Genomic DNA, 57,671 nt, shown 5'->3' on the forward strand with positions numbered 1-57,671 from the left:
ACGCGGGCCAAGCTCGATGTCGCCGTTCCCCCCGAGTGGCTGGCCATGACCATGTCCAAGCTGCTCGACCCGCTGTTCATCCTTGGCCAGGGCGTGGCCGACGTGCCGGACCTGACCAGCGCTCCCGCCACGGTCGATGGCGTCACCACGACCAAGTACATGGCCACCTGGAACCTGACGACCGACGGCGCCGGACCGGAGATGACGGCATGGGCGGCTCGGATCGGTGACATGGTGTCGATGGAACTGTCGCTGTACCTCTCGCCCGAGGGGCGGCCGGTACGGCTGGAAGTCAACTCGTCGACAGCGGTGATGCTGTTCGACGCCAAGGTTCTGTTCTCCGACTACGGTGCAGCGATCGTCGTTGAAGCCCCAGCCGCCGACAGGGTGGCACAGCCCTGAGGGCACACCGAGGAGGTAACCTCCGGATGGCATCGTCCTCGCATGGCTGACGAAGAACTCCCCGCGTTGACCCGCGCCGAGCAGGAGCTGGTGGAGCGCTACCTACGAATCGTGGATCTGGTCGTACGGCTCAACCCGGCCCGGGACAGCGGCCATTTCGACGTCATGGGTTGCCTGCTGGCGGCGCAGGCCCTGACGGCGGAGGCGAGAGCGATCGGCACGGTCGCCGAAACGATGCGTGAGCGGGGCGAGAACGAGTTGCACGCCGGCACCCTCGCCCGCGCGATGCGGGCGATGGACGGTGAACGGCGGATCGCCCGACTGCGCCTGCCGCCAGGGTAGCTGGGTGGCGAGGGCGTGGCTGTCACCTCGCCGCCTGCCTACGCCGTACGGTCAGCCGGCACACCACTCCAACGCCGCCTGTGCACTGAACAGCTTGTGTTCGGCCTGGTTGAACGCGATGCTCCGGGGACCGTCGAGCACCTCGGCGGTGACCTCCTCACCTCGGTGTGCCGGCAGGTCGTGCATGAACACCGCCTGTGGGCTGGCCGCCAGCACCGCACCGTCGACCTGGAACGGTGCGAAGATCCGTCGCCAGTCGGCGTCCGCCTTGCTGGTGCCGGTGGTCTGCCAGCGGGTCGTGTATATGACGTCGACCTCCGGCAGGTCGGTCATGTGATGTGCCTCGACGACCGTCGAACCGGTCCGCTTCGCGGCGATCTCGGCGGTGGCCAGGACACCCGGATCGAGGCCATAGCCCGGTGGGGTACGCAGCTGGAGCCGCGTACCGGTGAACCGACTCAACGCGAGCGCCAACGCCGCCGCGCTGTTGTTGCCCTCCCCCACGTAGAGCACCCGGAGTCCGTCGACCCGGCCGAACCACTGCGTCATGGTGCTCAGGTCGGCCAACGCCTGGGTCGGATGTTCCTCGGCGCTCATCGCGTTGATCACCCCCATCCGGTGCTGGGCGGCCAGGGTGCGCAACTCGGCGACCGGGTCGGCGGTGCGGGCAACGAACAGATCGACCATCCCCGACAACACCCGGGCGGTGTCCTCGATCGTCTCCCCGGTGTTCAGTTGCAGGTCACCCGGGCCGTAACTGATCAGCTGCGACCCCAGCCGCAGCGCACCGCTGGAGAAGGCCGTCCGGGTACGGGTGGAGGTACGGCGGAAGTAGACAGCGGTGACCAGGCCCCGCAACTGGTCGGCGGGGCGGATCCGGCCGGCGGCGAAGTCGGCGCTACGGCCGACCAGGTACCGCAGGTCGGCGTCGCTGAGGTCGGCGATCGACAGCAAATGGCGACGAGGTCGTCGGTCCATCGGTTTCCTCCAGAATGGACGCGGTGGTGGCGGATCAGGAGTGGGGCGGTGTCAGCTGACCTGGATGGCCCGGTGCAGTACGGTCAGGCCCCGCTCCAACCGGGCGAGATCGATGGTGAGCGGCGGCAGTACCTTGATCACTTCGTCGTCGCGTCCGCAGAGTTCGACGATCAGCCCGGTCTCGAAGCAGCGCCGCTGGATCCGCTCGGCCCGCTCGGTGCCGCCGGCCGCCCGCAGATCGATGCCGAGGACCATGCCCAGCCCCCGGACGGTGATCGCCGGATCGCTGTCGCGCAGTTCGGCGCCGAACCGCTCCAGACGCCGGGCACCGACTGCGGCGGTGGTCCGGAATCCCTCCTGCCCCCAGAGTTCACAGGCGGCAGCACCGGCGACGAAGGCGAGTTGGTTGCCCCGGAAGGTACCCGTGTGTTCCCCCGGTGACCAGACGTCGAGCCCCGGTCGGAACAGCACCATCGACAGTGGCAGCCCGTACCCGCCGATCGCCTTGGAGACGGTGATGATGTCCGGCACCACGCCGGCATGTTCGAAGCAGAAGAACGTGCCGGTCCGTCCGCAGCCGGACTGGATCTCGTCGAAGATGAGCAGGACACCGTACCGGGTGGTCAACTCACGCAGCCGGCGCAGCCAGTCGGCCGAGGCCGGGTACACCCCGCCCTCCATCTGCAACGGTTCGACGATCACCGCGGCCGGGATGTCCAACCCCGACGACGGGTCGGAGAGCATCCGCTCCAGGTAGCCGATCGAGTCGAACGGTCCCGCCGGACCGTCCTCGTACGGCACGAACGTCACATCGGCCGTGCCCACCTGCCCGGCGGCGCGGGCCCGGCGGCCACCGCTGACCGCCAGCGACCCACGGGACATGCCGTGGTAGGCCCCGGTGAAGGAGACGATGCCACGCCGTCCCGTGGCCCGACGGGCCACCTTCAGTGCCGCCTCCACCGCATCGGTGCCGGTCGGACCGCAGAACTGCACCTTGTGGTCCAGCCCTCGCGGGGCCAGCACCTGCTCGCCGAGCCGGCTCAGGAAGGTCCGCTTCGCCACGGTGTACATGTCCAGGCCGTGCATCACGCCGTCCCGGGCGAGGTACTCGGTGATACGACGCTTGAGGTAGGGATGGTTGTGGCCGTAGTTCAAGGTGCCGGCACCACAGAAGAAGTCGGTGAACATCCGGCCGTCCTCGGCGTAGAGCTCGGCGCCCCGGGCGCGGTCGAACACCACCGGAAACTTGCGGCAGTAGTAACGCACCTCCGACTCCATCGCCTCGAAGAGGGAGAAGTCGTAGGCCGCGTTGTGTGGCGGTACCGTCTCGTCCACCAGAATGGTCATCGGTCCGGGGTCTCCTTGGTCGTAGTCGCCTCGTCGTCGAACAGGTCGTCAGGTGCGTACTCCCCGACCAGCAGGCGGGCGATCAGGCCGGCCAGGCGGGCGATGTGCGGGGGCGCATGACAAGGAAGTGGTCGCCGGGGATCCGGGTGTACGGTCACCCGTCGCAGACGTGGCTCGTGGTTGACCGGGGCAACCCCGACCTCTCGGGGCTGCACCTGGTCGCCCTCGACAGCGGTAGCCGCCGCTGATGCTGGGGCCCGGAGGCCCCGGATCACGTCAGCTGCGGGTGGTCAGCGACACCGACCCCAGGGCACCGAAGGAGGCCCGTACGGTGTCACCCGGCACGAGGTCCACGGCCGCCGCCCAGGAGCCGGAGAGCACGACCTGCCCGGCCCTGATCCCGGTGCCGAACCCGGACAGGATGCGGACCAGACATGCCACGGACTCGGCCGGATGTCCCATTACGGCCGAGCCCCGCCCCTCCTGCACGACGTGGCGGCTACGCAACTCCATGCGCGCGTCGGCCAGGTCCATCGTGTCGGGCGGCACGCCGGCGCCGACCACGGCCAACGCCGACGAGGCGTTGTCAGCGACGGTGTCCACGAGGCCGATCCGCCAGTCCTGGATCCGGCTGTCGAGTACCTCCAGCGCCGGCAGGACCTCTGCGGTGGCGGCCAGCACGTCGTGCGCGGTCACGTCCGGGCCGGTGAGGTCCTCCGCGAACCGGAACGCGACCTCGCCCTCGACCTTCGGCGCGATGAACCGGCTCAGGTCGAGGTCGGCACCGTCGTGCAGCACCATCTGGTCGGTCAGGTAGCCGAAGTCGGGATGGTCGATGCCGAACATCGACTGGATCGCCTCGCTCGTCGCACCGATCTTGAGCCCGACCAGGACCGCACCGGCCGCCAGATCCATCTCGCGTAGCTCGCTCTGGACGGCGTAGGCGTCCGCCAGATCGAGCTCCGGATGCCGGGCCGAGATCGGCGGCACGGCACGAAGGGTCCGTGCCGCCGTCCAGAGTTCCGACGCGAGTTCGCGGTGGAGAGACAGCGTGCTCGCCATTACTTGACCGCCACGAAGAGCCGGCCGCCGGGCACACCGAGCGGCACGCAGTCGGTCCTGGAGAAGCCTGCTGCCTGGAACGCGTCCAGCCACTGCTGCTCGGCCGGGAGGGTCACGCTCATGAAGCTGGCGTGCAGGTAGGTGAAGAGCGCGCTGAACCTTCGCTCTGCGGGGTCGGACGCGTAGGAGATCGCGTCGGCGACCGCCATGAACCCACCGGGAGCGAGCGCGTCACGGCACGCGCCCAGGACGGCCTTGGCCACCGCCGCGTCCGCCACGATGTCGTGCATGACGAAGCACGCCAGTACGGCGTTCGTGCCCTCGACCGGTCCCGGATCGTCTACGAGGGACTCGACCGTACGCTCGACGACCTGGAGCCGGTCGCTCACCCCTGCGGTGACGGCGGCCTCCCGCGCCGCGGCACACGCGGCACCGCTGCAGTCGAGTGCCACCCCGGTACGCGCCGGGTCCTGCCCGAGGAGCTTGATGAGCAACCCGCCGGCACCGGCACCGAGGTCGGCCACGTGCGAGGCACCGGCCGAGACGACCCGGTCGACGATCGGCGGGTAGAACGCCCGCTCGCCGATCCACCGCGAGCTGACCGCCACCCGGCGTCCGTCCCGCCGATGGACCCGGGCGGCCGCGTCGCGGTCGGTCAGGAACTGCCGGGCGTTGGCGAGAAACGGACCGTTCGCGCTCATGGCCCAGGACACGTATCCGGCCGCGTACCGCCGGTCCGGGTAGTCCTCGGCCACCTGGAACCGGTTCGGGCTATCCGCGCCGACCACCAGTCCGGCGGCGACCAGCGCGGCAAGGTAGTCGTCCACGCCGGCCGGTGGGAGATCGGCGACCTTGGCCAGATCGGCGGCGCTGAACGTGCCGCCCGAGTCCAGCAGCTGGTCCACTCCGATCTCCGCGCCGATCTGCAGCAGCGCGGCAACGGCAGCCAGGTCGGCCGCGTCGTCGAGCGAGGAATGGCGTTGCATTGCTCCTCCTACACCACTTGATGCGATCTGACGGCCGCTCACACCTGGCTCAAGACCTGATCGGCGGCCAGCGACATGGCGACCTCGATGATGATGTCCTCCTGGCCGGCCACCACCCGCCGGTTGCCCAGCTCCAGCAGGATCCTGCGGGGGTCGACGCCGAAGCGGGCACTCGCGCGCCGCACCGGCGCGGCGAACCCGGAGAACACGCCGGCGATCCCGCTGGCGATGGTGACGCTGTCGTTGGTGGGTACGTGCTTGACGAAACGCTCCTGTGCCACGTCGGCCGCGTCCAGCGCGCCGAAGAGCTGGATGCCGCTCTCGACCTGGTCGACATGCAGGTTGGCCGCGACGAGCTCGATCGGTGCGTTGCCCGCGCCCGCGCCGAAGCCGCGCGCCGTGACGTCGACGATGGTGGCCCCGGCCTGGATCGCCGTCATGCTGTTGACGACCGACATGCCAAGGTTGTTGTGCGCGTGGAAACCGACGGCGATGTCGAGGTTCTCGACGAGTTCGCCGACCTTCTCTCGGACCTTCTCCGGCGTGTACGCACCGGCGGAGTCCATCAGCACGACCGCCTCGGCGCCGTAGCTCTGCATGAGGCGGGCCTGTTCCACCAGCTTCGCCGCGGACGCCATGTGGCTCATCAACAGCATTCCCTTGACGGTGACGCCCATTGCCCGCAGCATCGTGATCTGCTGCCGGGTGACGTCCGCCTCGGTGCAGTGCGCTCCGACCCGGACCTCGTCCACGCCGCAGTCCAGCGCCGGCTTGAGGTCGCGCTCGACACTGGCGAACCCGGGGATGGACAGCGCGCCGAGCCGGGCGGTACGCAGCTCGGCCTTGGCGGCCCGCAGCATCTCGGCGTCGCTGAGCGCGGCCATGCCGACCTGGATGGACGAGGCACCGAGTCCGTTGCCGTGGCCGACCTCGACGACGTCCACACCGGCCGCCTCGGCCGCCCGCGCGTAGGCGCTGATGTCCGCGCGGCCGAGTTGGTGGGCGACCGCGTGGTTGCCGTCGCGCAGGGTCGTGTCGCAGATGCTGAGTTTCGGTGCGCCGCTCATGACCGTCCCCGTTCTGCCCGGGCCTCCGCGACCGCGAGGGCGGCGCACGTGATGATGTCGAGGTTGCCGGCGTAGCGCGGGAACCAGTCGCCTCGGCCTTCGACCTCCACCATGATCGTGACCCGGTCTCCGGCGGCCACCGGCGGGACGACGACGCGATAGCCGGGGACGTACGACCTGATCAGCTTCTCCATCATGCCGACGGACGCGCGCAGGGCGTCCAGGTCGATTCGTTCGGCGGTCGTCACCGCGATGGAGTTGCGCATGACGATGCCGGGCTCGGCGGGATTGATGACCAGCACGGTCTTGGTACGCCGCACGCCGCAGAACTCGATGGTCGCCTGCTCGGTGGTGTGCACGTACTCGTCCAGGTTGGCTCGGGACGCGGGGCCGACGCTGGCCGAGGCGCTGGCCGAGACGATCTCCAGGTAGTCGATCCCCTCCGCGGCCTCCGCCATGCAGTGGGCCATCGGAACCGCCGCCTGTCCCCCGCAGGTCACCATGCTGAGGTACTGCTCGTCGAGGCAGTCGTCCAGGTTGAGGGCCGGCACGCAGAACTTCCCGAGGTGCGCCGGCGTGAGGTCGACGAACGGCAGCCCGGTGGGCGCGATGAGCGACCAGTGGCGGGTGGCGTCCTCGGCCGAGGTCGCGTCGAAGACCAGGTCGATGTGCTCGGCGCGGGCGGTGATCGCGTCGATCCCGTCCACACTGGTGGGCACCCCGTGGCTGTCGGCCAGCTCGATTCCGGGTGATCCGGCGCGGCGTCCGGCGAACAGGACGCACTTCAGCAGGGGGGACGCCTCGACCTTCAACAGCAGATCGGTTCCGATGTTGCCCGTGCCCACGATCGCTACCCGAAGTGGTGGCGGGCTCGTATGGGTACTCATCCAGTTCTTCCTCTCGCCCGGCCGCGCCCGGCGGGCGCGGCCGGCATCCGTGACAACGGTCAGCCCTCTCCGAGCACGTCGGTGATGACGCGGGCGAGCTCGGTGACGAGCGGCGGCTTGATGACACTGAAGTGGTCACCCGGCACCCGGTGCACCCGCACACCGCCGGTGCAGAGCTCCTCCCAGCGCGCCAGGTAGTCCGGGTAGCTCTGACCGGACGTGACCTCGTGCTGGCCGCAGGCGAGTTCGTCGCTGACGATGAGCTCCAGCCGCCCCGGCCAGGGACGGTGCCGGTACTCGACGTCCACCTCCATGACCTCGCGCCAGATCCGCACCACCCGTGGCCATGAATCCCCCACGCCCCGCTCGGGCAGCGTGATGCCGGTCTCCTCGTCGATGTCGTCGACAAGGTGTTCGAGCAGGTCGAGGATTTCCCTACGGCGTTCCGGCGTATCGGCCTCGTCGCCACCGGTGCCCACCTCGTGGAGCAGCAGTTCGAGGCGGCGGATCAGGTCGAGCTCGCTCCAGGCGTCGGCGCGGGTGTGGATGTCCAGGCCCGGGTCGAGCAGGATCAGTGTCACCTCGTGCCCGTCCTCGACCAGCCGGTGGGCCATCTCGCTGGCGATGCCGCTGCCACCGCACCAGCTGAACAGCCGGTACGGTCCGTTCGGTTGGGCCCGGCGGAGTTCGTTGTCGTAACGTTCCGCCATCTCCGTGGTGGTGGGCGTACCCTCCGGGTGCGGGCCCGGCCATTCGAATGCCGCCACCGGCTGGTCCGGATGCAGGCACGGTGCCAGGCGCAGGTACCAGTGGGCGCTGCCGCCACCGGGGTGCACGCAGAAGAGCGGGGGCCGGCCATCGCCGCCGCGCCGCAGCCACATCATCGCGCCGGCTGGTGCCGCCGGGTCCTGGAGTGTCGCCGCCAGCCCGGCGACGGTGCGGTGTTCGACGAACGAGCCGAACGTCAACTCGTAGCCGTGCCGGCTGCGCAGCGTCGCGGTCAGCCGCATCATCGCCAGCGAGTGGCCGCCGAGGTCGAAGAAGTCGTCGTGTACACCGATCCGCTCGATGTCGAGCGCCTCGCTCCAGGCGGTCGCGATGTGCCTTTCGATGTCCGAACGCGGCGCGACGTACTCGACGTCGGTCACCGGCCGTGAGCCGTCCGGCGTCGGAAGGGCGGTCCGGTCGACCTTGCCGTTCCGTGTGTACGAGAAGTCGTCCACGGAGAGGTAGTGGTGCGGAACGAGGTGTTCCGGTAACCGCTCACGCAGGTAGTCGCGCAGCGCGGCCGCGGACACCACGGTCCCGTTCGCGGGGCGGGTGTAGGCGACGAGCGAGGCGTCCGGGGTACCGGCCCGGTGCACGGCGACCACTGCGGCGGCCACCGCCGGATGGGCGGCGAGGGCGTGCTCGATCTCACCGAGCTCGATCCGGAACCCACGGACCTTGACCTGGTGGTCGCGGCGTCCGTGGAAGTGCAGCGTGCCGTCGGGGTCACGGGAGACCACGTCGCCGGTGCGGTACATGCGATCCCCCGGTCGGGACGCGTACGGGTCCGGTACGAACCGCTCGGCGGTGAGTCCCGGCCGGTTGAGGTATCCGCGCACCACGCCCGCCCCGCCGAGCATCAGTTCCCCACGTACACCGGGGGGTACCAGGCGCAGTTCGTCGTCGACGACGTAGGCGCGCACGTTGTGCAGCGGAAGTCCGATCGGCGGCGGTGCCGTGTCCGTGGCCCGCAACTCCGCGATGGTGGCGACAACGGTGGTCTCGGTGGGTCCGTAGGCGTGCAGGACCCGAACCTGGCCGGCCCACCGCGCCGCCTGGTCGGCCGTGCATGCCTCACCACCGGTGATCAGCACCCGCAGGCGCGGAAAGGCGGCCGGGTCGAGGCGGTCCAGCAGCGGTGGCGGCAGGGTCATGTGGGTCAGCTCGGCCGCGTGGCGGCGCAGGTCACCGGGGTCGGTGTCCGGTGGGGGCAGCACCAGCGTCGCGCCGTTGGCGAGGGCCAGGAGGATCTCCCAGACCGACGCGTCGAAGCTGGGCGAGGCGAACTGCAGTACCTCGTCCCCGGCGTGCGCGTCCAGGACCCGCCGCTGGGCGTGGCAGAAGTTGAGCACGCTGCGGTGGGTGACCGCGACCCCCTTGGGCCGCCCGGTGGAGCCCGACGTGTAGATGACGTAGGCGAGGTTGTCCCCGCTGAGCTGTACCGCCGGCGGGTAGGCCGCCTCGGGTCGACCGTTCGCGAGGTCGGCGACCAGCACCGTCGCGGTCGTGCGCGGCAGCCTCGGGGCCAGGTCGGCATCGGTCAGTACGACCACGGGCGCTGCGTCGCGGATCATTTCGCCGATCCGCTCGGCGGGATAGGCGGGATCGAGGGGTAGGTACGCTCCGCCGGCCTTGAGAACTGCCAGCATCGCGACGATGAGGTCGATCCCGCGGGGCAGGTGGATGCCGACGACGGTGTCCGCCCGGACGCCCAGTTCTCCGAGGCGTACGGCGAGGCGGTCGGAGCGGTTGTCCAGTTCGCCGTAGCTGAGCATGGCGTCGCCGTGCCGCACCGCCACCTCGGCGGGCGCGGCGGCTGCGCGCTGGGCGACAAGGTCGTGGATGAACGGCGCCGCCGGGAACGGTTCGACGGGCTGGTACGCCTCGACCGCCCAGGCCCGGTCGGCGGCGCTCAGGCCGACGTCCGTGTCGCCGTCCGGGTCGGCGGCCATCGCCTCCAACACGTGCCGGTAGGTCCGGGCCAGCAGTTCGAGGTAGTGCCGGTCGATGTCTACGGGCCGGGCGCCCAGCCGCAGGACTCCCGGGAAGGTCCACACGTCCAGCCCGACGCTGCTCGGGCTGAAGTCGTCGACCATCTCGACCGACTCGGCGGGGCCGTCGAGTACGTGGAAGTCCAGGTACGAGAAGCCGACCCGTAGCAGTGGTGTGCCGTTGCCCCACTCCCGTTGCATGGACGGCAGCGGGTAGCGGCGGTGCGGCCAGAGGCGCGCCTCACCGGCGAAGACGGCCTGGACCAGCGCGCGCCAGGTACGGGCGGAGGTGTCGGCGGCGAACGGCACGGTGTTGAGGTACATGCCGAACACCTCGTCGCCGCGCAGCCGCTCGGGCCGGCCGTTGCACAGCAGGCCGCTGAAGAACCGCCGTCGGCCGGTGACGATGCTCATCACCTTCAGGTGCGCGGTGTGCAGCACGCTCTTCAGCGAGGTGCCGGCGGCAGCGGAGAGCCGGCGCAGTCCGGAACGCAGGTCGGCCCACGGCACCTCGATGATGTTCGCCGGGGCGTCCGACTCGGTGCCCCACTCCGGCGGGAGTTCGAGCCGGTCCGACCCGGCGACGGTCGCCGCCCAGAAGTCGCGGTCCGTCGTCGAGGCGAGGGACTCGCGCTCGCGGGCGACGAGGTCGGCGAACCGCACCGCCGGTGGTGGCGGCAGGGCGGGCTGCTCACCCCGGCGCAGCGTCCGGTACAGCGAGATCAGCATCGCCACCGTGGAGGTGTGGCTCCAGCCGTCGAGGATCGCGTGGCTCTCCGAGTGGGTCAGCAGCCATTCGGAGTCACTTGTCTGGTGTACGTGATAGCGCAGCAGCGGCGCCGTGGTGATGTCGAACGGCCGGACTCGTTCGTCCCGCAGGTGCGTGCGTACCACCTCCTCCTGCTTGTCGGGCAGTTGCCCGCGCAGGTCGTCGTAGTCGATCGGCAGGTCCACCGACGCATGGACGAGTTGCATCAGCTCGGAGTAGCTGGACAGGTCGAACGACGTTCGCAGGATCTCGTGCCGGTCCGTGAGGAGTCGGCCAGCTTCCCGCAGCGTGTCCAGCGAGAAGGACAGCTCGTCGTTGATCCGGTAGCAGGAGACGTTGCGGTAGACCGGCCGGTCGCCGCCGGACAGCATCTCGAACAGCATGCCCGCCTGGTTCTGGGTGATCGGATAGGCGTCGACAAGGCCGTCCGGCAGCCGGCTCCGATCCGCGTCGCTCACCAGCGCGAACCGGTCAATGGTCGGCTCAGCTTCCTCGACCGGCTCGGTCTGGACGACCACGCCCGCCAGGTCGGCCACGCTCTGGTGGGTGAACAGATCCTGGACCGACACCGCGAGGCCGGCCGAGCGCAGCAGCCCCACCATCCGGATCGCCCGCATCGAGTCGCCGCCGAGTAGGAAGAAGCTGTCCGTCACACCGACCGTGTCGATGCCGAGCGCCACACCGAACGCGTCGGCTATCCGCTTCTCAAGCTCGTTGCGCGGGGCGACGTAGCCGTCGCCCACGCCGCCGGGTGCCGGGTCGGGTGCCGGCAGGGCGCGACGGTCCACCTTGCCGCTGGCGGTCAGTGGCAGGGTGGGCAGGATCGCCCAGCGCGCCGGGACCATCGCGTCCGGCAGGCGATCAAGCAGGTACGCCCGTACCTGGTCGACGGTTTCCGGCCCGACAAGGTAGCCGACGAGCTGCTCGTCATGGACGACGACCGCCGCCGCCGTGACGCCGGGAGCCTCGTGCAGTACGGCCTCGACCTCGCCGAGCTCGATGCGCTGGCCACGGATCTTCACCTGGTGGTCGATCCGGCCGAGGTACTCGATGCTGCCGTCGCCCCGCCAGCGGGCCAGGTCGCCGGTGCGGTACAGGCGCCGTCCCGGCGCGGTGGCGAACGGGTCGGGGACGAACCGTTCGGCGGTCAGCGCGGCCCGGCCGAGGTAGCCCCGGGCGAGCTGTACGCCACCGATCAGCAGCTCACCGGGGACACCGACCGGGGTGGGCGCCAGGGCGGCATCGACGATGTAGGCGGTGGTGTTGGCGATCGGACGACCGATGGTGACCGGCTCGCCGGGCTCACACCGCACCGCGGTGACGTCGACCGCGGTTTCCGTCGGGCCGTACAGGTTGTGCAGCTGGCATCCGATCCGCTCGTGCACCCGGGCGGCCAGCTCGGGCGGCAGCGCCTCGCCACTGCAGATCAGCCGCCGCAGGGACGGCATCGGTCGGACGGGCTCGGCCAGGAAGGCCCGGAGCATCGACGGTACGAAGTGGACGGTGGTGATCTCCTCGGTCCGGATCAGATCGGCCAGGTACGCCGGGTCACGGTGCCCGCCGGGACGGGCGAGGACCAGCGTCGCGCCGGTGACCAGCGGCCAGAAGAGTTCCCACACCGACACGTCGAACCCGACCGGCGTCTTCTGCAACACCCGGTCGGAGGCGTCGAGCCGGTAGGCGTCCTGCATCCACAGCAGTCGGTTGACGATCGCGCGGTGCTCGATCAGAGCGCCCTTGGGGCGGCCGGTCGACCCGGACGTGTAGATGAGATACGCGGCGTGCTCGGGGGTGATCCCTTCGGACGGTGCCGGATCGCCGGCGGGCGATTCGTGGTCCCCGGTGGACATGAAGTCTTCGGTGATCACCAGGCGGGCGCCCGAGTCGCGCATCATGAAGTCACGGCGTTGTGCCGGGAGGTCGGGGTCCAGCGGCAGATAGGCCGCGCCGGCCTTCAGGATCGCCACCAGCGCCCGCATCAGGTCCAGGCCGCGGGGCAGGCAGACGGCCACGACGGACTCCGGTCCGACCCCGGCTCGGCGCAGGCGCCGCGCGAGGACGCCGGCCTCGGTGTGCAACCGGCGGTACGACAGTTCCTCGCCACCGAAGCGCAGCGCGACCGCGTCGGGTGTGCGGGCCGCCTGCGCGTCCAGCAGCTCGGTCAGGGTCGCGGCCGGGTAGCTCGCCGTCGTCGGTCCGTGGTGTTCGTCGACCACGACGGGGGTGGTGTCCGCCGGCGCCTCGGTCAACTGGTGGCACAGCGGGTGGTGGCGGTAGTCGACGGTGGTGTCGTTCCAGGCCCTGAGCTGGGCCGCTTCGGCGTCGGTGAGGATGGGCAGCCGGGTGACCGGGGTGTCCGGGTCGGTGGCGACCGCGGTCAACAACTGCCGGTAGTGCCCGGCCAACCGCTCCACGGTCGCGGTGTCGAACAGCGCCGTCGGGAAGTCCACCCCGCCGGAGAGGGAGCCGTCCGCCTCCTCGACCAGCCCGAGCGTCAGGTCGAACTTCGCCGTGGTCGGGCCGGCGGACAGCTCCTCCCCGACCAGGCCAGCGGCATCGAAGGCGGCTGACCCGCCCTCCTGGAAGAGGAACATGGTCTGGAACAGCGGATTGCGGGACAGGTCCCGCTCCGGGGACAACACGTCCACGATGCGCTCGAACGGCACGTCCTGATGGGACTGCGCGTCCAGCACCGTCTCCCGCACCCGGGCCAGCAACTCGACGAAGTTCGGCCCGCCGGACAGGTCGGTCCGCAGCACCAGCGTGTTGAGGAAGAGTCCGACCAGGCCATGCACCTCCAGCCGGTCCCGACCGGCGGACGGGGTGCCCACCGCGACGTCGGTCTGTCCGGTGTAACGGGCCAGCAGGATCTGGAACGCGGCCAGCAGCACCATGAACGGGGTGGCGTTGTGCGCCCGGCCCAGCTCCCTCAACTGGCCGGCCACGGCGGCCGGTACCGCGAAGGTGACCAGCCCGCCGTCCGGGTTCCAGACCGGCGGCCGGGGCCGGTCGGTCGGTAGTTCCAGCGATGCCAGCCCGGCCAGCCGGTCCCGCCAGTGGTCCACCTGCCGGTCCAGCCGGTCGCCGGCGAGCCGCGCCCGCTGCCAGACCGCGAAGTCCGCGTACTGGATGGGCAGCGGGGCGAGCGGCGAGGGCCGGTCGGCGACGAACGCGTCGTAGAGGGCGGCCAGTTCGCGGAGGATGATCTCCTCCGACCAGCCGTCGGAGGAGATGTGGTGCAGGCCGAGCACCAGGGCGTGCTCGTCGTCGGCGAGGCGGACCAGCCTCACCCGTAGCGCCGGACCGGCTGCCAGGTCGATCGGCTCCGGCACGGCAAGCAGCCCGGTCAGCCGCTCCTCGGCCGTGTCCCGGTCGGTGCCACCGAGATCGGTGACGGCCACCTCTACCGGAGCGGGCGGGTCGACGACCTGCGCCGGTTCGCCGTCGACCACGACGTACCGGGTCCGCAGGATCTCGTGCCGGGCCACCAGCGCGGCCAGCGCCCGGGACAGCGCGTCCCGGTGCAGCGGGCCGCGCAGCCGCAGACCGACGGACATCAGGTACCCGGTGCCACCGGGCTGCAACTGGTCGAGCATCCAGAGCCGGTGCTGCCCGAAGGACAGCGGCAGCGGGCCGGTACGGGGCGCCGGGGTGATGGTGTCGGCGCGGGTTTGCCCGGCACCGCGCAGGCGCCGTTCCAGCAGTTCCTGCCGCAGGGACGCGCTCGGGGCGTGGCTCGCGGTCACAGGTTGCCCTCCTTGGACAGCAGTTCCGCCACCTCGGCGTCGGAAAGCTGCGCGATCTCGTTCTCGATGGCCGTGTACACCGCATCGGCCAGGTCGGCCACCGTCGTCTGCTCAAACAGCAGGCGCAGCGGCAGGTCGATGTCGAAGCTCTGCCGCAGGTGCGCGAGCACCCGGGTGGCGAGCAGTGAGTGCCCGCCCAGGTCGAAGAAGTCGTCGTGGACGCCGACCCGGTCGACCTCCAGCACCGTCGCCCAGATGTCGGCCACCGTCTCCTCCACCGGGGTACGGGGGGCCTCGTAGGCCCGCCCGACGTCGGCACGGGTGGGTACCGGAGCCGGCAGCGCCCTGCGGTCGACCTTCTTGCTGGCGGTCAACGGCAGTGCGTCCAGCACCATCCACTGGGCCGGGACCATGTAGTCCGGCAGCCGGTCCCGCAGGTGGGCCCGGAGTTCACTGACCGCCGGCGGGGTACCGTCCCGGCAGACCAGGTAGGCGACCAGCCCCTTCTCCCCCGGCTGGATCTCCCGGGCCACCACCACGACCGCGCGGACCGCCGGGTGCTCCGCCAGGGCCGACTCGATCTCGCCCAGCTCGATCCGGAACCCTCGGATCTTGACCTGCTGGTCGATCCGGCCGAGGAACTCGATCGTCCCGTCCGGCCGGTACCGGACCAGGTCGCCGCTGCGGTAGAGCCGACCACCTGGCGCGGTGCCGAACGGGTCGGGGGCGAACCGGTCGGCGGTCAGTCCGGGCCGGTTCAGGTAGCCCCGGGCCAGCCGTACCCCGCCGAGCAGAAGTTCACCGGGTACCCCGACCGGCACCGGGTCGAGGTGTTCGTCGACCACGTAGGCCCGGGTGCCGGGGACCGGACGGCCGATCGGCAGTGCCGCCTCGGCCCGCTCGTCGGGCAGGTCGCCGGTGACCGGGTGCAGCAGGCAGGTGACGGTCGCCTCGGTGGGGCCGTAGTTGACCAGGAACCGGCCGGGCAGTCCGGTGGCCGCCCAGTGCCGGGCGTCGGCGACGGTCACCACGTCGCTGCCGACGTTCATCAGCTTCAGGTGCCGCAGCCGGTCGTCACCGGCCGGCAGGGTGTCCATCACCTCCCGGTAGTAGGCCGGGGTGATCTCCATGTGGGTGACCCGGTGCCGGGCGAGCCGGTCGGGCAGCTCGGCCGGGCTCCAGAAGACCGGGTCGCTGACCACCAGGGTCGCCCCGGCCAGCAGGGTGGCCATGATGCCGTCCATCGCCACGTCGAAGGTGAGCGCGGAGAGCAGTACCACCCGGTCCCCGGGACCGATGTCGTACGCCGCGGCGATGACCCCGCAGTGGTGGGCGTACGCGTCGTGGGAGATCATCACGCCCTTGGGCTGACCGGTGGAGCCCGAGGTGTAGATGACGTAGGCGAGGCTGTCCGGACCGGTCGACAGGGCCGGCGCGGTCGGTTCCCGGTCGGCGATGACCGCCCGGTCGGTGTCCACGGCGACCACGGTGACCCCGTCGGCGGCGACCCGTCCGGCGAAGTCCTCCTCGGTGACCACGACCGTCGCCCCCGCGTCGGCAAGCATGAAGCGCAGCCGCTCGGCGGGGTGGTCCGGGTCGATCGGGATGTACACCCCGCCCGCCTTGAGCACGGCCAGCAGCGTGACCACCACCTCCAGGCCACGTTCCAGGCAGACCGCGACCGGGACCTCCGGGCGTACCCCGAGCTCGCGTAGATGGTGGGCGAGCCGGTTGGCCCGGACGTCCAGTTCGGCGAAGGTCAGCCGCTGGTCGCCAAACTCCACCGCCACCACGTCCGGGTGCTGTTGGACCTCCTGTGTGAAGAGCTCCACCACCCCGGCCCCGACCGGCGACGCCGGGCTGCCGGCCCACGGTCCGAGCAGGTCCGCCCGTTCGGGGTCGGTGAGCAGGGTCAGGTCCCGCAGCGCGGTCCCCGGGGCGGTCGCCACCTGGGCGAGCAGGTGCAGGTAGTGCCCGGCCATCCGCTCCACCGTGCTGCGGTCCCAGAGCGCGGTGGCGTACTCGAACCAGCAGCGCAACTGGCCGTCCGGATGCTGCTCGACGGAGAGGGTCAGGTCGAACTTCGCCACCGGGTACGCGCTGTCGACGTGCTCGACGGTGGTCGGCCCGACGGTGGTGGTCATCCGCTCCAGGTGTTGGAGTTCGAACATGACCTGGAACAGCGGGTTACGGGACAGGTCCCGGTCGGGGCGCAGCGTGTCGACCAGTCGTTCGAAGGAGACGTCCTGGTTGGCGAAGGCGTCCGTCGCGGTACGACGTACCTGGTCCAGCAGCGTCAGGAAAGGTTGGTCGTCGGCCAGTTCGGTCCGCATCACCAGGTTGTTGACGAAGAAGCCGAGCAGGTCCTCGGTCTCCTGCCGGGTACGTCCGGCGACCGGGGTGCCGATCGCCACGTCGCGCTGCCGCGCGTACCGGCCGAGCAGCACCTGGAAGGCGGCCAGCAGCACCATGAACAGGGTGGTGCCCTGCCGGTTTCCGAGGTCGGCCAGGGCCCGACCGATGTCGGTGGGCACGTCGACGATGACGTTGTCGCCGGCCGGGTCGCGGGGCACCGGGCGGGGCCGGTCGGTGGGCAGCTCAAGGGGGGTCAGCCCGTCCAGTTGCCGGCACCAGTACGCCAGCTGCCGGTCCAGTTCGGGACCGGACTGTCGGGTCGTCTCCCAGGCTGCGAAGTCCGCGTACTGCACGGGCAGTGTGGGCAACGGAACGGGCCCGGCACCACCCACGGGCTCGGTGGCAGCACTGGCGAACGTCCGGTAGAGGTGGTCCAGTTCGCGCAGAAAGATCTCCATCGACCAGACGTCGAAGGCGATGTGGTGCAGGGTCAGCGCGACCAGGTGCTCGTCGGCGGCGACCCGCAGCACCAGGGCACGGATGGGATGTTCGTTGGCCAGGTCGAAGGGACGGCTGGCCGCCGCCCGTAGCAGCCCGTCGGCACGGTCGGCGGCGTCGGAGGCTCCGGTGAGGTCGACCAGTTCGAAGCCGACCGGCGTGGGTGCATCGACCACCTGCACCGGTTCCCCGTCGACCGCCTGGTACCGGGTACGGAGGATCTCGTGCCGCCGGATCATCTCGTCGACGGCCCGGCGCAGCACCGATACGTCGAGTGGTCCGGTCAACCGCATCGAGATGGGGATCAGGTATTCGACGCTGCCGGGCTCCAACTGGTCCAGGAACCACATGCGTCGCTGGCCGAGGGACAGTGCCAGTTTCCCGTCACGCGGAACCGGTTCGATCGCCGGCTGCGCGCCGGTGCCAGCGGGACGGTCGTCGGTCGCTCGCCCGTCGGCCGCCCGGTCGGCGTCGATCAGGGCGGCGAGTTCGGCGACGGTCGGCGCGACGAAGAGTTGCCCGACGGTCAACTCGACGTCGAGGGTGCGGCGCAGTCGCATCACCCCCCGGATGGCGAGTAGGGAGTGCCCACCGAGGGTGAAGAAGTTGTCGTGCCGACCGATCCGGTCGACGTCGAGCAGTCCCGCCCAGATGTCGGCGATGGTCCGTTCGACGTCGGTGGCCGGCGCCTCGTACGCCTCGTCGGTGCCGGTACGCGAGTCGTCGGGTGCGGGCAGGGCGGCCCGGTCCAGCTTGCCGTTCGCGGTCAGCGGCAGGGTGTCCAGACTGACCACGGTGGACGGGACCATCGCGGCGGGCAGACGGTCGGCCAGTAGCGTCCGCAGTTCGTCGGCATCGATCCGGGCACCGGCGGTGGGCACCACGTACGCCACCAGTTCGGCGTCGGCCGACGGTGACCGGTACACGGTCACCACCGCCGCGTCGACGTGCGGATGCTGACGCAGGACCGCCTCGATCTCGCCCGGCTCGATGCGTACCCCGTGCAGCTTGACCTGGTGGTCGAGCCGGCCCAGGTACTCCAGGCTGCCGTCGGTCCGCCAGCGGGCCAGGTCTCCGGTGCGGTACAGCCGCTCCCCCGGGCCGGTGGCGTACGGATTGGGGGTGAACTTCTCGCCGGTCAGGCCGGGGCGGCCCAGGTAGCCACGGGCCAGGCCGACCCCGCCGAGACAGAGCTGACCGGCCACCCCGACCGGTGCCAGCCGGTCGTCGGCGTCGAGGACCAGCACGGTGCAGCCGGGCAACGGCACACCGATCGGTACGGTCTCGGTCTCCTCGTCGCCCCGGTAACGCCACGCGGTCGCGTCGATGGAGCACTCGGTGGGGCCGTAGGTGTTCCAGATCTCCACGTCCAACAGGGCACGCAGTTGCCGACAGAGCGCCACCGGCAGCGGCTCACCGGCGGAGCAGACCAACCGCAGCGCCGTACAGCCGGACAGGTCGGACTCGTGCAGCAGCACCCGCAGCACGGACGGCACCAGTTGCAGCACCGTGACGTCGTGTGCCCGCATCGCCCGCAGCATCGCCCCCGGGTCACGGTGTGCGTCAGGTGAGCCGAGCACCACCGCACCGCCGCTGACCAGCGGAGCCAGGAACTCCCACATCGAGGCGTCGAAGCCGAGGGCGGTCTTCTGGAGTACCCGGTCGGTCGCGGTGAGCCCGTACTGTTCGACGGACCACAGCACCCGGTTGCGGATGCCGGCGTGGTTGATCACCACTCCCTTGGGCTGTCCCGTCGAACCGGAGGTGTACATGACGTACGCCGCCGCGTCCGGGTCGGTGGCGGGCGCCCAACCGGGTTCCATCCGGGCCTGGGCGATCTCGTCCCGGTCAGCGTCCACCAGCACCAGCCGGACGTCGGCGACCGGAAGCAGCTCCCGCAGGTCCGACTCGGTGAGCAGCACCCTGACACCCGCGTCGGCCATCATGAACGCCAGCCGGGCGACCGGCTGATCCGGCGCGAGGGGCACGTAGGTGCCACCGGCGAACAGCACCCCGAGCAGGGCGGTCACCAGGTCCGCTCCCCGGTGTACGGCGACTCCCACCGGGGTGCCGGCGCGGACCCCGACGGTGTGCAGGTGGGCGGCGAGTGCCCGGGCCTGCGTGGCAAGCTCGGCGTAGCTGACCTCTCGGCCGTCGTCGGTGATGAGCGCAGCCGCACCGGGGGTTGCCTCCGCCTGGGCCAGGAAGAGTTCCGGCAGCCCCGGCCCGGGTGCCCGATCGGTGCCCCGGCTCCAGTCGGCGACGAGTTCGCGGTGTTCGTCGGGGGACAACAGGGCCAACCGCTGCACCGGCGACCGCGGGTCGGCGGCGATGTCGCCCAGCAGGCTCAGGTAGTTGGCGGCCATTCGTCGTACTCCGGCGCGGTCGAAGAGCGCGACCGGGAAGAGGACCTCGCCGTGGTACGCACCGTCGGGCTGCGTGACCAGGTGCAGGGACAGGTCGAACGCGGATGACGTCCACGAGGTGGGGTGCTCGGTGACGGTCAGGCCGGGCAGCGTGAACCGGGTCCGGTCGGCTTCGTGCATCCCGAATCCCACCTGGAACAGCGGGTTTCGGGACAGGTCCCGCTCCGGGGCCAGCTCGGCGACAATCCGGTCGAACGGCACCTCCTGGTTGCTGTAGGCGTCCAGGGTGGTGGCCCGTACCTGGTCGAGCAGGTCGAGGAAGGAGCCCCGGCCGGCAAGATCGGTCCGGATCACGACGGTGTTGACGAAGAGCCCGATCAGGTTCTCCAGCTCGACCTCGTTGCGGCCCGCCACCGATACGCCGACTGCGACGTCGGTCCGGTCGGCGTACCGTCCGAGCAGGAGCTGGAAGGCGGCGAGGAAGACCATGAACGGGGTCGCCCCCTGCTCCCGGCCGATGCCGGTCAGTACGGTGGCGATGTCCGCGGGGACCGTGAAGGTCAGGCTGTCGCCGGCTGCCTGCCAGTGCGCTGGCCTGGGCCGCGCGACGGGAAGGTCCAGCGGGGTCAGCCCGGCCAGCCGGCTCCGCCAGTAGTCGATCTGTTCGTCGCCCTGCGGTCGGGACAGCCAGGAGTCGCGCTGCCAGGTGGCGAAGTCGGCGTACTGCACCGGCAGCGGTGGCAGCGGGCTGGGCCGACCGGCTGTGAACGCCGCGTAGAGGGTGTGCAGTTCCTGGGCGAAGATGCCCCAGGACCAGCCGTCGAAGGCGATGTGGTGCACCACGAAGAGCAGCACGTGGTCGTCGGCCGCGCAGCGGATCACGTGGAGGTGCAGCGGCGGCTGGTCGCGCAGGTCGATCGGGGTGTGCAGGGCGGTCGAGATCTCGTCGCCGAGGCGGCTCTCCTGCTCGACGGTCGGCAGCGCGGCCAGGTCGACGAGGCGTACGTCGACCTGAGCAGGTGGGTCGATGAGCTGGACCGCGGTGCCGTCCACGGTGCCGTACCGGGTGCGCAGGATCTCGTGCCGGGTGACGATCTCGGTCAACGCGGCCTGCAACACACCGGTGTCCAGGGGGCCACGCACCCGTACCGCCTGGTGCAGCAGGTACTCGCTGGCACCGGAACGCAACTGGTCGACGAACCAGAGCTGTTCCTGCGCCGGTGACACGGCGTAGCCATTCGCGTCGTCTGGTAGCACCGTCCCGCCGGTGCCGACGTGCCGGCTGTCGCCGTCTGTCATTTGTTCCGCCTCCGTGTCCGGGCCGGCACCCTCGGATGCCGCAGGGATTGCTGTTCTTCCTCAGGGCGTGGAGGCACCGGTACCTCTGCGCGTCGCTACGTCGGCCATGGGTCAGGTCCGTCCGACTGACCACCGGTTTCGCAGCAGGACCCAGCCTCGCCGCGCAGGGGGCAGGCGGGAAGAGAAGCCTCGGCAAGGCTCGCTACGCGTTTTTCTGCCGGTCTTTCTCTACACCCGCCGACCGCCCACCGGCAGGGTTTGTCCGGCAGTGGGAGCAGTGCCGTGTCGTACGACGCGGCTGCCCTTTCGAAGGAGGAGCCGGCATGTCCGACGAGAACGCCGACGGGCGCACGTACCGGGTCGTGGTGAACGACGAGGAGCAGTACTCGACCTGGCTGGGAGACCGGGAGCTGCCACTGGGGTGGCACGCGGAGGGCACCGAGGGAACCCTCCAGGAGTGCCTCGCCCGGATCGAAGAGGTGTGGACCGACATGCGCCCGCTGAGCCTGCGCCGGCGTATGGAGCAGGCGGCGGGCCGGTAGTCGTGACGGATGGCAAAGCTGACCGAGACCGACCGGCACCGGATGCTGGTGGAGTGGAACGACACCACGATCCGCTACCCGACTGACCCGTGCCTGCACGAGTTGGTCGAGGAACAGGTAGGGCGTACCCCGGATGCGATCGCCGTGGTGTCCGAGGAGCGGACCGTCGACTACGCCGGGTTGAATCGCGAGGCCAATCGGCTCGCCCGCCGGCTGCGTGCGGTCGGCGTGGGCGCCGAGTCGGTGGTGGGGGTCTGTCTACACCGCAGTGTCGATCTGGTGGTCGCCCTGCTGGGAGTACTCAAGGCCGGGGGTGCCTACCTACCGGTGGACCCGGACTACCCGGCTGAGCGGCAACGGTACCTGCTCACCGATTCACGTGCGGCAGCGGTGATCACCGGCCCGGGGACCGACCACCCCCAACTGGCCACCGTCACCGGGGCTCTGATCCGGATCGACGAGGAGCAACCGGCCGGGCCGGACGGTGATCTGGATCCGGTGACCGACCCCGGTAACGCCGCCTACGTCATCTACACCTCCGGCTCCACCGGCCGCCCGAAGGGTGTGGTCGTGGAGCACCGGGCGATCGTCAACCGGGTCCGCTGGATGCCGGACGCCGAGGGCACCGACGGCGGAGTGGTGTTGCAGAAGACACCGTTCAGCTTCGACGTCTCGGTCTGTGAACTCTTCTCCCCGCTGACCACCGGCGCCACCCTGGTGATGGCCCGCCCCGGCGGACACCGCGACCCGGCGTACCTGGCCCGGGTGGTCGCCCAGCGGCAGGTCACGTCGATCCGCTTCGTGCCGTCGATGCTACGCGCCTTCCTGGACGTACTGCCGTCCGGCGAGGTCGACCTGCCGTCCGTACGCCAGGTGCTGTGCAGCGGCGAGGCACTCCCCCCGGACCTGGTGGTCGCGGCACACGAGCGGTTGAACTGCGACGTGCTCAACCTGTACGGCCCGACCGAGGCGGCGGTGGAGGTGACCAGCACCCACTGTCTGCCAGGGGAGGCAGTGACGATAGGCCGGCCGGTGGCCAACACCCGCACGTACATCGTGGACGACGACCTGCATCCGGTACCGGTGGGCGAGGTCGGCGAGTTGATGCTCGCCGGCGTTCAGCTGGCCCGGGGATATCTCGGCCAGCCCACGCTGACCGCCGCCAGCTTCCTGCCGGACCCGTTCACCGACGAACCCGGCCAGCGCATGTACCGCACCGGGGATCTGGCCCGGTACCGGCCGGACGGGAACATCCAGTACCTCGGACGGCTGGACCATCAGGTGAAGATCCGGGGCTTCCGGATCGAGCTGGGCGAGATCGAGACGGTGCTTGCCGAGCACCCGGACGTGCGCGGCGCCGTGGTGAACCCACGGCCGGGCGCGGCCGGTGGCACACAGCTGGTCGCCTACCTGCTGCCGGCCCGGTCGGGCCCGGTGGACCACCGGGACGTACGGGAACACCTGGCACGGCGGGTGCCGGAGTACATGGTGCCGCACCTCTGGATGACCCTCGACGAGCTACCGCTGACCAGCAGCGGAAAGGTGGACCGGGAACAGCTGCCGGCGCCTGCCCCGATCCCGTCGACGGCCGACGACGGGCCGTCCGTGGCGCCCCGTACGCCCACCGAACGGGCGGTCGCCGAGGTCTGGGCCGAGGTGCTGGAGGTCGACCAGTGCGGGGTGCATGACGACTTCTTCGACCTGGGTGGCCACTCGCTGCTGGCGACCCAGGTCATCGCGTTGCTGCACGAACGATTTCCGGTCGTCCTGCCGGTCAGTGCCGTCTTCGAGGCACCGACCGTGGCGGAGCTGGCGGCGGTGGTCCAGCGGGCCGTCGAGGAACACGTCGCCCGACTGTCCGAGTCCGAACTAGACCAAATCCTGGCGCAGGTAGGCGAACAGTGACTCTTCCCGAAGGCACCTCCCGACCCGATTCCGTGTCGGCCACCGACAACGCCCCGCCGGGCTCGGCCGAGGCCCGCCGCAAGGCACTGCTGGACTCGTTACTGGCCGGTCAGTCCACCGCACGGACCCGGGTCACCCCGGCCGCGCCGGTCCGCCCGGCCGGTCCACTGCCGCTGTCGTACCCCCAGCAGGGGGTGTGGTTGCTCGACCAGATCCGGCCCGGCGGGGCGGAGTACGTCGTACCGTTCAGCTGGCGGCTGACCGGGCGGGTGAATCTGGCGGCCCTTCGCGGGGCATGGCAGGAGGTCGTCCGGCGGCACGAGGTGCTGCGCACCCGCTACCTGATCGTCGACGGCCGCCCGACGCAGGTGGTCGAGCCGGCCGAGCCGGTCGAGATTCCGGTCACCGATCTCGGTGGGTACGTCGGGCCGGAGCGGGAGCAACGGCTGGCCGGGCTGATCCGGGATGAGGCGACGACGCCGTTCGACCTGGGTCGGGACATGCCGCTGCGGGTCCGGCTGGTCCGGCTCGCCGACGACGACCACGTGATGGTGCTGGTGGCACACCACATCGCGTTCGACGGCTGGTCGGTGGGGGTGCTGGCCCGGGAACTGGGTCAGCTCTACCCGGCGATGGTGGCGGGACAGTCATCCCCGCTGTCTGCCCTGCCCGTCCAGTACGCCGACTTCGCGGTGCAGCAGCGGGACAGGGCCGGTGGATGGGCCGGCCAGCTGGACTACTGGCGCGACCGGTTGGCCGGGCTCACGCCGCTGGAGCTGCCCACCGATCGGCCCCGGCCTCCGGTGCACGATCCCCGGGGCGCGACGCTGCCGTTCAGCGTACCGGCCGAGCTGGGGCGTGCCCTGGTCCGACTCGGCCGGCAGCACCGGGCGACCCCGTTCATGGTGCTGCTGGCAGCGTTCCAGGTGCTACTGGCCCGTTACACCGGTCGGCCCGACATCGCGGTGGGCACGCCGGTCGCCGGCCGTACGCGGCCCGAGGTGCAGAACCTGATCGGCTACTTCGTCAACACACTGGTGCTGCGGACGGATCTGTCCGACGAGCCCACCTTCATCGAACTGCTGACCCGGGTCAGGGAGACGGCCCTGGGCGGGTACGCACACCAGGACGTACCGTTCGAGCGGATCGTGGACGCGCTGTCACCGGAGCGGGACCTGTCCCGCAACCCGCTGTTCCAGGCCCTGTTCGTGATGCAGGATCCGGCGGCGGCCGACTTCGACGGCGCGGGGCTGCGGGCGGAGCAGGTGCCCACACTGTGGCACACCGCGAAGTTCGACCTGACCATGCAGCTGACCGAGGGGACGGACGGCTCGTTCGCCGGTGTGGTCGAGTACCCGACGGCGTTGTTCGATGCCGTGACCATCGACCGGCTCGTCGGGCACTACCGACAACTCCTGACCACGATCGCCGCCAACCCGAACACCCCGGTCACCCGACTCCCCATCCTCACCGACACCGAACTGGCCCAACTCGCCACCTGGAACGCCACCGACGCCGTACACCCCCACGGCACCCTGCTCCACCAGCTCATCGAGAGACAGGCCACGGCCACACCCGACGCCGTCGCCGTGATCGACGAACACCGGCAACTCACCTACGCCCAACTCGACACCCACGCCAACCGCATCGCCCACCGGCTCACCACCCTCGGCGCCGGACCCGAGACCATCGTCGCCGTCTGCGCCCACCGCTCGACCCACCTCACCGTCGCCCTACTCGCCATCCTCAAGACCGGCGCCGCCTACCTGCCTCTCGACCCGGACCATCCCACCGACCGACTCCGCTGGATGCTCACCGACACCGGCAGCCCCACCGTCCTGGTCGACACCCCCGACCGACTCGACTGGTACGCCGGCCCACGGCTCCACCTCCACGACCCCAGCCTCACCGGAGAACCCGGCACCCCACCCGACGTCGCCATCGACGACCGCAACCCCGCCTACCTCATCTACACGTCCGGCTCCACCGGCCGCCCCAAGGGCGTCCTCATCGACCACCGTGCGATCGTCAACCGTCTCCGCTGGATGCAGGACACCTACCAGCTCGACCCCACCGACCGCATCCTCCAGAAGACCCCCCACACCTTCGACGTCTCCGTCTGGGAGTTCTTCTGGCCCCTGACCGCCGGCGCTGCGCTCGTCATGGCCCGACCCGACGGCCACCGCGACCCCACCTACCTCGTCGACACCATCAGGCAACAGCACGTCACCACCATCCACTTCGTCCCTTCCATGCTCCGCGCCTTCACCACCTACCTGAACACCACCGGCCAGACCCTCCCCACCCTTCGCCGCATCATCTGCTCCGGTGAAGCCCTTCCCGACGACCTCGCCACCACCACCCTCCGACTCGTCGACGCCGAACTCCACAACCTCTACGGCCCGACCGAAGCCGCCGTGGACGTCACGGCCGCCCGGATCCACCGCGGCGACACCGTCACGATCGGTCGGCCCATCACCAACACCCACATCCACATCCAGGACCGCTGGGGCAACCCGACCCCGATCGGCGTACCGGGTGAACTCCTCCTCACCGGCATCCAACTCGCCCGCGGCTACCACGACCAACCCGCCCTCACCGCAGAACGCTTCACTCCGGTCGAGAGCGGCGGACGCGCCTACCACACCGGCGATCTCGCCCGATGGCGACCGGACGGCACCATCGAATACCTCGGCCGCCTCGACCACCAGGTCAAGATCCGCGGCAACCGCATCGAACTCGGTGAAATCGAGGCCACCCTCACCCGACACTCCACCGTCCACACCGCCGCCGTACATCCCCACGGCCCCACCGGCGACCAACAACTCGTCGCCTACCTCGTTCCCACCCCCGGCCACGCCGTCGACCCCGACGAGCTGCGGACCCACCTACGGGCACACCTACCCGAAGTCATGATCCCCACCCACTGGATCACCCTCGCCACCCTCCCGCTCACCACCAGCGGAAAGATCGACCGCAAGGCCCTACCCGCGCCCCAGGCCGGCCCCGACCGTGGCCACCACGAACACGTCCCACCGACCACCCCCACCGAACACGTCATCACCACCGCCTACACCCAGGCCCTGGCCGACCTCACCCAACCGGTCGGCATCCACGACCGTTTCTTCGACATCGGCGGCGACAGCATCCGCGCGATCCGGGTCATCGGCCACCTCCACACCCACGGCATCAACCTCTCCGTCGCCGACCTCTTCACCCACCAGACCGTCGCCAAACTCGCCCACCTCGCCGACACCGGCGCCACGACGGCCATCACCACGACCACCACCCGAGCTCACCAGCTCATCACCCCCGAGGATCGACAACACCTACCGGCCTGCACCACCGACGCCTACCCACTGTCGATGGTGCAGGCCGGGATGGCGTACGAGATGCTGGCCGATCCGACCGGTGACCTCTATCTGAACAGCCTCTGCTACCCGATCCGGGACGACGCACCGTTCAGGTTGTCGGCCCTGCGCACCGCCGCACAACTTCTCGCGGACCGCCACGAGATCCTGCGGGCGTCGATCGACCTGACCCGGTACAGCGAGCCGTTGCAGCTGATCCACGCACGGGCCGAGATCCGGGTCGGCTACGACGATCTGCGCGACGTGCCGCCGGCCGAGCAGGAGGCGACGGTCGCCGAGTTGATCGTCAAGGAGCGGCAGAACCGGTTCGACCTCGCCGTTCCCTCGCTGCTGAGGCTGCACGTCTACCAGTTGGGTGAGCAGCGGTGGCGGCTACTGGTCAGCTACACCCACGCGATCCTCGACGGCTGGAGCCAGAACTCACTGGTCCCGGAGCTACTGACCTACTACCGGCGGGTACGCGACGGACAGGACCCACAGGTCGCCCCGCCACCGCGCGTCCGGTTCGCCGACGCCGTGGCGCTGGAGCGGAGGTCCGTGGCCGCCGGGGAGGACCGGGAGTTCTGGGCGTCACGGGTGTCCACCCACGAGCGGCTGAGCATCCCGACGGCATGGGCCGGCAACGGGGCGACGTACCGGGCGCTCCGGCTGGCCTTCGACGATCTGATGCCCGGGCTGCGACGGCTGGCCCGGTCGGCGGACGTACCACTCAAGACCCTGCTGTTCACCGCACACCTGGTCGTGATGGGCACCGTCACCGGCCAGCGGCGCTTCCACACCGGACTGGTCTGCAACGGCCGGCCGGAACTGGCCGACGGCGACCAGGTACGGGGCATGTTCCTCAACACCGTCCCGTTCGCGGTGGAGTTGACCGCCCCGACCTGGGCGGAGCTGGCCCGTACGGTCTTCACCGAGGAGGTGGCGCTCCTGCCCCACCGGTACTACCCGCTGCCGGCCATGCAGCGGGAGTGGGGCAACCAGCAGCCACTGGTGGACGTCTTCTTCAACTACACCGACATGCACGTGCTCGATCCGCAGGGCATCGACCGGTCGGCGATCACCGACATCACCCCGAACGAGTTCGGGCTCTCGGTCTCCAGCGAACCCGGCCGGTTGATCATCGAGGCCGGCACCAACCGGATCACCGACGGACACCTGGACCTGATCAGCCGGACGTACCGGCGGGTGCTGGAAGCCATGGTCGCCGACCCGGATGGTGACCCGCGCCGGTACGGGCTACCGGCGCCCGACCGGAGCGCACTGCTCGGCCTCGGGTCGGGCGGCTCGCAACCGGCACCGGACGGGACGCTACCCGAGCTGGTCGCCCGGCAGGCGGCGGCGACACCGGAGGCGGTGGCGGTGGTCTTCGGCGACCAGGTGCTCAGCTACGCCGACCTGGACCGCCGGACCAACCAGCTCGCCCACCACCTGCGGGCGCTGGGCGTGGGCAGTGGGACGCTGGTCGGGGTGTACCTCAACCGGGGTGCCGATCTGGTGGTGGCCTTCCTCGCGGTGCTGGCCAGCGGCGGCGCGTACCTGCCGCTGGATCCGGACCATCCCGCCCAACGGACCGCGTTCATGCTGGCCAACGCCGGCGCCCAGGTGATGGTCACCGAGTCGGCGCTGGTCGGGCGGCACGACGCCCCGGGCATCCGGTCGGTGCTGCTGGACGTCGACCGTACGGAGATCGCCAAGCGACCGGCGCACCGGCCGGGCGACGCCCCCACCGCCGACGACCTGGCCTACGTCATCTACACCTCCGGTTCGACCGGCACCCCGAAGGGAGTCATGATCCCCCATCGTGGGCTGACCAACTTCCTCGGTGCGATGCTGCACCGGCCGGGGCTACCCACGGGTGCCACCGTGGTCGGTCTGACCACCGTGTCGTTCGACCCGTCGGTGCTGGAGCTGTACCTGCCGCTGCTGGTGGGCGGTCGGGTGGTGATGGCCGACGCCGAACAGAGCCGGGATCCCCAACGGATGGCCGACCTGATCCGTACCGCCGCACCGGCGGTGCTCCAGGCCACCCCGGTGACCTATCGGATGCTGCTCGACTCCGGCTGGTCCCCACCGGCCAACACGACCGTGCTGTGCGGCGGGGAGAAGCTGTCGACCGAGCTGGCCGTACGCCTTGCCGCGTCCGGCGCGACCGTTTGGGACATCTACGGCCCCACCGAGACCACGGTCTGGTCCACCACGACCCGGCTGACGCCGGACGGACAGCCGGTCGACGTGGGCGTCGCGGCCAACGCCGAGCTGTACATCCTGGACGAGCGGCTGGAACCGGTGCCGACCGGGGTTCCCGGTGAGATCCACATCGGTGGCGCCGGCGTCGCCTGGGGATATCGGCAGCGACCGGCGCTGAGCGCGGAGAAGTTCATCCCCGATCCGCACTCGGACCGGCCGGGCAGCCGGATGTACCGCACCGGTGACCTGGCCCGCTGGCATGCCGACGGGCACCTGGAGATCCTCGGCCGGGTCGACCACCAGGTGAAGATCCGCGGCCACCGGATCGAACCGGCCGAGATCGAGGCTGCGCTGCTGGCCCACGACCAGGTCCGGGCGGCGGTGGTACATCCACAACAGATCGGCGTCGGGGACCGGGAACTGGTCGCCTACCTGATCCACCACAGCGGCGGGCCAACGCCGACCAGCGACCAGTTGCGCGAGTTCCTGCTGCGTACCCTGCCCGACTACATGTGCCCGGCCGCGTACGTGCCGATGGACGTCTTCCCGCTCACCCCGACCGGGAAGGTCGACCGGAACGCGCTGCCGGTGCCACAGCCCGGCAGCCGGGACGAACCGGGTCGGGTGGCTCCGCGTACCGCCGAGGAGCGGACGGTCGCGGAGGTGTGGCAGGAGATCCTCGGGGTCGACGAGGTGGGCGTGCACGAGAACTTCTTCGCGGCCGGCGGGCACTCGGTGCTGGCCACCCGGGTCGCGGTCCGGCTACGTGCCCTGCTCGGCGTCGACGTGCCGGTACGGGCGTTGTTCGACCACGCCACCATCGCCCGGCTGGCCGCAGCGCTGGCCAGCTACCCGAAACTGGCTGACCGGCCGGCGGGCCCCGGGCTGGTCGCCCGCCGTCGGCTGGCTGACGTGGCCGCGCAGCGGGGTGCCCGGTGACCCGGGTCGACGAGCCGATCGTCGATGAGCGGATCCCACCACTGCACCGCAACCGGGACTTCCTGTTGCTGTGGAGCGGGTCGGCGATCTCCATGCTCGGCTCGAGTGCGTCGTTGGTGGCGTACCCGCTGCTGGTGCTGGCCATGACCGGTTCGCCGGGGGCGGCCGGCCTGGCCGGTTTCGTCGCGCTGCTGCCGACGCTGCTGTTCCAGCTGCCGGCCGGAGCGCTGGTGGACCGTTGGGACCGCAAGCGGGTGATGATCTGGTGCGACCTGCTGCGTGCCCTGGGCGTGGGCAGCATCGTGGTGGCGATCGCCGTCGACGAACTGCACCTGTGGCACGTCCTGGCGATCGGCTTCGTCGAGGGGACGCTGTCGGTCCTGTACGAGCTGGCTGCCGGGGCGGCGATCCCGAACGTCGTGCATCCGAGCCAGCTGACCACGGCGCTGTCCCGCAACGAGGCCCGCGAGCGGGCCGCCGTGATGGCCGGTACGCCGCTGGGCGGTGCACTGTTCGGGCTGGGTCGGATCTGGCCGTTCGTGCTGGACACGGTCTCCTATCTGGTTGCCCTGCTGACGCTGCTGTTCATCCGTCGTAATTTCCAGGGCGTTCACGGCGGGACCACCGCCGACGGGGACGGGACAGCCGGGTCGGGTGAACCGGCCGCCGGTGGTGGGACGCCCGGCGGCATCCGGCGGCTCGGAGCCGAGCTGACCCAGGGGCTGCGCTGGCTGTGGGGCCAGCCGTTCATCCGTACCGCCACCCTGCTGGTCTCCGGCAGCAACCTGCTGTTCCGCGCCCTGTTCCTGATCATCATCGTGATGTTCGAGGACGGCGGGGCGGGCCCGGTCGCCATCGGGGTACTGCTCGGACTGGCCGGCACCGGCGGGGTGCTCGGATCGCTGGTGGCGACCTGGTGCGCGGGGCGGTTCTCGATGCGCTCGCTGGTCGTCGCGGCGAACTGGGTGTGGGCGTTGATGGTCTGCGTCATCGCGGTCACCGACAACCTCTACCTCATCGGGGCCGCGTACTCCCTGATGTGGTTCATCGGACCGATCTGGAACGTGGCGGTCGCCGGCTACCAGATGGCGGTCACCCCCGACCACATCCAGGGCCGGGTGCTCAGCGCGGTCAGCCTGCTGGCCGGTGGCGCGGTCGCGGTCGGCTCCCTGGTCGGCGGCTACCTGGTGGAGTCCCTCGGACCGGCCTGGGCGGCCTGGTCGATGGCCGCCTGGATGGTCCTACTCGCCGCCCTGGCGACGCTGAGCCGCTCGGTCCGTCGAGCGAACTTTCTGCCGACTGAGCACTCAAGGAGGAGCTGAAGGTGTTGCGCACCATACTCAAGTCCAAGATTCACCGCGCGGTGGTCACCCAGGCCGACCTGCACTACGTAGGGTCACTGACCATCGACGAGGACCTGATGGACGCCGCCGACCTGATCGCCGGCGAGCAGGTGCACGTGGTGGACATCAACAACGGTGCCCGGTTGGAGACGTACGTCATCGCCGGTGAACGCGGCAGTGGGGTCATCGGCATCAACGGTGCAGCGGCCCGGCTGATCCAGCCGGACGACCTGGTGATCATCATCAGTTACGCGGCGGTGGCGGACCCGGACGCGAAGGCGTACACGCCCCGGGTGGTCATGGTCGACGAGGCCAACCGGTTGCTCGGCACCACCGATGATCCGGCCGAGGCAATCCCCGGCACCGGCACCGTCGCAGGTAACACCGTCTGGGCCGCCCCGGCCTCCCGTAGCGGGAGCGATCGTGCGACCCGATGAGACCGACGTCGGCGGGGTGTTGAGCACGATCGGTGGCTCGCCGCTGATCCGGCTGGACAAGCTGATGCCGGACGCACCCTTCACCCTCTGGGCGAAGCTGGAGGCGCACAATCCCGGCGGGAGCATCAAGGACCGTTCGGCGCTGGGCATGCTGATCGACCGGATCCGGGCCGGTGAGCTACAGCCGGGCAGGTCCGTGGTGGTGGAGTCCAGCTCGGGCAACCTCGGCATCGGCCTGGCCCAGGTCTGCCGCTACTTCGGCATCCGGTTCATCTGTGTGGTGGACCCCCGGACGAACGCCCAGAACATCGCCATCATGCGGGCGTTCGACGCCGAGGTGGAGGTGGTGACCACGACGGACCCGGTCACCGGAGAATATCTGCCGCAGCGTATCCGCCGGGTCAGTGAACTGGTCGCCACCATCCCGCACGCCTGGTGGCCCGACCAGTACGCCAACCCGCTCAATCCCCGGGCACACGAGACGACCATGCGGGAGATCGTCGAAGGAGTGCCCGGCCCGGTGGACTTCCTGTTCTGCGCGACGAGTTCCTGCGGCACCCTGCGCGGCTGCGCGGACTACGCCCGGGAGCACGAACTGCCGCTGACCATCGTGGCCGTGGACGCGGCCGGCAGCGCCATCTTCGGCGACCAACCGCCACGACCGAGGCTCATTCCCGGGCACGGCGCGGCAGTCCGCCCGAAGCTCTACCGCGACGGTCTGGCCGACAAGGTCGTGCACGTCGGTGACCTGGACTGCGTCACTGGTTGCCGTCGGCTGGCCCACCGGGAGGCGATCCTCGCCGGTGGCTCCTCAGGGGCCGTGGTCGCCGCGGTCGAGCAGCTGCGCGACCTGATCCCGGCGGGTGCGACCTGTGCGTTGATCTTCCCGGACCGGGGTGAGCGCTACCTGAACACGATCTACCACGACGAATGGGTGACCACGCACTTCGGCGACGTCGCCCATCTGTGGAAGGACCCGACAGTCGACGGAGTGCCATGTTGATCCTCTCGGCCGGTGAAATCCGGCAGATCCTGTCCGACCGGGAAGACGCCGTGCTCGACGCGGTACGCCACGCGTACGTGCTGCACGCCCGGGGCCGTACCGTGCTGCCCCACTCGGTGTTCCTGCGCTTCCCTGACGACGTCCGCAACCGGATCATCGGACTGCCCGCGTACCTGGGCGACGACACCCCGGTCGCCGGCATGAAGTGGATCTCGTCCTTTCCCGGCAACATCGACAACGGGCTGGCCCGGGCCTCCGCGGCGATCCTCGTCAACTCCATGGAGAACGGACATCCGGTGGCCCTCATCGAGGGTTCCACCATCTCCGCCCGCCGGACCGCCGCCAGCGCCGCCCTGGCCGCCGGTACGCTCACCACCGCGACCGGGACCGGTGTCTCCCTGGTCGGCTGTGGAGTGATCAATTTCGAGGTGCTCCGCTTCCTCCGTGCGGTGCTGCCCGAGCTGGGCGAGGTGACCGTCTTCGACCTCGACGCCGAGCGGGCCGCCGCATTCGCCCGGCGGTGCGCCCGATGGGACCTGAAGGTGACCAGCGCCGGCACCATCGAGGAGGCGCTCGGCGCCCACTCGCTGGTCTGCCTGGCCACCACGGCCGGCGTACCGCACCTGGGGTTGGCGCACTGTCAACCGGGAGCACTGGTGCTGCACCTGTCCCTGCGGGACATCTTCCCGGCGGACATCCTCGCTGCGGACAACGTCGTCGACGACGCAGACCACGTCTGTCGGGCCGCGACCTCACTGCACCTGGCCGAGCAGGAGACCGGGCACCGGAACTTCATCTCGACCAGCATCGGCGAGATCCTGGCCGGTGCACCATGGCAGCACGACCCGGCCCGGGTGACCGTCTTCTCGCCGTTCGGGCTCGGGGTCCTCGACCTCGCCGTGGCCGAGATGGTCCGGCGGAGCGCCGATCAGGACGGCATCGGCACCCGGCTGCCCGACTTCCTGACCCTTCCGGCGGAGGACCCGGATGCCGACTGAGTCGAGCGTCGCCCCCTGGAACGACACGGAGGTTGCCTACCCGGGTGAGGAGCGCCTACACGAACTGGTCCACGCCCAGGCAGCACGTACGCCGAACGCGGTCGCCGTGGTGGCCGGGGCGGACCGACTGACCTACGCCGAACTGGTGGGCCGGGCCAACCAGCTCGCCCATCTGCTGGCCGCACGCGGAATCGGCCCGGAATCCCGGGTCGGGGTCTGTCTGCACCGGGGCACCGGGATGGTGACGGCGCTGCTCGGCATCCTCACCGCGGGAGCCGCCTACGTGCCGTTGGACCCGGAATACCCGGCCCAGCGGATCGCCTTCATGCTGTCCGACGCCCAGCTCGACACGGTGGTGACCGATCCGGACCTGCCGGTGTGGGCCGGTCTGGAACGACCGGCGCACACCGTGGCGGTCGGCCGGGACAGCCATGACCGGCCGACCCGGACCCCACCGGTGAGCGTCGATCCGGACAACCCGGCGTACGTCATCTACACCTCCGGTTCGACCGGTCGCCCCAAGGGGGTGGTGATGCCGCACCGGGGCATCGTCAACCGGATCCGCTGGGGACTGGACGCTCACCCACTGGACGCCACCGACCGGGTGCTCCAGAAGACGCCGTACAGCTTCGACGTCTCGGTGCCGGAGTTCTTCGGCACCCTGGCCGCCGGTGCCCGGCTGGTGATGGCGCGCCCCGGCGGGCACCGCGACCCGGCGTACCTGGTCGAGACGATCAACAGGTACGGAATCACCAACGTCCACTTCGTACCGTCGATGTTGCGGGCGTTCCTCGCCGAGGTGCGCGACACCGGGGCCCGCCTTCCCTCGCTGCGCCGGATCGTGTGCAGTGGCGAGGCGCTCGCCCCGGACCTGGTCACCGAGGCCGACCGGCTCATCGGTTGTGAACTGCTCAACCTGTACGGACCGACCGAGGCGGCGGTGGAGGTCACCGGGCTACGGTGCCGACCGGGACAGCAGGTCAGCATCGGGTACGCGGTGGCGAACTGCCGCACCCACATCCTCGACGAGCACAGTCGGCCGGTGGATGTCGGGGAACTCTGCCTGGCCGGCGTGCAGCTCGCCCGGGGCTACCTGGGCCGGCCGGCCCTGACCGCCCAACGGTTCGTGCCCGATCCGTTCGGGCCACCCGGCTCCCGGCTCTACCGCACCGGCGACCTGGCACGACGACTGCCCGACGGCGCCGTGGACTACCTGGGCCGGATCGACCACCAGGTCAAGATCCGGGGGCACCGGGTGGAGCTGGGCGAGATCGAACTGGCCCTACGCACCGTGACCGGGGTACGGGCCGCCGCCGCCACCGTGCACGCCGACCAACTCGTCGGGTACGTCGTGGCCACCGTCGCGCCCACCGTGCGGGAACTGCGGAGCCACCTCGCGCAGCGACTGCCCGAGTACATGATCCCGTCGGTCTTCCTGGCCGTGTCGGCGCTGCCGATCAGCCCGAGCGGCAAGCTGGACCGGGCTGCCCTCCCCGCACCGGATGAACGGCGACTCACCGACGGCGCGCGGGTCGCTCCCCGTACCGACGGAGAACGCCGACTGGCCGAACTCTGGGCCGACCTGCTCGGCACCGGGCCGGTCGGGGTGCACGACAGCTTCGTCGAGTTGGGCGGTGACTCGCTGGCCGCCGCCCGGGTCTGTTCCCGGGCCCGCCGGGAGCTGGGCTGGCTGCTCTCCCCCGCCGACGTGCTGACCTCGACGGTGGCCGACCTGGCCGGTCGCGGTACGGCGGTCGGATCTCCCGCTGGTGCGACAACCGGAACCCCCGGTGGCGCGACAACCACGATGCCCGACGGTGCGGCGGCTGCGACGGTCGCGACTGCCGGCGGCGACACCGCACCCGGCACCGCACCGGTCGAACCGGACGTACAGCCGCTCAGCCCGGCCCAGCACCGGATCTGGTTCGCCGACCAACTCGATCCGGGATCCGCCACCTACAGCATGTTCGAGGCCTACCGGCTGCACGGCCCGGTCGACGTGGAGGCGCTACGTGCCGCCGTGGCGGACACGGTACGCCGACAGCCGGCGTTGCGGACCACGTTCCGGTCCCGGCGCGGCAAGCCGTACGCCCGGGTCGACCCGGACGCCGAGGTACCGGTCGACATCCTGCCGGTAGCCGACCGGGTCGAGGCGCAGGAGACCATCGAGCGGCTGGCCGTCGTGCCGTTCGCCCTCGCCGAGGGCCCGCTGCTCCGGATCACCCTGCTGCGGCTGGCCCCCGAGGAACACGTCCTGCTCGGCACCATCCACCACGTGATCGCCGACGACTGGTCGATGGACGTGCTCTGGCGGGACATCGGCCGGGCGTACGCGCAGCACCTGCACGGCGGACCGGTCACGGCCGCCGCCCCGCTGCCACCGGCACCGCTGCCCGCCACCAACCCGGCGGACCTGGCCTACTGGCGGGAGCACCTCGCCGGCGTACCCGCTGCTGTCGACCTCCCCGCCGACCTACCCAGACCGGCGCGGCTGCGGCACGCGGAGGCCACCATCCCCTTCACCCTGCCGGCAGAGGTCACCGCTGTGGTACGCACGCTGGCCAGGTCGGCCGGGGCGACGCCGTTCATGCTGCTGCTCGGTACGTTCAGTGTGCTGATCGGTCACCTCGCCGACCGGGAGGATCTGGTGATCGGCACCTTCTCCGGCAACCGGGGCTCCGAGGAGTCGGAGGAGCGGGTAGGCATGTTCGTCAACACCCTGGCCCTGCGCGTACGTTGCCCGTCCGAGGTGCCCTTCACCGATCTGCTGCGGCAGGTGCGCCAGGTTGCCCTGTCCGGCTACCGACACCAGGGGTTCCCCTTCGACCAACTGGTGACGGCCCTGCGCCCGAAACGGGACCTGAGCCGCAATCCGGTGGTGCAGGTCGCCTTCCAACTTCTCGGCGACCTGGCCGGACGGGTCCGGCTGCCCGGTGTCAACGCCGAGCCGTTGCGGCACGGCCAGGGCGGAACCCCGTTCGACCTGCTGCTCACCATCAGGGAGGCGGGTCCGGAACTGGCCGGGTGGCTGCACTACAACAGTGACCTGTTCACCCCTGGGCGGGCAGCGTCCTTCGTCGAGCGCTTCACCCAGATCGTCACCGCTGCGGTATGCCACCCGGACCGGCCGGTCCGTGCGCTGGTCGCGGAGAAGGCGGGGCGGTAGCCGGCAATGTGGGGGCTGCGCCCCGATGAACCTCCCGCTGATCGTTCCTAGTCTGAGTCCCTGAGCCCAGCGACGTGCAGGACCTACAGGAGAGACCATGGAAACCGATGCGAAACCCGTGCTCACCACCCAGCAACTACGGGTGCTCGAACTCGTGGCCAACGGGTACGACAACGCGGGTATCGCGCGGGAGCTGCGCTGCTCACCGCACAGTGTGAAGAACGTGATCTACGATCTCATGGCCCGGTTACAGGTCCGCAACCGAGTCCATGCGGCGGCCTACGCCATCCGACGCGGGTTGATCGACTAGATCAACCCTTCGCGCAGGGCGTACGCCACGGCGTGCGCCCGGTTGCGCAACTGCCAGCGATGGGTGATGTTGTGCACGATGCCGGTCACCGTCCGGACCGAGTACGCCAGGGACCGGGCGATCTCCTCGGTCTCGTGACCGTCGGCCAGCATGAGCAACACGGCCTTCTCCCGCTCGGTGAGCTGCTGCTGGGAAGACGACTGCGCCGCCTCTCGGCCGGTGGCCCGGGCGAGTAGGCCACCGAGCAGGTCGGCCGGCACGGTGAACTCCCCGTCGGCCACCGCCCGAACAGCCTGACGCAGCCGGCCCGAGTACAACTCCTCCCGGTGCAACAGGCCACCTGCTCCGGCCTCGACCGCGCTCAACACGTTCGGCACCCGTAGCGCGCCGGCAGCCAGCAACAGCCGTCGGCCACTCCGGGACAGCGAGCTGACCAGGAACAACACCGCATCGGTAACCGCGTCGGCCACCACCAGGACCACATCGGGCTGCTCGGTCACGACGGTGAGTTCCGGGCAACCGCACACGGTTGCGTCGATCTCGGCCCGTGCCAGCGGATCGGCAGCGATGATCTGTACCCGCATTCGCTTGTCCATGCACCACTCCAGGCAGATTGTCGTCGGCAGATGGCATCGAGGATGTCCGCCGGGACAGTCGACCGGCACGGGGGATGGTCCCCCATATTCCCCGGCTCAGACGGTCTCGCCCGGGACGTGTCGGGCTCTGCACCGTCGTACCGGGACGGTGCCGCGTACGTGGGCGCCGTACGGAACGGCTGGTGGGTGGGCAGGATCGAGGCTGGCGCATTACGAAGCAAAATATGGGGGCAACGCCCCCATGCCCGGTGCGGCGGACCGGGTGCCAGAAGCCCGACAGAGCCGCGCGTGCCGCTACGGAGGCGACCCCTGGTGGGATGTGTCCGCCCTCCGGCCTACCGATCCCGCTCCGCATCCAGACCGGGATCGCCGAACTGCGTGGTCGTAAGTTCCGCCATCGACTCAAGTCACAGCTACATAGACACTAGGCTATTAGCTGCTTGAAAGTCCACCCTGGCCCAGACTACCTTCCGGCAACCTGTCAAACCAAACTCCACGCCGACCGAAACATCGCCAATCGATTCGGTGAGGGTGACGCCACGATCGACCCCCGGCTGCGTAACCCGTCCATTCGGTGGCGGGCCGTCAAACGTCCGATCACCCCCGGCTGGCTGGTCGGACCGCGCTCGCGAACCAAAGGCTCACACCATCATCCGTCGGGAGTGGCGGCTCAGCCGTATCGACTATCCGGAGGCCACGGAGACCCGGGAATTTGGTCGACTCGAATTCGGGGATAAATGTCGCCGGGGACGTGGACGGTCGGAGTCGGAGGAACGACTCCGACCGTCCACGACGACCGGTTCAGACGGTCTTTAGCGCGGTGGTCACGACGTCCGTCAGCGGGGTAGTCGGGCGCCCGATGAGCTGCTTCAGATCTGCGCTCCCGGTGAAGAGCTCACCACGGGCGATGCCGGCATCGGAGTCGGCCAGAATGTTGGCGTACGGCTCCGGCAGTCCCGCGCCGACGAGAACCCTGGCGTACTCCGCCACCGGCAGGTTCCGGTAGACGACCGACCTACCGCTCTGTGCGGACACCTCGGCGGCAAACTCCGCCATGGTGAACGCGACTACGACGCCCGGGAGCGCTGACCCCTCGGTCCGTCAACCCGGTTGCGAAGTAGCCCCGCCCGAGGAAGCCTGACACGGGTTCGACCTGACGAAAGGTATCCATGGCGCGGACCCTCCTGCGGCCGGACGACGTACGCGACCTGGTGTCGGATCAGTTCGGCGTCGACCGGCGGCTCAGCACCCTGGACCGGCTGAGCGGCGGCAGCAAGAAGGGCGTCTACCGGCTCGTCCTGGACGATTCCACGACCGCGATCCTCTATGTCTGGGCAGCCGGTGAGAACCACTGGCCGCCGTCGCGGACCGTCCCGGACGACCCGTTCACCGACGCGTCCGGGGCGGAACTGTTCGCCACCAACCATGCCGTCCTCACCGCCGTCGACGTGCGGATCCCACGGCTGCTCATGCTCGACCGCGACGGCCGCTACCTCGATGCCGACGTCGCACTGATCGAGGATGTGGGCGCGAGGACGCTCGGGGCGTTGCTGGGGCAGGACCCGGCCGCCGCTGCCGCGCCGCTGTCCGCCCTTGGTGACACCCTGCGCCGCATGCACACCACACGCGGCCGGAGATACGGCAGGCTCGCTGCCATCGCCCGTGGCGAGGCCCCCCAGAGCCGACGCGCCGAGGACGTCGTCGTGGACCGGGCACTGGCCAACCTCGACACCGCAGCCACCCGCGACATCCGGCTGGCCGACGCGCACGACCGGATCGCCCGGCATGTACGACACCTGCGCGCCCCCGTCACGGCCCGCGAGACGTACGGGCTGGTGCATGGCGAACTCGGACCGGACCACGTATTCGTCACGCCCAACGGCGAACCCGTCGTGATCGACATCGAGGGTCTGACGTACTTCGACGTCGAGTGGGAGCACGCCTGGCTACAACTGCGCTTCGGTGACGCGTACCCGCTGCTGCGCCCGGTCGACCTCGACCCACACAGGTTGGAGCTCTACCGGTTCGCGCAGGTGCTGTCCCTGATCGAGGGTCCACTGCGGATCGCGGACACCGACTTCCCCGATCGGCAGTGGATGCTGGACCTGGCCGAGCGGAACATCGCCAAGGCGCTCGCCGTCGTTTGACGGCCACCTGGCACGACCGGTACGGGAGCTTGTATGCTGCCCGCGATGAATACCTCCTTCGGTAGATTGGGGGTCCCGTTCACTCAAGGTGAGTGCTGATGCGCTCATCAACTGTGGACGGAGCTTCCCGCCTTTCCTTCTGGCTGCACGTACGCGAATTCGCCGTGCCGCCCTCAATGATCGAGTCTGCGACTGCCCGTCGTGCCGTCGGGGACTGGTCCGGGGCATGTGCCGCGGCACGTGTCGATGTCGATCTGAATCTGCGCTCGGCGGCGCGCACCCACGGCCGGGAACTCGCGGCCATGATCAGGGCCGATCTTCGTCGGTTGGCGCCCGATCTGCTGCGCTGGCACATGCCGAGGATCGCCCCGGACGGGCTACTCCGCCCGGGCCTGACCCTCTCCCTGGCCCGGTATCCGACGGGGCACACGGGCAGCGCGGTGCACCTCGTGGCCCGCACCCCGCCGGCGTGGGCCGATGCCGGTCAGCGCATCAGCCTCGCCCTCTGGGACGGGTCACGGTACGGGACCGGATCCGACCCGCATCCGCATCCCCGCCCGGACCGACGGTTCCGCCTCGACCTGCACCGCCATCTGTGGGACGCGTGTAGTGCCGGTGACCTGCGTGGCCGGTCCGGAGCGGACCGGCAGCCCACCGGCCTCCGCGCTCCTGAGCACGATGCGCTACGGGAGCGCGGCTGCGCCGTCGACCGGTGGGCGGCCGAGGTGGGAATTCTGCTCCGTGCGGAGGGGCGGGCCGTCGACGCCGTCACCGTACGACTCGGGGCCCGACATCGGCTGGTTCTCGAACTGGCCGGAAATGCGGGTGAGGCCGCCACACTACGGATCACGGCAGCATCCGTCGGCAGTCACACCTCCGCCCTGCCGGTGCTGCCCGACGCGGCAACGTGGGTGCCACCCGACCTGGTGCTGCTGCGCGCCGGATTGATCGGGGCCGACCGGCTCCACCCACTTGTCGCGTCGGCGCTCGTACCGGGCCATCCGCAGGTCGACGCCGCTCGGACACGAGGTGGCGGCGTCGGCATCCGGGTCGTGAAGTGCCGTGGGGCTCAGCACCGGATCGGCCTAGTGGACGGTGTGCTCGTCCCACTGGACCACGACCCGGCCGAGATCCGCCGTGAGGAACTGCTGGCCGCGCTGACCGGCACCCCGCTGCCCTGCTTCCAGGCCATCGACGAGGCACACCGTAACCCGGGGGCCCTCGTCGACATCCGGGCACGCCTGGACCACGGCGACACCGCCGGTGCCCTGGCCACGGTCGAGGGTCTCCTCGGCCCCGGTGCCCTGCTGCCCGGGGGTGCCCTGCGCGACGAACTGGAGACGGCGGCGCTCCGGCGGATCGCGCACGGACTGTTCCGGGCCGGCCTGGCCGGGCTCGGACCGGTTCCGGCCAGCCGGCCCCGGGACCGCCGGTCGCACCCGCGCCACGCGACACCCCGCTGACTTGCGGATCCCAGCCTCCTGACTGCCTGTCAAACCGCTACTGCCGCTGAAGCGCCTACCGCTCTCCCGCCTTCCGGCCCGCACGTCCCCATCCGGCTCCAACCAGTCCTCGAAGGTGATCGAACATGCTCACATCCGACCGCCGCTCGGCCCCCGGCCTTCCCGCCGGTGGGGTTGACGAATCCCGACTCGACGTCGCCGCCGACCTACTCGCTCTCCTGCACGAGACCGCCACCGAGCTTCGCCCCAACACGCAGTTGGAGGCGTTGACCCTGGCCGTGGCCGCCGACCTGCCGGTGCTGCTGTGGGGAGAGCCGGGAATCGGTAAGACCGCAGCCCTGACACAGCTTGCCGCCGCCCTCGACCTGCCGCTGACCACGGTGATCGCCAGCGTGCACGAACCGTCCGACTTCTCCGGCCTGCCCGTGGTCGGTGACGACCCCGCCGTACAGGGTGTCCCGATGGCCCCGCCGGACTGGGCCGTACGTCTGGTGCGGGCCGGCAGAGGGCTGCTCTTCCTGGACGAGCTGTCCACCGCGCCGCCGGCCGTACAGGCCGCCCTGCTCCGCCTCGTACTCGAGCGGCGGGTCGGCGCGCTACGGCTACCTGCCGGTGTCCGGATCGTGGCCGCCGCCAATCCCCGGTCCTCCGCAGCCGACGGCTGGGAACTGAGCCCACCCCTGGCCAACCGGTTCGTACATCTGCAGTGGAGCTACGACCACGAGGTCGTGGTACGCGGGCTTGGAGGCACCTGGCCGTGGGCGATGTTGCCACGACTCGACCCCCAGCGGCTGGCGGGTGCCGTGTCGTTCGCCCGCCGAGCGGTGTGCGGGTTCCTCGCCGCCCGGCCCGGGCTCGTGCATCGGCTGCCGAACAACGAAACCCGCCGTGGCGGCCCCTGGCCATCGCCCCGTACCTGGGAGATGACGCTCTGTCTGATCGCGTTCGCCACCGCGTCCGACGTATCTCGAGAGGTACTGTCCATGCTGGTCAGGGGCACGGTGGGGGACGGCCCGGGGTTGGAACTGCTGGCCAGTCTGGACCGGATGGACCTTCCGGACCCCGAGGCGCTGCTGGCCGACCCGGCGACGGCCGACCTGCCCGAGCGGGGCGACCTGCGCCAGGCCGTACTCGACGGCGTGGTGGAGGCGGTCCGGCAGCGTCCGGAGAAGCCCCGCTGGGACGCGGCGTGGACGGTCCTGGTCCGAGCGCTGGAGACCGGAGCCCCGGACCTGGTGGTCGTCCCCGCGACCACACTCGCCACGCTGCGCCAGGTGGACTGGGACCTGCCGGAATCGATCGAGAGGCTTGCCGGGGCGGTGTCCCTGACCCGACAGGCGGACAAGGTCGCGGCGAGGATCGCGGCCACTGCGGGGAGCGGCCGATGACTGCCGACGTACCAGGGACCCTCGACTTCGAAAAGCTCTTCGCCGCCCGGCTGCACGCCGCCCGGGTCCGGCCGTATCTGGCAGCGGCACTGTTCGCGCTGCACCCGGTGGAGTCACGGCGGGTCCCGACGATGGCCGTGGACCGGCACTGGCGATGCTACGTTTCGCCAGCGTTCGTGGCGCGGACCCCGGTGGAGGAGTTGGCGGGGGTGTGGGTGCACGAGGTCTCCCACCTACTGCGCGACCATCACGGGCGCAGTGACCGGGTCGCGTTGGAGCGTGGACTGACCGGACCGGGCGAGCGGCTACGGATGAACATCGCCGCGGACTGCGAGATCAACGACGACGTGTTCGGGGAGGGCCTGCCCCGACCCGACGGCGTCGTCGATCCGGGGCTCCTGGGCCTGGCCGAGGGCGAGCTGATGGAGGACTATCTCCGCATGTTCCGGCTCGGACCGCGTACGCAGCACCTGGCCTGGTTGGACTGCGGCAGCGGCGCCGACGGGCTGGAACGGGACTGGGACCTCGGTCCGGACGGCGCGCACGGACTCAGCGAACAGGAACGGGACGCGGTCCGGTTCCGGGTGGCGCAGGGCATCACCGCCCGTCCGGGAAGTGCCCCGAAGAGTTGGCGGCGGTGGGCGGAGGAGGCGTTCCACCCGCCACAGCCGTGGCGGGACCTGCTGGGGGCGGCGGTCCGCTCCGCAGCCTCCGGTCCCGGTGCGGGCGAGGACTACAGCTACGGCCGGCCGTCGCGCCGGTCCACCGGACTGCCCGGCGTCATCCTGCCGAGCCTCCGACGCAGACCGCCCAGGGTGTCGGTGGTCGTCGACACGTCCGGTTCCGTCAGTGACGCCGAACTGGGTAGTGCACTTCTCGAGGTCGCCGCGATCGCCCGCGCCGTAGGCGGCCGACGTGACATGGTCACTGTGCTGCCGTGCGACGCCGCTGCCCGGATCGTGCACCCGCTCTGCCGTGCCGAGGGGATCCCCCTGGTGGGCGGTGGAGGGACGGACCTACGTACGGGTTTCGCCAGGGCACTGCGGGCACGGCCCGGACCGGACGTCATGGTGGTCCTGACCGACGGGCAGACGCCCTGGCCAACCAGGCGGCCCCCCTGCCGGACCGTGGTGGGGCTGTTCCCTCGCTCCACGACCCGGTCGTGGAGCGAGGACGATCCCGACTACGTGCCGGAGACGCCACCCGAGTGGGCGCGGGTGGTCATCATCGGCTCCACTCCCGCCGGACGGTAGGTCGTGCCCGTCCCCGCTCACCTCGCTGAACCGCTCACCTTCCTGAACCGCTCACGTCGCTGAACCGCTCACCTCCCTGATGGGGGATTCCTGACACGAACATCAGAACCGCCACCGCTCATGGACGCCTGCGGGCGCGGAGAACGGTGTCGCGCAGAGTGATCTCGTGGCCGTCGTGCCGGGTGACCGATCGGGTCCGGGCATCGGCGACGACGATCTCCCACCGGTCGGGGTCGAGGCTCGCCGCGATCTCCTCGGCCGTGAAGTGGACGTCCGGGGTCGAGGCATGCGACCTGGCAGCGTGCTGATCCGATGGGTGGTGGCCGACGACGAGCAGGGTGCCGCCCGGCGTGACTGCTGCTGCCAACCGGTCAAACAGCGCATCCCGCGATGTCGCTGGATGCACGTAGTGGGTGGTGACCAGGTCGAAGTGCTCCCCGGTGGGCGTCCAACCGGTCAGATCGGCCCGGACCCAGTCGATCCGGTTCGCGACGTCTGGTCCGAGGGCTTCGGCGTGCTCCCGCGCTCGTCGTAGTGCGGTGGTGGCGATGTCCACCGCCGTGACCCGCCAGCCACGGGAGGCAAGCCAGATGGCCTCTCCCCCCTCACCGCAGCCGGCGTCCAGTGCCGTACCGGGCGCAAGGTCCCTGACCTCGGCCACCAGCTGCGGATTGGGCTGCCTTCCATGTTCTGCGGCATGGGTACGGTACCGGTCCTCCCAGTACGCCTCGCCGAACTCCTCGGACACAACGTCTCCCTCGGACACGACGTTTCCTCTCTGTTCACAGGCCGTGGCGACGGTCGCCCAGCACCAGGTCACAAACACGTGCTTCGGACGCGACCGAGAACGGGTCCCGGTAGACGGCCACCGCCTGGCGGGTCTCCTCGGCGACCAGGTCGGCATTGATCTGAGCCGCTGCGGCAGCGCCCGCCGCCGCTGCGGCCCCGACCTGGGCAGCCAGATCGGTGACGTTGCCCGCGACCCACACCCCGGGCACCCCGGTACGACCGGTCGCGTCCGACGGGATGTACTCACCGACCCCCGACGAGTGTTCCGCGGGGTGTAGCCCGAGTGGCGCCAGGAATCCGGCACGCGCCACCAGCCGGGGCGAGACGGCCAGTACCTCGCGGCCGACCACGTTGCCGTCGCTCAGCCGTACTCCCACGAGTCGGTCCCCGACGATCTCCAGGGAGGCCACCTCGCCGGCCACCACGCCGATGCCACGGGCCGCCAACTGCTCCGCCTCCTCGCCGGTGGGCGACGCCAGGGTGTGGGAGAAGAGTGTGACATCGGTGCTCCACTGCCGGATCAGCAATGCCTGGTGCACCGCCAGCGGCCCAGCGGCCAGGACACCGATGGCCCGGTCACGGACCTCCCAACCGTGACAGTACGGACAGTGCACCACGTCTCGGCCCCACCGATCCCGCAGTCCCGGGATGTCCGGTAGTTCGTCGACCAGCCCGGCGGCCACCAACAGCCGACGGGTACGGATCGCCCGGCCGTCGACCAGCGTCACCATGAAACCGTCGGCGTCACGAGTCACCGCAACGACCTCGCCCGGCACCACATGACCGCCGTAACCACGGACCTCCGCCCGCCCCCGCTCCAACAACTCGGCCGGCCGGATCCCGTCCCGGGCCAGCAGCCCGTGCACGCCCCCGGCCGGCGCGTTGCGCGGGGTGCCCGCATCGAGCACCACCACCGACCGCCGGGCCCGGGCCAGCATCAGCGCTCCGCTCAATCCCGCAGCGCCGCCGCCGACCACCACCACGTCACAGCCGTCCCTCAGCTGATCAAACACGTTGTCACCTCCACGGCAACCATGCCCACCACCATGCTGGGCCTGCAAGCTTTGTTGCTGATCTGGCAAACTGGTGGAATGGACGACGACCTCAATCAGGCACTCGACGCAGTCGGCCCCCGGCTACGCACGCTGCGCCGACAGCGCGAAACCACGCTGGCCGACCTCTCGACAACGACCGGGATCTCGGTGAGCACCCTGTCCCGGCTGGAGTCCGGTGCCCGCCGCCCGACCCTCGAACTACTGCTCCCCCTGGCCAAGGCCCACGGCGTCACGCTCGACGAACTCGTCGGCGCACCACCCACCGGAGATCCGCGCATCCACCTACGCCCGGTCACCCGCCACGGCATGACCATGCTGCCCCTGACCCGGCGGGCCGGCGGCATCCAGGCGTACAAGCTCGTCATCCCGGGCAGCAGCCACCCGAAGGAACCTGAGCAACAGACCCACGAGGGCTACGAATGGGTCTACATCCTCAACGGGCGGCTGCGGCTCGTCCTCGGTGACCGTGATCTGGTCCTCAACCCCGGCGAAGCGGCCGAGTTCGACACCCGGGTACCGCACTGGTTCGGTGCCGCCGATGCCGAGTCCGTCGAGTTCCTCAGCCTCTTCGGCCGGCAGGGCGAGCGCGCACATCTCCGCGCCCGGCCCAGGACGAAACCAGCACCGGGGGAACAACCCGACTAGCGCCGCCCCCACCCGATCCGGCGCGCGGCAGGACGACCGTTCGCGACACCTCGTTCGTTCCGTGGACCCACGCCGGTCGCCTGCCGGGTAGCCTGATCGACACCATGGGCAGGAATCGATTCGGCTTATCCAGGCTCCTGCCGCCACCAGGGTTGCCGCGGGTGATCGCGTTCCAGTCCGCGATGGTCGCCATCGGTAGCGGCACGTTCCTCACCGGCAGCATCGTGTTCTTCACCCACGTCCTCGGGCTCAGTCCGGTACAGATCGGGGCCGGCTTCTCGATCGCGGGGCTCACCGGCGTGGCCACCTCGCTACCGCTGGGTGCGCTGGCCGACCGGCTCGGCGGGCAGCGATCCTGGGCCATCGGCGCGCTCAGCACGGCGATGGCGTTCGCCGCCTATCCCCTGGTCGACTCGTTCGTGGGCTTCGTCGTCCTGATGAGCGTCGCCGCCGCCACCGACTCGTTCGCCAACGCCGGCCGCACCATCTACACGGCCGACGCGATGCCGGCCGAGGACCGGGTACGGACGATGGCGTACGCGCGGTCCTACCTCAACGCCGGCTTCACCGTCGGCACGGGCCTCGGAACGTTGGCGCTGGCGTTCGACTCCACCGGCGCACTCGTCGCCATGGTGCTGCTCAGTGCGGCGATCTCACTGGTCAACGCCGTCATCGTGACCCGACTTCCGGCCGCGCCCGTGGTGCGACACGACAAGGCGGTCACCCGGTCGCGGCTGGCGGTGTTCAGGGACCTCCCCTACGTCACGGCAGCCGTCCTCCTCGCCGTCATGATGTTCCACTCGGTCGTCCTGATCGAGATCGTGCCACTGTGGACGATCACGCACACCGACGCTCCCAAACCCGTACTCGGCGCGATGATGGCCCTCAACACGGTACTGGTGATCACGTTGCAGGTGCCGGCATCACGCGGCGCGGACTCGCTGCCCGGTACGGGCCGCCTGATCCGCCGGGGCGCTCTGGTCACCGCGATCGCCTGCCCGGTCGCCGCACTCGCCGGCCTGACCCACGGTGGGTGGACCGTCGTCGCGCTCACCACCGTCGTGGTGCTGATCACGGCCACCGAACTGTGGTTCTCGGCCGCCCTGTGGTTCTTCCAGACCAACGTGCCGCCGGCAGCGTCGCGCGGGGTGTACATCGGCACCGCGCAGACGATCAGTTCGGTGGCCGACATCTTCGCGCCGGTCGGCCTGACCCTGTTGGCGATCTCCACCGGTGGATGGGGCTGGTGGGTCATCGCGGCGATCTTCGTGGGCTGTGCGGTCGTCGCCCGGCCCGCCGTCGCCTGGGTCGCCCGTACCCCCAGGATCGACGGGCTCACCGCAGCACAGCGTACGGAGAGCGACCCGGTCCCCGAGGCGGCCGGGCACCCCGCACATCCATGACAGTCGACCACAATCTTGACCGAGCATCGAGGTGCGTGACATCCTGCCCGGGCGAAGGGGGTCCCATGACCGGTGACGACGACACCCGGACATACGCCGTGGTCGTGAACGACGAGGAACAGTATTCGATCTGGTGGGACGACCGGGACCTGCCCGCCGGTTGGCGGCGCGAGGGCACCACGGGACCACGCAGTGAATGCCTCGCGCACATCGACAAGATATGGACGGACATGCGGCCGCTGTCGTTGCGGCGCTGGATGGACGAACAACCTGCCATCGGCTGACGCCGCCCTTACGGCTGCACGGGACGGGGCGCATGGACGAGAGTTCTCCGCAACGGCGGTATCCGGCCCTCGCGGTCCAGCGCGGGATGATCCTCCAGACCCTCCGGCGGCCGACCGACGGGGTGGACATCCAGCAGATCGCGATCAGGTGGGACGTTTCACCGGATCGCGATGCGTTCACCGGAGCCTGGCAGGCCGCCGTCCAACGGCACGCGGTGCTGCGTACGGCGTTCCAGGTCGACGGGGACCACGGCGTGGTGCAGGTCGTCGCACCCGCGGCCGGGCTCGACCTGCGGTGGCGGGAATCCACCCTCGCCGGGTTCCTGCCTGACGACCGGCGCGAGCCGTTCGACGTCGGCCGGGCACCCCTGTTCCGGGTCACCGTCCTGAGTGACCAGCATGTCGTACTCACCTTCCACCATGCGGTCCTCGACGGCCGCTCCACCCGGCTGCTACTCGACGAGGTCCTCACCGACTACGCCGCACGCCGGGCGGGACAGGTTCCCGAGCACCCGCACCGTCCCTCGTTCGCGGACTTCGTGCACTGGTGGGGCGCCCTCGACCCGACCACCGGCGACGCGTTCTGGAAGAGCTACCTCGCCGGGGCGGCGATGCCCCGGTCGCTGCCCGGCCACCTCGGCACGAACAGCGACGCGCGCGTGACGCCGACCTCACACGAAATCGTCCTCACCGGGACGGAGTCCGAACGGGTACGCACCGCGGGCGCCTCGGTCGGTGCCGGTGCCAGTGCCATGGTCAACGCGGCCTGGGCGCTGCTGCGCGGCGGCTACGGCGGAGTGGACGACGTCACCTTCGCGATCACCAGATCCTGCCGGTACGCCAGCGTGCCCGATGCCGACCGCATCGTCGGCCTGCTGATCAACACGGTGCCGTTGCGGATCCGGATCGACCGACGGTGGACGGTCCGCCAACTGCTCACCGACGTGGCCGACCGGATGCGGCAGGTACGTGAGCACCAGCTCACGCCGCTGACCTCCATCCTCGACCAGAACGGCCTCGCCGCCGAAACACCACTGCTGGACAGCCTGGTGGTGTTCGAACGGCAGCGGCTGTCCACCGCGCTGGCCGAACTCGGGCCGGAACCCGCCAGGCGTTCGGTACGCGTACACCGGATGCCCGGCTATCCGCTGACATTGCACGCCTTCGACGAACCGCAGCTGCGGCTGGGTGCGGTCTGGGACAGCTCCCGCCTGCTGACCGCATCGGCCCGACAGATCCTCGCGCAGCTGCGCAGCACCGTGCTGGAGTTGGCCGACCGACCGGATGCGCGGCTGTCCGACCTGGATCTCGGGGCCGGTACGGAAGCCGGCCTGCGCGCCGCCTGGAACGCCACCAGCCTGCCGTACCCGCGCGACGCGTCCATCCCCGAGGTGTTCGCGGCCCGGGTGGCCGATGATCCGGATGCCGCCGCGCTGCTGGTCGGCGACCGCCGGGTCAGCTACGCGGAACTGGATCGGGACAGTGACCGTCTGGCGTGGGCGCTACGGCGGTGCGGGATCACCCCGGACACACCCGTCGCCGTCCTGCTCCCCCGGGGCGAGTCGCTGATCCGGACCCTGCTGGCCATCCTCAAGGCCGGCGGCGCCTACCTTCCGGTGGATCCGGCGGCCCCGCCGTCGCGTATCGCGACCATCTTCGCCAACAGTGGGACACGCCTGGTCCTCACCACGTCCGCGACCGTCGCCTACCTGCCCGCCGACCTGGGCCCGACCCGGGTGCTGGACGTCGACGCGCTGTCCATGGAAGCGGCCCCTGCCGGACCGCCGCCGGTGCGGATCCATCCACTGCAACTGGCCTACGTCATGTACACCTCGGGCTCGACCGGCGTACCCAAGGGGGCCGGCATCACCCACCGGGGCGTACTCCGCCTCGTGACGGGCCCCGACTTCGCCGCCCTCGGTCCGGGCCAGCGCCTTCTCCAGTTCGCCCCGATCGCGTTCGACGCGTCCACCTGGGAGATCTGGGGTTCCCTGCTGACCGGCGCCACAGCGGTGATCACGCCGCCGGATCCGGTGGACCTCACCAGCCTGACCGCACTGATCCGTACCGGTGGCGTCACGGTCGCCTTCCTCACCGCCGGGCTGTTCCACCAGCTCGTGGAGGAGGACGTCACGGCACTGGCGCACGTCCGGCAGCTGCTCACCGGCGGGGACGTCATCAACCCCGGCGCGGTCCGGGCCGTACTGGCGGCCCGCGGTGGCCTTCCGCTGGTGAACGCGTACGGGCCGACCGAGAACACGACGATGACCAGCTGCCACGTGATGAGCAGCCCGGATCAGGCGGGTGACCGGGTGCCGATCGGCAGCCCGGTGCCGCACACCACGACACACGTGCTCGACCCCGCCGGCCGGCCCGTGCCGATCGGCGTCGCCGGTGAGCTCTACACCGGTGGTGACGGGCTGGCCCGGGGCTACCTCGGTGATCCGGCGTCGACCGCGCGATCGTTCGTGCCGGACCCGGAGGTGCCCGGCGAGCGCCTCTACCGGACCGGGGATCTGGTCCGCTGGCGCGCCGACGGTGTGCTGGAGTTCCTCGGTCGACTCGACGACCAGGTGAAGATCCGCGGGTTCCGGGTCGAACCGGGCGAGGTCGAGACGGCGCTCAAGGCACACCCGGAGGTGGCGGCAGCGGTGGTGTGCGCCCGTGGTGACGGCCCGGACCGTCACCTGGTGGGCTACGTGACGCCGGTCGAGGGAGCCGTCCTGACTCCCGAGAGCCTCCGGGACTTCGTGGCCGGCCGGCTCCCGAACTATCTGGTACCGGCCGGATTCGCCATCCTCGACCGGTTGCCGCTGACCACGAACGGCAAGGTCGACCGGGCCGCGCTACCGGCACCCGAGCCTTCGGATCGGGCACCGGACGTCGCCGGGCCGGCCACAGCGACCGAGCACCGACTGGCCGAACTTTGGTCCCGGCTGCTGCCCGGCGACCGCCGGCCCGCCGGCATCGGGCGGGAGACCAGCTTCTTCGCCCTCGGCGGCAACTCGCTGACCGTCACCCGGATGATGTTCCGGGTACGGGAGACGTTCGGCGTCGAACTGGGGCTGGGCGAGTTCTACCGGGCACCGACCCTGGCGGCGACGGCGACGGCGATCACCACTGCGGCCGGGCGTACGGAGACCGGACCGGCGATGCGCCGACGGAGCCGGGTCGCCCTACGGACCGAAGGTGATCTGCCGGCGCACCTGGTCCGGTTGACCGACGGGTGGGCGTTGTGGCGAACCGTCTGTCTGCGGGGCGCGGGGTTCCCGATCGACCTGCTGGCTCAGCTGGGCGACGCGGAGCTCACCGCCGCCGCGGATCGTGTGGTCGCTGCCCGGGCCGACGGTGACCCCGCCGGGATCGCCAGCGCCGAGGCGGCATACCTGGCCGGCTTCCCGAATGCGGTCGACCGGCTCACCGTTGCGCTGCACGGCGTGGCGGCCGACCCCGGGTTCCGCGAGGCGGTCGCGTGGCAGAACCCGCACGCGCTGAGCACCGGAGTCGACGCATTGCTCCGCCGGGGGCCTGCGAACCCGACCCGCAACACGAAGCACCGCCAGCACGAGGCGCTGGTCACCAGCTATCTGCAGCGGTACTGCGCGAAGAACGACACCATCGGGTTCTTCGGGCCGGTCGGCTGGGCGCGGATCGTCCCCGGTTCCGGGATCCGGGTCGACGAGGCGGATCCTCCGGTGCTGGTGACCGCCCGGACCGTGTACCTCGAGGGATGGGCGGTCGCTGCGGTGCTGGCGCCGTACGCGACCGGGTTGCGTCCCTGGCTCGTCCCCCGACTCATGCCCTTCCTGGACCTGGCCGGGGCGACGCTGCGGGTGCCGCTGGCCCCGCCGGTGACGCTGACCGACGCCGAGGCCGCGGTACTGCGGGCCTGCGACGGGGTTCGCGATGCTAACCAGGTCGCCGCCGCCGTGCTGGCCGACCCGGATTCGGGCCTACGGTCGCCGGGTGAGGTGTACGAGGTACTGGACGGGTTGGCCACGGCCCACCGGATCGCCTGGCAGCCGGAGGTGGCCCCGCACGACACCACACCGGAGCGGACCATGCGGGCCCGACTGGCCCGGGTCACCGACGAGTCCGTACGCCGACCCGCGCTCGCTGCCCTGGACCAGCTCTGCGTCGCCCGGGACGCGCTCTCGGCGGCGGCCGGTGATCCCCACCGGTTGGCCGGTGCGATGGCGGACCTGGAGACGACGTTCACGCGACTGGCCGGCGTTCCGGCCAGCCGACGTGCCGGCACGATGTACGCCGGGCGTACCCCGGTCTACGAGGAGTGTCTGCGGGCCGGCACGGTCGGCATCGGCGAGGCGAACCTGGACGGGGTCCGCGACGCACTCGGCCTGGTGCTGGACAGCGCCCGCTGGTTCACCGCCGCCGGGGCCACGCTCTACCAACGCCTCTTCACCGAGATCTACCGGCGTCGGGCGGGGGAACTGGGCACGGACGTCGTACCGCTCGTCGACTTCTGGCTGCGGGCCGGCGAGGCGCTCTTCCGGCCGCCGGCCCGCCTGACCGCACTGCTGACCGCCGCACTGCACCGACGCTGGGCCGACGTCCTGGCACTGCCGCCGGACCGGCGACGGATCCGGCTGGCAGCGGCGGATCTGGCTCCCGCGGTGGCTGCCGCGTTCCCGCCGGGACGGCCCGGCTGGCCCACCGCCGTGCAGCACAGCCCGGACCTGATGCTGGCCGGCGCCGAGTGGGTGCTGGGTGAGCTGCACCCCGGGGTCAACACCCTGCGGTACGCCACCTGGCTGGCCCACCATCCGGACGTGGCCGCGCTGCGGGCCGCGATGACCCGTGACGTGGGCCTCGGCGTCGTCTATCCCGCCGAGACCGGCCAGGAGGGTGGCGTGCCGACCCGGCAGAGCAACGGGCTCGCCGGTCCCGACGACCTCCGGTTGGTGTTCGCGCACGACTCGTTCGGACACGACCCGGGGCGGAGCCTACGGATCGGCGAGTGCGACCTGGTCGGCTCGACCACCGGACTGCGGGTACGGTCGCGTGACGGGCGGCTCGACGTCGACCTGATGCACGTCCTCGGCGACATCGTGGGGGCCGGCCTGTCCCAGCTCTTCCGCATCCTGCCCCCGGCGGCACACAGCCCCAGGATCACCATCGACTCGCTCGTGGTCAGCCGCGAGACGTGGACGTTCACCCCGGCCGACCTCTCCTTCGCCGATACGCCGGACGAGGCGCTCCGGTTCCAGCAGGTCCGGGCCTGGGCCGGCGGGCATGGCCTGCCCCGCCACGTGTTCCTGCGCTGCGCGGGTGAGCGCAAGCCGGTCTACGCCGACCTGGCCAGTCTCGCCTCGGTCGACCTGGTGTCCCGGTCGGTCCGTCGGGCCCGGCGGCAGGGCGGCGAGGGTGCCGTGGTCACGGTGGTGGAGATGCTGCCGGCACCGGACCAACTCTGGCTCACCGGTGCCGGTGGCCGGTACGCCGCTGAGCTGCGGGTCGTCGCGGTCGACAGACAGGTGGGCTGACATGGCTCTGTTCGAGTTCCCGGCGTCGGCGGCGCAACGGCGGATGTGGCTGCTCGACCAACTGGATCCGGGCCAGGTCACCTACAACATCGGGTGGGCGGTGTGGCTGGACGGGCCGCTGGACACCGAGGCGCTCGACGGTGCCTGGACGGCGGCGGTCGAACGACACGAGATCCTGCGCACCACCTTCCGGGCCAACGGTGGCCTGCCGATCCAGGTGATCGACGACAGCGCTCGCCCCGCCGCTCTCGAAATCGTGTCCCTGGCACACCTGCCCGAGGCGGATCGGGAGGCTACCGCCCGCGCAGCGATCCGGGACCACGCCCGCATCCCGTTCCAGCTCGACCGGGGCCCACTGACGCGTACCCGCCTGCTGCGAATCGCTCCGGACCGGCACGTCCTGTCCCTGGTGGCGCACCACGCCATCACCGACGGCTGGTCGTTCCGGCTGCTCTTCGACGAGATCACCACCGACTACGAGGCGCTGCGTGCCGGAGGGCCCCCGATTTCGGCGGAGCCGGCCCTGCAGTACGCGGACTTCGCCCTCTGGGAACGTGAGCACGTCGACGCGGGCGGCTACACCGAGGCCGAACGGTTCTGGTCGGCCGAACTGGCCGATGCGCCGCCCGAGGTGGCACTGCCGGTCGACCATCCGTATCCAGCCCGGCTGGGCCCGGCCGCCGCCGAGGTCGGGGTGCCCGTCGACGCCCAACTGGCTGCGGGGCTGCGGCGGCTGGCCGGCGCACGGGGCAGCACCCTCTTCGCCGTACTGCTGACCGCGTACGCCGCCGCACTGTCCCGGCTGAGCGACATGGACGAGTTGCTCATCGGTGTACCCGTGGCGGGGCGCACCCGGATCGAGACCGAGCCGATGCTGGGTATGTTCGCGAACACGGTGGCGATCCGGGCGGTGCTACGTGGTGACCCGACGCTCGGGCAGTTGCTCGACCGGCTGCACACCGTCACCGCGCGCGTCCAGGCCCACCAGGACCTGCCGTTCGCGCGGGTGGTCGAGCTGTGCCGGCCCGAGCGGCATCCGTCCCGGGCACCGCTGCTACAGGTCATGTGTACGGTCGAGGAGGCGTCACCGCCGATCGACCGGGGAGCGCTGCACTGGCGGCCGGAGCTGGTGCACAACGGCACCGGCAAGTTCGAGCTGGAGCTGGCGGCCGTGGTCGGCCCGGACGAGCTGACCGTACGCCTGCGCTACCTCACCGATCTCTTCACGTCAGCCACTGCCGGCCGGTTCGCCGACGCCCTGGGCGCGCTCCTGAGCGCGCTGGCCACGGCTCCGGACACCCGAGTGTCCGAGGTGGACATCCTGTCGCCGGCAACGCGGGACCTCGTCACCCGGGTGTGGTCGGAGGCCCCGTCCCGGTCCACCCCGCCCCCGGACACCACCGCGACCGCGCTGATGGCCGCAGTCGACGCCGCCGAGCGGGTGGTGATCCAGGGCAGCGACCGCACCCTCACCGGCACCCAACTGCATGGCATGGCCGGCCGGATCGCCGCCGGGCTGACCGGACTCGGCGTACAGGTGCAGGACACCGTCGGCATCGTCCTACCCCGGGGAGCCCGGGTGCTTCCGGCACTGCTCGGCACGTGGTGGATCGGGGCCGCGTACCTTCCGCTCGATCCGACCCATCCGCCGGGGCGGCTACGCGGAATGCTGGCCGACGCCGGGGTGCGGGTCGTCATCACCGACCGTACCGCCATCCCCGGCCCGCTGCTGGCCGAACTGGACGCGGCCGTGACACTGCTCGACCTGGGCGGACCGGGTCTGACCGTGACGGACGGAGCGGCTACCGGCCCGCTGGTACCTCCGTCCGTCACGGTGCCGGCGACGTCGGCGGCGTACGTCCTGTTCACCTCGGGCTCCACCGGCCGACCGAAGGCGGTCACCGTCACCCAGGGGGCGGTCGCGCACCTGCTGCACGCGTTCCGGGCACTGGTGCCGCTCGGGCCGTCCGACCGGGTCGTCTCGGTCAGCACCTTCGCGTTCGACATCGCCCTGCTCGACCTGCTCCTGCCGTTGTTGTGCGGGGCACCGGTCGTGGTCGCCGGTGACGACGACGTGATCGACGGAAACCGGTTGCGGCGACTGCTCAGCACCGTGTCCGCCACGATGCTCCAGGCGACACCGACGACCTGGCGGATGCTGGTCGCGGCCGGCGGCGTGCCGGCCGGCGTGCGGTTGCGCCTCAGCGGCGGGGAGGCACTGCCCCGGGCCCTGGCCGATGCCCTGCTCGGCCCGGACACGCACCTGTGGAACCTCTACGGCCCGACCGAGACGACGGTGTACTCGACCGGGACCGAGGTCGCCCCGGGGCCGGGGCCGCTGGACATCGGCCCGGCCATCACCGGCAGTCGGGTCTATCTTCTGGACCGGTGGCTGCGGCCGGTACCGCCGGGCGTGGTCGGCGAGATCTACATCGGCGGCGCGGGCGTCGGCCAGGGCTATGCCGCTGCGCCGGGTTTGACCGCCGACCGGTTCCTCCCGGATCCGTTCACCCCCGGCGGCCGGCTCTATCGCAGTGGCGATCTGGGCCGGTGGCTGCCGACCGGACGGATCGAACCGCTCGGTCGGGTCGACCGGCAGGTGAAGGTACGTGGCTTCCGGGTCGAGACGGCGGAGGTCGAGGCGGTGTTGCGCGGCCACCCGAAGGTGGTCGACGCCGTCGTCACGACCTCAGCCGGGGTGGACCACGACGGCGTCCGGCTGGTCGGATACGTGGTCACCCGGTCCGGTACGGCCGACCCGCCGACCGGACTGCGCGAACACGCCCGCCGGCACCTGCCCGAGTACATGGTGCCGGCGGCGCTCATGGCACTGCCCGAGGTGCCCCGGACGTCCCGCGGCAAGCTGGACCTGGGCGCCCTGCCGCAGCCACGCTGGGGTTCCGGGTCGGCCGGGCCCGCGGTCGCGGCGCGTTCCCCATTGGAGCGGGAGTTGGCGGTGCTCGTGGCCGACCTGCTGGGCCTGCCCGGACCGGTCGGGGTCCTGGACAACTTCTTCGTCCTGGGCGGCCACTCGGTGAAGGCCACCCAACTGATGGCGCGGATCTGGACGGCCTACGGGATCGACCTACCGGTGCGGGCGCTCTTCAACGATCCGACCGTGGCGGGGCTCGCCGCAGCGATCTCCGCCGTCGACAGCACGCTCACCGCCGGTTCCGGAGCCGGGGCCGGGCCGAGGGGTATGGCCGGGTCGAGGAGCAGGGACCGAGCCGGGTCCGGGCCTGTCGGCGGGCCGGCGGAAGCCGGCGCTCCGGCCCGGTCGGACGGCACGGACTACCTCGACGCGCTGACCGACGACGACGTCGACGACCTCCTGGCCGCCATGGACCAGCCGGGACCGTCCGGTTGGGACAGGTGAGAGCCGGATGACCGATCCGCCGGACCCGCCCGCCTGGCTGACGGCACTGGTCGCGGCGCTGGGCGAGGGCCAGGATCCGGCTACGGTGCCGGCCTGGACCTGCCGCGTACGCGGCGAGCTCGATCGGCTGGCTGGCCGGGTGCCGTTCCAGGTGGTGTACGACTGGCATGCTCACCTCTTCGGGCCGACGCGCAACGGGACCGGTGAACCGCACCGGCTGGTGGGTGGGTTGCACCAGCGCGTTCAGGCTGGTGAGCGGATCGAGGCGGCCGAGTGGGCCAGCGCTCTCCGGCCCGCCCTGCGCGAGCTGTACCGGGCTGCCTATCCGTACACCGCTGCCCATGCGGTCGCGTACGCCAACGCGCACGCCTACGCGACCGCCAACGGCTACAGCGCAGACGAGGTGGTCGAGTATGCCGGTTTCTACGCTGATCTCAGCACGAATGCCAACGTAACGGCGCAGGCCGATGCCAACGCAATCGCGAACGCGAACGCGTTGGGGGCCGCCCTGGCGCTGGCGGACGAGCGGGCGTACGCCGAGACGTACCCGGCTGCCCTGGTACGCGCACATGCCCTGGCGGAGGCCAACCGGACCGACGCGCCTGGCGCACAGCAGGCGCTGCGGGCGGCGTACGGGCGGCTGGCGGACGCCCTGGCCGACTGCCTGAGTCGGGTCGCGGTTTGAGGCATATCGACATTGGAGC

At 70.7% G+C, this 57,671-nt stretch carries 32 protein-coding genes and 2 pseudogenes (1 of these 34 running past the window's edge); 21 read left to right on the top strand and 13 right to left on the bottom strand.

Features of this window, described 5'->3' with window-relative positions:
- A protein-coding gene (locus tag ACFQ4H_RS01345; protein ID WP_377565943.1) for a hypothetical protein crosses the window boundary here: on the top strand, positions 1 to 402 show its 3' end. It extends 408 nt beyond the left edge of the window; 402 of the gene's 810 nt are visible here — the last part of the coding sequence; its start codon lies beyond the left edge, outside the window; its stop codon occupies positions 400 to 402.
- Between the two features lie 42 nt (positions 403 to 444).
- Positions 445 to 744 carry a hypothetical protein gene (locus ACFQ4H_RS01350; protein WP_377565946.1) on the top strand — a complete coding sequence of 100 codons (300 nt, stop codon included), beginning with the start codon at positions 445 to 447 and terminating at the stop codon, positions 742 to 744.
- Positions 745 to 795: 51 nt separating this feature from the next.
- On the opposite strand, the gene ACFQ4H_RS01355 is transcribed toward ACFQ4H_RS01350, so the two are convergent.
- From ACFQ4H_RS01355 to ACFQ4H_RS01395, 9 genes are all read right to left on the bottom strand, one after another.
- Complete coding sequence (locus ACFQ4H_RS01355; protein WP_377565948.1) at positions 796 to 1,722, bottom strand: ornithine carbamoyltransferase; 927 nt, start codon at positions 1,720 to 1,722, stop codon at positions 796 to 798.
- A 51-nt stretch (positions 1,723 to 1,773) separates the two neighbouring features.
- Entirely contained in the window at positions 1,774 to 3,069 is a 1,296-nt protein-coding gene (locus tag ACFQ4H_RS01360; protein ID WP_377565950.1) for an aspartate aminotransferase family protein, read from the bottom strand.
- Positions 3,066 to 3,284 carry a hypothetical protein gene (locus ACFQ4H_RS01365; protein ID WP_377565952.1) on the bottom strand — a complete coding sequence of 73 codons (219 nt, stop codon included), beginning with the start codon at positions 3,282 to 3,284 and terminating at the stop codon, positions 3,066 to 3,068. The genes ACFQ4H_RS01360 and ACFQ4H_RS01365 overlap by 4 nt, the downstream gene beginning before the upstream one ends.
- A 61-nt stretch (positions 3,285 to 3,345) precedes the next feature.
- Complete coding sequence (locus tag ACFQ4H_RS01370; RefSeq protein WP_377565954.1) at positions 3,346 to 4,131, bottom strand: 2-keto-4-pentenoate hydratase; 786 nt, start codon at positions 4,129 to 4,131, stop codon at positions 3,346 to 3,348.
- Entirely contained in the window at positions 4,131 to 5,117 is a 987-nt protein-coding gene (locus ACFQ4H_RS01375; RefSeq protein ID WP_377565957.1) for a methyltransferase, read from the bottom strand. The genes ACFQ4H_RS01370 and ACFQ4H_RS01375 overlap by 1 nt, the downstream gene beginning before the upstream one ends.
- Before the next feature lie 38 nt (positions 5,118 to 5,155).
- Positions 5,156 to 6,184 (bottom strand): 4-hydroxy-2-oxovalerate aldolase, encoded by a 1,029-nt coding sequence (gene dmpG / locus ACFQ4H_RS01380; protein WP_377565960.1) that lies wholly within the window; start codon positions 6,182 to 6,184, stop codon positions 5,156 to 5,158.
- Positions 6,181 to 7,071, bottom strand: coding sequence for an acetaldehyde dehydrogenase (acetylating) (locus tag ACFQ4H_RS01385; protein ID WP_377565962.1), 891 nt, complete (start codon positions 7,069 to 7,071; stop codon positions 6,181 to 6,183). The genes dmpG and ACFQ4H_RS01385 overlap by 4 nt, the downstream gene beginning before the upstream one ends.
- A 59-nt stretch (positions 7,072 to 7,130) precedes the next feature.
- Positions 7,131 to 14,345, bottom strand: coding sequence for an amino acid adenylation domain-containing protein (locus ACFQ4H_RS01390; protein WP_377565965.1), 7,215 nt, complete (start codon positions 14,343 to 14,345; stop codon positions 7,131 to 7,133).
- Positions 14,342 to 20,863, bottom strand: a complete 6,522-nt coding sequence (locus ACFQ4H_RS01395; RefSeq protein ID WP_377565968.1) for an amino acid adenylation domain-containing protein — start codon at positions 20,861 to 20,863, stop codon at positions 14,342 to 14,344. The genes ACFQ4H_RS01390 and ACFQ4H_RS01395 overlap by 4 nt, the downstream gene beginning before the upstream one ends.
- A 323-nt stretch (positions 20,864 to 21,186) precedes the next feature.
- Here ACFQ4H_RS01395 and ACFQ4H_RS01400 point away from each other — a divergent pair, with 323 nt between their 5' ends.
- The 9 genes and pseudogenes from ACFQ4H_RS01400 to ACFQ4H_RS01440 all read left to right on the top strand — a co-directional run bounded on the left by ACFQ4H_RS01400 (position 21,187) and on the right by ACFQ4H_RS01440 (position 37,064).
- Positions 21,187 to 21,405, top strand: coding sequence for an MbtH family protein (locus ACFQ4H_RS01400; protein WP_377565970.1), 219 nt, complete (start codon positions 21,187 to 21,189; stop codon positions 21,403 to 21,405).
- A 30-nt stretch (positions 21,406 to 21,435) separates the two neighbouring features.
- A pseudogene (locus tag ACFQ4H_RS01405) lies at positions 21,436 to 23,226 on the top strand (non-ribosomal peptide synthetase); the annotation flags it as partial.
- An 80-nt stretch (positions 23,227 to 23,306) separates the two neighbouring features.
- Positions 23,307 to 29,807: an amino acid adenylation domain-containing protein gene (locus tag ACFQ4H_RS01410; protein WP_377565975.1), complete on the top strand. Its 6,501-nt coding sequence runs from the start codon at positions 23,307 to 23,309 to the stop codon at positions 29,805 to 29,807.
- Positions 29,804 to 31,129: an MFS transporter gene (locus ACFQ4H_RS01415; protein ID WP_377565978.1), complete on the top strand. Its 1,326-nt coding sequence runs from the start codon at positions 29,804 to 29,806 to the stop codon at positions 31,127 to 31,129. The genes ACFQ4H_RS01410 and ACFQ4H_RS01415 overlap by 4 nt, the downstream gene beginning before the upstream one ends.
- A 2-nt stretch (positions 31,130 to 31,131) precedes the next feature.
- Positions 31,132 to 31,587 carry an aspartate 1-decarboxylase gene (panD, locus tag ACFQ4H_RS01420; RefSeq protein WP_377565981.1) on the top strand — a complete coding sequence of 152 codons (456 nt, stop codon included), beginning with the start codon at positions 31,132 to 31,134 and terminating at the stop codon, positions 31,585 to 31,587.
- 16 nt (positions 31,588 to 31,603) lie between these two features.
- Complete coding sequence (sbnA, locus tag ACFQ4H_RS01425; RefSeq protein ID WP_377566227.1) at positions 31,604 to 32,590, top strand: 2,3-diaminopropionate biosynthesis protein SbnA; 987 nt, start codon at positions 31,604 to 31,606, stop codon at positions 32,588 to 32,590.
- Entirely contained in the window at positions 32,584 to 33,588 is a 1,005-nt protein-coding gene (gene sbnB / locus ACFQ4H_RS01430; protein WP_377565985.1) for a 2,3-diaminopropionate biosynthesis protein SbnB, read from the top strand. The genes sbnA and sbnB overlap by 7 nt, the downstream gene beginning before the upstream one ends.
- A pseudogene (locus ACFQ4H_RS01435) lies at positions 33,587 to 36,754 on the top strand (amino acid adenylation domain-containing protein); the annotation flags it as partial. The gene sbnB and the pseudogene ACFQ4H_RS01435, both read left to right, overlap by 2 nt.
- A gap of 97 nt (positions 36,755 to 36,851) precedes the next feature.
- Positions 36,852 to 37,064 carry a response regulator transcription factor gene (locus ACFQ4H_RS01440; RefSeq protein ID WP_377565991.1) on the top strand — a complete coding sequence of 71 codons (213 nt, stop codon included), beginning with the start codon at positions 36,852 to 36,854 and terminating at the stop codon, positions 37,062 to 37,064.
- Here ACFQ4H_RS01440 and ACFQ4H_RS01445 read toward each other — a convergent pair.
- Positions 37,061 to 37,660 carry a response regulator transcription factor gene (locus ACFQ4H_RS01445; RefSeq protein ID WP_377565994.1) on the bottom strand — a complete coding sequence of 200 codons (600 nt, stop codon included), beginning with the start codon at positions 37,658 to 37,660 and terminating at the stop codon, positions 37,061 to 37,063. The genes ACFQ4H_RS01440 and ACFQ4H_RS01445 overlap by 4 nt on opposite strands.
- An 801-nt stretch (positions 37,661 to 38,461) precedes the next feature.
- Positions 38,462 to 38,716 carry a Rossmann-fold NAD(P)-binding domain-containing protein gene (locus ACFQ4H_RS01450; protein ID WP_377565996.1) on the bottom strand — a complete coding sequence of 85 codons (255 nt, stop codon included), beginning with the start codon at positions 38,714 to 38,716 and terminating at the stop codon, positions 38,462 to 38,464.
- A 113-nt stretch (positions 38,717 to 38,829) separates the two neighbouring features.
- On the opposite strand from ACFQ4H_RS01450, the gene ACFQ4H_RS01455 reads away from it, so the two are divergent.
- The 4 genes from ACFQ4H_RS01455 (at position 38,830) to ACFQ4H_RS01470 (ending at position 43,911) form a co-directional block, all read left to right on the top strand.
- Positions 38,830 to 39,807, top strand: a complete 978-nt coding sequence (locus ACFQ4H_RS01455) for a phosphotransferase family protein (RefSeq protein ID WP_377565999.1) — start codon at positions 38,830 to 38,832, stop codon at positions 39,805 to 39,807.
- 98 nt (positions 39,808 to 39,905) lie between these two features.
- On the top strand, positions 39,906 to 41,270 hold the full coding sequence (locus tag ACFQ4H_RS01460) for a hypothetical protein (protein ID WP_377566001.1): 1,365 nt from the start codon (positions 39,906 to 39,908) through the stop codon (positions 41,268 to 41,270).
- A 125-nt stretch (positions 41,271 to 41,395) separates the two neighbouring features.
- The gene (locus ACFQ4H_RS01465; protein WP_377566004.1) at positions 41,396 to 42,658 is read left to right on the top strand and encodes an AAA family ATPase; all 1,263 of its coding nucleotides are present in this window, start codon (positions 41,396 to 41,398) and stop codon (positions 42,656 to 42,658) included.
- The gene (locus ACFQ4H_RS01470) at positions 42,655 to 43,911 is read left to right on the top strand and encodes a vWA domain-containing protein (protein ID WP_377566007.1); all 1,257 of its coding nucleotides are present in this window, start codon (positions 42,655 to 42,657) and stop codon (positions 43,909 to 43,911) included. The genes ACFQ4H_RS01465 and ACFQ4H_RS01470 overlap by 4 nt, the downstream gene beginning before the upstream one ends.
- A gap of 118 nt (positions 43,912 to 44,029) precedes the next feature.
- On the opposite strand, the gene ACFQ4H_RS01475 is transcribed toward ACFQ4H_RS01470, so the two are convergent.
- Together ACFQ4H_RS01475 and ACFQ4H_RS01480 are read right to left on the bottom strand one after the other, a co-directional pair.
- Entirely contained in the window at positions 44,030 to 44,677 is a 648-nt protein-coding gene (locus tag ACFQ4H_RS01475; protein WP_377566009.1) for a class I SAM-dependent methyltransferase, read from the bottom strand.
- Between the two features lie 16 nt (positions 44,678 to 44,693).
- Positions 44,694 to 45,713, bottom strand: coding sequence for an NAD(P)/FAD-dependent oxidoreductase (locus tag ACFQ4H_RS01480; protein ID WP_377566011.1), 1,020 nt, complete (start codon positions 45,711 to 45,713; stop codon positions 44,694 to 44,696).
- 78 nt (positions 45,714 to 45,791) lie between these two features.
- Here ACFQ4H_RS01480 and ACFQ4H_RS01485 point away from each other — a divergent pair, with 78 nt between their 5' ends.
- The 6 genes from ACFQ4H_RS01485 (at position 45,792) to ACFQ4H_RS01510 (ending at position 57,652) form a co-directional block, all read left to right on the top strand.
- Complete coding sequence (locus tag ACFQ4H_RS01485) at positions 45,792 to 46,400, top strand: helix-turn-helix domain-containing protein (protein ID WP_377566014.1); 609 nt, start codon at positions 45,792 to 45,794, stop codon at positions 46,398 to 46,400.
- A gap of 161 nt (positions 46,401 to 46,561) precedes the next feature.
- Complete coding sequence (locus ACFQ4H_RS01490; protein ID WP_377566016.1) at positions 46,562 to 47,803, top strand: MFS transporter; 1,242 nt, start codon at positions 46,562 to 46,564, stop codon at positions 47,801 to 47,803.
- A gap of 65 nt (positions 47,804 to 47,868) precedes the next feature.
- Positions 47,869 to 48,087, top strand: coding sequence for an MbtH family protein (locus ACFQ4H_RS01495; RefSeq protein WP_377566019.1), 219 nt, complete (start codon positions 47,869 to 47,871; stop codon positions 48,085 to 48,087).
- A 32-nt stretch (positions 48,088 to 48,119) separates the two neighbouring features.
- Positions 48,120 to 53,591: a non-ribosomal peptide synthetase gene (locus tag ACFQ4H_RS01500; protein ID WP_377566022.1), complete on the top strand. Its 5,472-nt coding sequence runs from the start codon at positions 48,120 to 48,122 to the stop codon at positions 53,589 to 53,591.
- A 1-nt stretch (position 53,592) separates the two neighbouring features.
- A complete protein-coding gene (locus tag ACFQ4H_RS01505) occupies positions 53,593 to 56,967 on the top strand; it encodes a non-ribosomal peptide synthetase (protein ID WP_377566024.1) in 3,375 nt (1,124 codons plus the stop codon).
- Between the two features lie 7 nt (positions 56,968 to 56,974).
- The gene (locus tag ACFQ4H_RS01510; RefSeq protein ID WP_377566026.1) at positions 56,975 to 57,652 is read left to right on the top strand and encodes a hypothetical protein; all 678 of its coding nucleotides are present in this window, start codon (positions 56,975 to 56,977) and stop codon (positions 57,650 to 57,652) included.
- Positions 57,653 to 57,671 lie beyond the last annotated feature (19 nt).

This window comes from Micromonospora sonneratiae (assembly GCF_042679305.1).
GTDB lineage: Bacteria > Actinomycetota > Actinomycetes > Mycobacteriales > Micromonosporaceae > Micromonospora_H > Micromonospora_H sonneratiae.

Coding starts and splice junctions, on each gene's coding strand:
- ACFQ4H_RS01395 (WP_377565968.1), bottom strand. CDS start 20,863: ATGACAGACGGCGACAGCCGGCACGTCGGCACCGGCGGGACGGTGCTA.
- ACFQ4H_RS01445 (WP_377565994.1), bottom strand. CDS start 37,660: ATGGACAAGCGAATGCGGGTACAGATCATCGCTGCCGATCCGCTGGCA.
- ACFQ4H_RS01350 (WP_377565946.1), top strand. CDS start 445: ATGGCTGACGAAGAACTCCCCGCGTTGACCCGCGCCGAGCAGGAGCTG.
- ACFQ4H_RS01370 (WP_377565954.1), bottom strand. CDS start 4,131: ATGGCGAGCACGCTGTCTCTCCACCGCGAACTCGCGTCGGAACTCTGG.
- ACFQ4H_RS01470 (WP_377566007.1), top strand. CDS start 42,655: ATGACTGCCGACGTACCAGGGACCCTCGACTTCGAAAAGCTCTTCGCC.
- ACFQ4H_RS01385 (WP_377565962.1), bottom strand. CDS start 7,071: ATGAGTACCCATACGAGCCCGCCACCACTTCGGGTAGCGATCGTGGGC.
- ACFQ4H_RS01485 (WP_377566014.1), top strand. CDS start 45,792: ATGGACGACGACCTCAATCAGGCACTCGACGCAGTCGGCCCCCGGCTA.
- ACFQ4H_RS01360 (WP_377565950.1), bottom strand. CDS start 3,069: ATGACCATTCTGGTGGACGAGACGGTACCGCCACACAACGCGGCCTAC.
- ACFQ4H_RS01495 (WP_377566019.1), top strand. CDS start 47,869: ATGACCGGTGACGACGACACCCGGACATACGCCGTGGTCGTGAACGAC.
- sbnB (WP_377565985.1), top strand. CDS start 32,584: ATGTTGATCCTCTCGGCCGGTGAAATCCGGCAGATCCTGTCCGACCGG.
- ACFQ4H_RS01460 (WP_377566001.1), top strand. CDS start 39,906: ATGCGCTCATCAACTGTGGACGGAGCTTCCCGCCTTTCCTTCTGGCTG.
- ACFQ4H_RS01500 (WP_377566022.1), top strand. CDS start 48,120: ATGGACGAGAGTTCTCCGCAACGGCGGTATCCGGCCCTCGCGGTCCAG.
- ACFQ4H_RS01450 (WP_377565996.1), bottom strand. CDS start 38,716: ATGGCGGAGTTTGCCGCCGAGGTGTCCGCACAGAGCGGTAGGTCGGTC.
- ACFQ4H_RS01440 (WP_377565991.1), top strand. CDS start 36,852: ATGGAAACCGATGCGAAACCCGTGCTCACCACCCAGCAACTACGGGTG.
- dmpG (WP_377565960.1), bottom strand. CDS start 6,184: ATGAGCGGCGCACCGAAACTCAGCATCTGCGACACGACCCTGCGCGAC.
- ACFQ4H_RS01400 (WP_377565970.1), top strand. CDS start 21,187: ATGTCCGACGAGAACGCCGACGGGCGCACGTACCGGGTCGTGGTGAAC.
- ACFQ4H_RS01455 (WP_377565999.1), top strand. CDS start 38,830: ATGGCGCGGACCCTCCTGCGGCCGGACGACGTACGCGACCTGGTGTCG.
- ACFQ4H_RS01355 (WP_377565948.1), bottom strand. CDS start 1,722: ATGGACCGACGACCTCGTCGCCATTTGCTGTCGATCGCCGACCTCAGC.
- ACFQ4H_RS01465 (WP_377566004.1), top strand. CDS start 41,396: ATGCTCACATCCGACCGCCGCTCGGCCCCCGGCCTTCCCGCCGGTGGG.
- ACFQ4H_RS01505 (WP_377566024.1), top strand. CDS start 53,593: ATGGCTCTGTTCGAGTTCCCGGCGTCGGCGGCGCAACGGCGGATGTGG.
- ACFQ4H_RS01375 (WP_377565957.1), bottom strand. CDS start 5,117: ATGCAACGCCATTCCTCGCTCGACGACGCGGCCGACCTGGCTGCCGTT.
- ACFQ4H_RS01510 (WP_377566026.1), top strand. CDS start 56,975: ATGACCGATCCGCCGGACCCGCCCGCCTGGCTGACGGCACTGGTCGCG.